Origin of the sequence: Streptomyces chromofuscus (assembly GCF_015160875.1) — a bacterium.
Lineage (GTDB): Bacteria > Actinomycetota > Actinomycetes > Streptomycetales > Streptomycetaceae > Streptomyces > Streptomyces chromofuscus.
The window spans coordinates 3,665,480-3,720,028 of record NZ_CP063374.1 but is presented as its reverse complement, the minus strand read 5'-3'; the positions used below and the strand labels follow the sequence as shown (position 1 = coordinate 3,720,028).

Annotated in this window: 54 protein-coding genes, 1 tRNA gene, 2 pseudogenes and 1 riboswitch (1 of these 58 running past the window's edge); of the genes and pseudogenes, 30 read left to right on the top strand and 27 right to left on the bottom strand. The window is 72.8% G+C overall.

The window, feature by feature from the left end:
* Positions 1-208: 208 nt before the first annotated feature.
* A complete protein-coding gene (locus IPT68_RS16650; protein WP_189700325.1) occupies positions 209-1,297 on the bottom strand; it encodes an ABC transporter ATP-binding protein in 1,089 nt (362 codons plus the stop codon).
* A gap of 214 nt (positions 1,298-1,511) precedes the next feature.
* Between IPT68_RS16650 and IPT68_RS16645 the strand changes: the two genes are divergently transcribed.
* A tRNA-Thr gene (locus IPT68_RS16645) sits at positions 1,512-1,585 on the top strand.
* Positions 1,586-1,760: 175 nt separating this feature from the next.
* Here the strand turns inward: IPT68_RS16645 and IPT68_RS16640 are convergent.
* Positions 1,761-3,191, bottom strand: a complete 1,431-nt coding sequence (locus IPT68_RS16640; protein WP_189700324.1) for an NAD(P)/FAD-dependent oxidoreductase — start codon at positions 3,189-3,191, stop codon at positions 1,761-1,763.
* Between the two features lie 115 nt (positions 3,192-3,306).
* Between IPT68_RS16640 and IPT68_RS16635 the strand changes: the two genes are divergently transcribed.
* A complete protein-coding gene (locus IPT68_RS16635; protein WP_373300685.1) occupies positions 3,307-4,227 on the top strand; it encodes an aminoglycoside phosphotransferase family protein in 921 nt (306 codons plus the stop codon).
* Positions 4,228-4,366: 139 nt separating this feature from the next.
* Here the strand turns inward: IPT68_RS16635 and IPT68_RS16630 are convergent, their stop codons facing one another.
* From IPT68_RS16630 to IPT68_RS16620, 3 genes are all read right to left on the bottom strand, one after another.
* On the bottom strand, positions 4,367-5,869 hold the full coding sequence (locus IPT68_RS16630) for an MFS transporter (protein ID WP_189700322.1): 1,503 nt from the start codon (positions 5,867-5,869) through the stop codon (positions 4,367-4,369).
* A gap of 179 nt (positions 5,870-6,048) precedes the next feature.
* A complete protein-coding gene (locus tag IPT68_RS16625; protein ID WP_189700321.1) occupies positions 6,049-7,020 on the bottom strand; it encodes a zinc-binding dehydrogenase in 972 nt (323 codons plus the stop codon).
* A 56-nt stretch (positions 7,021-7,076) separates the two neighbouring features.
* A complete protein-coding gene (locus tag IPT68_RS16620) occupies positions 7,077-8,246 on the bottom strand; it encodes an NAD(P)-binding protein (protein ID WP_189700320.1) in 1,170 nt (389 codons plus the stop codon).
* A gap of 167 nt (positions 8,247-8,413) precedes the next feature.
* On the opposite strand from IPT68_RS16620, the gene IPT68_RS16615 reads away from it, so the two are divergent.
* Positions 8,414-9,088 (top strand): pentapeptide repeat-containing protein, encoded by a 675-nt coding sequence (locus tag IPT68_RS16615; RefSeq protein ID WP_189700319.1) that lies wholly within the window; start codon positions 8,414-8,416, stop codon positions 9,086-9,088.
* Positions 9,089-9,127: 39 nt separating this feature from the next.
* On the opposite strand, the gene IPT68_RS16610 is transcribed toward IPT68_RS16615, so the two are convergent.
* The gene (locus IPT68_RS16610) at positions 9,128-9,628 is read right to left on the bottom strand and encodes a hypothetical protein (RefSeq protein WP_189700318.1); all 501 of its coding nucleotides are present in this window, start codon (positions 9,626-9,628) and stop codon (positions 9,128-9,130) included.
* 37 nt (positions 9,629-9,665) lie between these two features.
* On the opposite strand from IPT68_RS16610, the gene IPT68_RS16605 reads away from it, so the two are divergent.
* On the top strand, positions 9,666-11,075 hold the full coding sequence (locus IPT68_RS16605) for a M1 family metallopeptidase (protein ID WP_189700317.1): 1,410 nt from the start codon (positions 9,666-9,668) through the stop codon (positions 11,073-11,075).
* Between the two features lie 148 nt (positions 11,076-11,223).
* Here the strand turns inward: IPT68_RS16605 and IPT68_RS16600 are convergent, their stop codons facing one another.
* Entirely contained in the window at positions 11,224-11,799 is a 576-nt protein-coding gene (locus IPT68_RS16600) for a TerD family protein (RefSeq protein WP_189700316.1), read from the bottom strand.
* 174 nt (positions 11,800-11,973) lie between these two features.
* On the opposite strand from IPT68_RS16600, the gene arfB reads away from it, so the two are divergent.
* Entirely contained in the window at positions 11,974-12,417 is a 444-nt protein-coding gene (gene arfB, locus IPT68_RS16595; protein ID WP_189700315.1) for an alternative ribosome rescue aminoacyl-tRNA hydrolase ArfB, read from the top strand.
* Between the two features lie 145 nt (positions 12,418-12,562).
* Complete coding sequence (locus tag IPT68_RS16590) at positions 12,563-13,444, top strand: sigma-70 family RNA polymerase sigma factor (RefSeq protein WP_189700352.1); 882 nt, start codon at positions 12,563-12,565, stop codon at positions 13,442-13,444.
* Between the two features lie 39 nt (positions 13,445-13,483).
* On the opposite strand, the gene IPT68_RS16585 is transcribed toward IPT68_RS16590, so the two are convergent.
* Entirely contained in the window at positions 13,484-14,086 is a 603-nt protein-coding gene (locus IPT68_RS16585; protein WP_189700314.1) for a flavin reductase family protein, read from the bottom strand.
* Positions 14,087-14,403: 317 nt separating this feature from the next.
* Here IPT68_RS16585 and cdgB point away from each other — a divergent pair, with 317 nt between their 5' ends.
* Complete coding sequence (cdgB, locus tag IPT68_RS16580) at positions 14,404-16,068, top strand: diguanylate cyclase CdgB (RefSeq protein WP_189700313.1); 1,665 nt, start codon at positions 14,404-14,406, stop codon at positions 16,066-16,068.
* Between the two features lie 121 nt (positions 16,069-16,189).
* Positions 16,190-17,119: a CBM35 domain-containing protein gene (locus IPT68_RS16575; protein ID WP_189700312.1), complete on the top strand. Its 930-nt coding sequence runs from the start codon at positions 16,190-16,192 to the stop codon at positions 17,117-17,119.
* A gap of 12 nt (positions 17,120-17,131) precedes the next feature.
* On the opposite strand, the gene IPT68_RS16570 is transcribed toward IPT68_RS16575, so the two are convergent.
* The 3 genes from IPT68_RS16570 to IPT68_RS16560 form a co-directional block, all read right to left on the bottom strand.
* The gene (locus tag IPT68_RS16570) at positions 17,132-18,061 is read right to left on the bottom strand and encodes a 1-phosphofructokinase family hexose kinase (RefSeq protein ID WP_189700311.1); all 930 of its coding nucleotides are present in this window, start codon (positions 18,059-18,061) and stop codon (positions 17,132-17,134) included.
* A 116-nt stretch (positions 18,062-18,177) separates the two neighbouring features.
* Positions 18,178-19,383, bottom strand: a complete 1,206-nt coding sequence (gene nagA, locus IPT68_RS16565; protein WP_189700310.1) for an N-acetylglucosamine-6-phosphate deacetylase — start codon at positions 19,381-19,383, stop codon at positions 18,178-18,180.
* The gene (locus IPT68_RS16560; RefSeq protein WP_194074103.1) at positions 19,383-20,327 is read right to left on the bottom strand and encodes an ROK family protein; all 945 of its coding nucleotides are present in this window, start codon (positions 20,325-20,327) and stop codon (positions 19,383-19,385) included. The genes nagA and IPT68_RS16560 overlap by 1 nt, the downstream gene beginning before the upstream one ends.
* Positions 20,328-20,488: 161 nt before the next feature.
* Here IPT68_RS16560 and IPT68_RS16555 point away from each other — a divergent pair, with 161 nt between their 5' ends.
* From IPT68_RS16555 to otsB, 3 genes are all read left to right on the top strand, one after another.
* Positions 20,489-21,712 carry an extracellular solute-binding protein gene (locus tag IPT68_RS16555; RefSeq protein ID WP_189700351.1) on the top strand — a complete coding sequence of 408 codons (1,224 nt, stop codon included), beginning with the start codon at positions 20,489-20,491 and terminating at the stop codon, positions 21,710-21,712.
* A 35-nt stretch (positions 21,713-21,747) separates the two neighbouring features.
* Positions 21,748-21,981, top strand: coding sequence for a DUF3263 domain-containing protein (locus IPT68_RS16550; protein ID WP_189700309.1), 234 nt, complete (start codon positions 21,748-21,750; stop codon positions 21,979-21,981).
* Positions 21,982-22,087: 106 nt separating this feature from the next.
* Positions 22,088-22,948: a trehalose-phosphatase gene (gene otsB, locus IPT68_RS16545; protein WP_189700308.1), complete on the top strand. Its 861-nt coding sequence runs from the start codon at positions 22,088-22,090 to the stop codon at positions 22,946-22,948.
* Positions 22,949-23,049: 101 nt separating this feature from the next.
* On the opposite strand, the gene IPT68_RS16540 is transcribed toward otsB, so the two are convergent.
* Positions 23,050-24,450, bottom strand: coding sequence for an alpha,alpha-trehalose-phosphate synthase (UDP-forming) (locus IPT68_RS16540; protein WP_189700307.1), 1,401 nt, complete (start codon positions 24,448-24,450; stop codon positions 23,050-23,052).
* A gap of 73 nt (positions 24,451-24,523) precedes the next feature.
* Entirely contained in the window at positions 24,524-25,468 is a 945-nt protein-coding gene (locus IPT68_RS16535; RefSeq protein ID WP_189700306.1) for a glucosyl-3-phosphoglycerate synthase, read from the bottom strand.
* A gap of 171 nt (positions 25,469-25,639) precedes the next feature.
* A riboswitch (SAM riboswitch) is annotated at positions 25,640-25,795 on the top strand.
* Positions 25,796-25,813: 18 nt separating this feature from the next.
* Between IPT68_RS16535 and thrC the strand changes: the two genes are divergently transcribed.
* From thrC to IPT68_RS16510, 5 genes are all read left to right on the top strand, one after another.
* On the top strand, positions 25,814-27,103 hold the full coding sequence (gene thrC, locus IPT68_RS16530; RefSeq protein ID WP_189700305.1) for a threonine synthase: 1,290 nt from the start codon (positions 25,814-25,816) through the stop codon (positions 27,101-27,103).
* Positions 27,104-27,170: 67 nt separating this feature from the next.
* Positions 27,171-27,446, top strand: a complete 276-nt coding sequence (locus IPT68_RS16525) for a MoaD/ThiS family protein (RefSeq protein WP_189700304.1) — start codon at positions 27,171-27,173, stop codon at positions 27,444-27,446.
* A gap of 440 nt (positions 27,447-27,886) precedes the next feature.
* A complete protein-coding gene (locus IPT68_RS16520) occupies positions 27,887-28,090 on the top strand; it encodes a cold-shock protein (protein WP_004986573.1) in 204 nt (67 codons plus the stop codon).
* Positions 28,091-28,410: 320 nt separating this feature from the next.
* A complete protein-coding gene (groL, locus tag IPT68_RS16515) occupies positions 28,411-30,033 on the top strand; it encodes a chaperonin GroEL (RefSeq protein ID WP_189700303.1) in 1,623 nt (540 codons plus the stop codon).
* Between the two features lie 246 nt (positions 30,034-30,279).
* Positions 30,280-31,410 (top strand): NADH:flavin oxidoreductase, encoded by a 1,131-nt coding sequence (locus tag IPT68_RS16510; RefSeq protein WP_189700302.1) that lies wholly within the window; start codon positions 30,280-30,282, stop codon positions 31,408-31,410.
* Positions 31,411-31,654: 244 nt separating this feature from the next.
* Here the strand turns inward: IPT68_RS16510 and IPT68_RS16505 are convergent, their stop codons facing one another.
* On the bottom strand, positions 31,655-32,224 hold the full coding sequence (locus IPT68_RS16505) for a hypothetical protein (protein WP_189700301.1): 570 nt from the start codon (positions 32,222-32,224) through the stop codon (positions 31,655-31,657).
* A 220-nt stretch (positions 32,225-32,444) separates the two neighbouring features.
* Here IPT68_RS16505 and IPT68_RS16500 point away from each other — a divergent pair, with 220 nt between their 5' ends.
* Complete coding sequence (locus IPT68_RS16500) at positions 32,445-32,849, top strand: hypothetical protein (protein WP_189700300.1); 405 nt, start codon at positions 32,445-32,447, stop codon at positions 32,847-32,849.
* Here IPT68_RS16500 and IPT68_RS16495 read toward each other — a convergent pair.
* The 3 genes from IPT68_RS16495 to IPT68_RS16485 form a co-directional block, all read right to left on the bottom strand.
* Entirely contained in the window at positions 32,806-34,218 is a 1,413-nt protein-coding gene (locus IPT68_RS16495; RefSeq protein WP_189700299.1) for a PTS transporter subunit EIIC, read from the bottom strand. The two genes, IPT68_RS16500 and IPT68_RS16495, sit on opposite strands and share 44 nt — an antisense overlap.
* Before the next feature lie 16 nt (positions 34,219-34,234).
* Positions 34,235-35,170, bottom strand: coding sequence for an N-acetylmuramic acid 6-phosphate etherase (murQ, locus tag IPT68_RS16490; protein ID WP_189700298.1), 936 nt, complete (start codon positions 35,168-35,170; stop codon positions 34,235-34,237).
* 162 nt (positions 35,171-35,332) lie between these two features.
* Positions 35,333-36,265, bottom strand: a complete 933-nt coding sequence (locus tag IPT68_RS16485) for a MurR/RpiR family transcriptional regulator (protein WP_189700297.1) — start codon at positions 36,263-36,265, stop codon at positions 35,333-35,335.
* A 55-nt stretch (positions 36,266-36,320) separates the two neighbouring features.
* Here IPT68_RS16485 and IPT68_RS16480 point away from each other — a divergent pair, with 55 nt between their 5' ends.
* On the top strand, positions 36,321-36,704 hold the full coding sequence (locus IPT68_RS16480) for a hypothetical protein (protein WP_189700296.1): 384 nt from the start codon (positions 36,321-36,323) through the stop codon (positions 36,702-36,704).
* Positions 36,701-36,961, top strand: a complete 261-nt coding sequence (locus IPT68_RS16475; protein WP_189700295.1) for a DUF4031 domain-containing protein — start codon at positions 36,701-36,703, stop codon at positions 36,959-36,961. The genes IPT68_RS16480 and IPT68_RS16475 overlap by 4 nt, the downstream gene beginning before the upstream one ends.
* A 16-nt stretch (positions 36,962-36,977) precedes the next feature.
* On the opposite strand, the gene IPT68_RS16470 is transcribed toward IPT68_RS16475, so the two are convergent.
* Positions 36,978-38,078 carry a GNAT family N-acetyltransferase gene (locus IPT68_RS16470; RefSeq protein ID WP_189700294.1) on the bottom strand — a complete coding sequence of 367 codons (1,101 nt, stop codon included), beginning with the start codon at positions 38,076-38,078 and terminating at the stop codon, positions 36,978-36,980.
* 28 nt (positions 38,079-38,106) lie between these two features.
* Positions 38,107-38,751: an HD domain-containing protein gene (locus tag IPT68_RS16465; RefSeq protein ID WP_189700293.1), complete on the bottom strand. Its 645-nt coding sequence runs from the start codon at positions 38,749-38,751 to the stop codon at positions 38,107-38,109.
* 29 nt (positions 38,752-38,780) lie between these two features.
* Here IPT68_RS16465 and IPT68_RS16460 point away from each other — a divergent pair, with 29 nt between their 5' ends.
* Both IPT68_RS16460 and IPT68_RS16455 read left to right on the top strand, forming a co-directional pair.
* The gene (locus IPT68_RS16460; protein WP_189700292.1) at positions 38,781-39,458 is read left to right on the top strand and encodes a maleylpyruvate isomerase family mycothiol-dependent enzyme; all 678 of its coding nucleotides are present in this window, start codon (positions 38,781-38,783) and stop codon (positions 39,456-39,458) included.
* A 171-nt stretch (positions 39,459-39,629) separates the two neighbouring features.
* Positions 39,630-40,361, top strand: a complete 732-nt coding sequence (locus IPT68_RS16455) for a copper homeostasis protein CutC (RefSeq protein ID WP_189700291.1) — start codon at positions 39,630-39,632, stop codon at positions 40,359-40,361.
* A gap of 122 nt (positions 40,362-40,483) precedes the next feature.
* On the opposite strand, the gene IPT68_RS16450 is transcribed toward IPT68_RS16455, so the two are convergent.
* The gene (locus IPT68_RS16450; RefSeq protein ID WP_189700290.1) at positions 40,484-42,529 is read right to left on the bottom strand and encodes a HelD family protein; all 2,046 of its coding nucleotides are present in this window, start codon (positions 42,527-42,529) and stop codon (positions 40,484-40,486) included.
* Between the two features lie 267 nt (positions 42,530-42,796).
* Here IPT68_RS16450 and IPT68_RS16445 point away from each other — a divergent pair, with 267 nt between their 5' ends.
* Both IPT68_RS16445 and IPT68_RS16440 read left to right on the top strand, forming a co-directional pair.
* Positions 42,797-42,982 carry a hypothetical protein gene (locus tag IPT68_RS16445; RefSeq protein ID WP_189700289.1) on the top strand — a complete coding sequence of 62 codons (186 nt, stop codon included), beginning with the start codon at positions 42,797-42,799 and terminating at the stop codon, positions 42,980-42,982.
* Between the two features lie 17 nt (positions 42,983-42,999).
* Positions 43,000-44,091 (top strand): annotated as a pseudogene (locus IPT68_RS16440) (glycosyltransferase 87 family protein); the annotation flags it as partial.
* A 20-nt stretch (positions 44,092-44,111) separates the two neighbouring features.
* On the opposite strand, the gene IPT68_RS16435 reads toward IPT68_RS16440, so the two are convergent.
* Positions 44,112-45,755, bottom strand: a complete 1,644-nt coding sequence (locus IPT68_RS16435) for a DNA repair helicase XPB (protein ID WP_189700288.1) — start codon at positions 45,753-45,755, stop codon at positions 44,112-44,114.
* 50 nt (positions 45,756-45,805) lie between these two features.
* On the opposite strand from IPT68_RS16435, the gene istB reads away from it, so the two are divergent.
* Positions 45,806-47,023, top strand: a complete 1,218-nt coding sequence (gene istB, locus IPT68_RS34835) for an IS21-like element helper ATPase IstB (RefSeq protein WP_189700287.1) — start codon at positions 45,806-45,808, stop codon at positions 47,021-47,023.
* Here the strand turns inward: istB and IPT68_RS16425 are convergent.
* The 3 genes from IPT68_RS16425 to IPT68_RS16420 all read right to left on the bottom strand — a co-directional run bounded on the left by IPT68_RS16425 (position 47,001) and on the right by IPT68_RS16420 (position 50,267).
* A complete protein-coding gene (locus IPT68_RS16425) occupies positions 47,001-47,231 on the bottom strand; it encodes a hypothetical protein (protein WP_189700286.1) in 231 nt (76 codons plus the stop codon). The genes istB and IPT68_RS16425 overlap by 23 nt on opposite strands.
* An 86-nt stretch (positions 47,232-47,317) precedes the next feature.
* Positions 47,318-47,446: a hypothetical protein gene (locus tag IPT68_RS34620; RefSeq protein WP_265583980.1), complete on the bottom strand. Its 129-nt coding sequence runs from the start codon at positions 47,444-47,446 to the stop codon at positions 47,318-47,320.
* A gap of 193 nt (positions 47,447-47,639) precedes the next feature.
* Positions 47,640-50,267: a helicase C-terminal domain-containing protein gene (locus tag IPT68_RS16420; RefSeq protein ID WP_189700285.1), complete on the bottom strand. Its 2,628-nt coding sequence runs from the start codon at positions 50,265-50,267 to the stop codon at positions 47,640-47,642.
* A gap of 143 nt (positions 50,268-50,410) precedes the next feature.
* On the opposite strand from IPT68_RS16420, the gene IPT68_RS16415 reads away from it, so the two are divergent.
* The 3 genes from IPT68_RS16415 to IPT68_RS16405 all read left to right on the top strand — a co-directional run bounded on the left by IPT68_RS16415 (position 50,411) and on the right by IPT68_RS16405 (position 52,555).
* Entirely contained in the window at positions 50,411-50,635 is a 225-nt protein-coding gene (locus IPT68_RS16415) for a type 2 periplasmic-binding domain-containing protein (protein WP_189700284.1), read from the top strand.
* 77 nt (positions 50,636-50,712) lie between these two features.
* Positions 50,713-51,735 carry a hypothetical protein gene (locus tag IPT68_RS16410; RefSeq protein ID WP_189700283.1) on the top strand — a complete coding sequence of 341 codons (1,023 nt, stop codon included), beginning with the start codon at positions 50,713-50,715 and terminating at the stop codon, positions 51,733-51,735.
* 184 nt (positions 51,736-51,919) lie between these two features.
* Positions 51,920-52,555 (top strand): HAD family hydrolase, encoded by a 636-nt coding sequence (locus IPT68_RS16405; protein WP_189700282.1) that lies wholly within the window; start codon positions 51,920-51,922, stop codon positions 52,553-52,555.
* Here the strand turns inward: IPT68_RS16405 and IPT68_RS16400 are convergent.
* Positions 52,531-52,782, bottom strand: coding sequence for a hypothetical protein (locus IPT68_RS16400; RefSeq protein ID WP_189700281.1), 252 nt, complete (start codon positions 52,780-52,782; stop codon positions 52,531-52,533). The genes IPT68_RS16405 and IPT68_RS16400 overlap by 25 nt on opposite strands.
* 120 nt (positions 52,783-52,902) lie before the next feature.
* Here IPT68_RS16400 and IPT68_RS35210 point away from each other — a divergent pair.
* The 3 genes and pseudogenes from IPT68_RS35210 to IPT68_RS34825 all read left to right on the top strand — a co-directional run.
* Positions 52,903-52,974: pseudogene (locus tag IPT68_RS35210) on the top strand (hypothetical protein); the annotation flags it as partial.
* A 110-nt stretch (positions 52,975-53,084) separates the two neighbouring features.
* A complete protein-coding gene (locus tag IPT68_RS35005; RefSeq protein WP_373300687.1) occupies positions 53,085-53,138 on the top strand; it encodes a hypothetical protein in 54 nt (17 codons plus the stop codon).
* A gap of 159 nt (positions 53,139-53,297) precedes the next feature.
* On the top strand, positions 53,298-53,681 hold the full coding sequence (locus IPT68_RS34825) for a cold-shock protein (RefSeq protein ID WP_129798464.1): 384 nt from the start codon (positions 53,298-53,300) through the stop codon (positions 53,679-53,681).
* 21 nt (positions 53,682-53,702) lie between these two features.
* On the opposite strand, the gene IPT68_RS16385 is transcribed toward IPT68_RS34825, so the two are convergent.
* Both IPT68_RS16385 and IPT68_RS16380 read right to left on the bottom strand, forming a co-directional pair.
* Entirely contained in the window at positions 53,703-54,545 is an 843-nt protein-coding gene (locus IPT68_RS16385) for a 1,4-dihydroxy-6-naphthoate synthase (RefSeq protein WP_189700280.1), read from the bottom strand.
* Positions 54,542-54,549, bottom strand: the final stretch of a protein-coding gene (locus IPT68_RS16380) for a futalosine hydrolase (protein WP_189700279.1). Its footprint extends 754 nt past the window's final position; 8 of the gene's 762 nt are visible here — the last part of the coding sequence; its start codon lies off the right edge, out of view; the stop codon is at positions 54,542-54,544. Before IPT68_RS16380 ends, IPT68_RS16385 begins: the two co-directional genes overlap by 4 nt.

Sequence of the window (54,549 nt, the reverse complement as noted above, 5' to 3'; positions counted from 1 at the left end):
CGACATTTGGTCACCGGTTCGGGTGACGAAGCAGGGGATTCTTCCGGGTGCCGGGTTGACGCACATTGCTCGAAATGGCCCAGTGTGCCGGGGTATTTGTCGACAGCAAAAGGGGCCCCGCGGCCATGCCGCGGAGCCCTTTTCGTCAACCTGGGTGAATTACCCGGGTTGGGTGTTTCGTCGGCCGGACGGGGAGGCCGGACGGCTCTCAGTCCGAGAGGCGCTCGCCCGTCGAGGTCGAGAAGACGTGGGTCTCGCCGGAGCGCGGGACGACGCGCAGCGTGCTGCCCTTCTCCGGCACGTCACGGCCGTTGACGCGGACCACCAGGTCTTTGGAGGTGTCGCCGAGCTTGGCGGTGCCGTAGACGTAAGCGTCGGCGCCCAGCTCCTCGACGACGTTCACGGTGATCGCGAGGCCCTGCTCCGACTCCCCGCCGGCCACGTCGAAGTGCTCGGGGCGGACGCCGACGGTGACCGTCTTGTCGGTGGTGGCGGACAGCGCGTCCCGGTCGACCGGCACGACGCTGTTGCCGAACTTCACGCCGCCGTCGGCGATCGGCACCTCGACGAGGTTCATCGCGGGGGAGCCGATGAAGCCGGCGACGAAGAGGTTGGCCGGACGGTCGTACATGTTGCGCGGGGTGTCGATCTGCTGGAGCAGACCGTCCTTCAGCACGGCCACCCGGTCGCCCATGGTCATGGCCTCGACCTGGTCGTGGGTGACGTAGACCGTGGTGATGCCGAGGCGGCGCTGCAGCGAGGCGATCTGCGTACGGGTGGAGACGCGGAGCTTGGCGTCCAGGTTGGACAGCGGCTCGTCCATGAGGAAGACCTGCGGCTCGCGGACGATGGCGCGGCCCATGGCGACACGCTGGCGCTGACCGCCGGAGAGCGCCTTCGGCTTGCGGTCCAGGTACTCGGTGAGGTCGAGGATCTTCGCGGCCTCCTCGACCTTCTGCCGGATCTCCGCCTTGTTGACGCCGGCGATCTTGAGCGCGAAGCCCATGTTGTCGGCGACGGTCATGTGCGGGTAGAGCGCGTAGTTCTGGAACACCATGGCGATGTCCCGGTCCTTCGGCGGCAGGTGCGTCACATCGCGGTCGCCGATGCGGATGGCGCCGGCGTTCACGTCCTCCAGGCCGGCCAGCATCCGCAGGGAGGTGGACTTGCCGCAGCCGGACGGGCCGACCAGAACGAGGAACTCCCCGTCCTCGATCTCGATGTCGAGTGCGTCGACGGCGGGCTTGTCGGAACCCGGGTAGATCCGGGTCGCCTTGTCGAACGAGACAGTGGCCATGGTGAATGGGCCCCCTTCTACCGGCAGGAACGTGCCGGACGATCCGTTGTAGGAAGGCGGTGGTTTAGTCCACACGCGTGAACTGCGTGAGGACGGTACCCCGCGTTCACCTGTTCTGTCAGTACTCCGACCCCTGTGAAGTTCGCGGAAACTTTCGACAGGGTGGGGGTGGGAGCTGGGTACACTGCACGGGCACGCAGTCACGCGCGTGCAGGCCTCCTTAGCTCAGCTGGTCAGAGCGCCGCTCTTGTAAAGCGAAGGTCGTCGGTTCGAATCCGACAGGGGGCTCCCCGCTGAACAGCGCAAACGCCCCGGCCGGTGATCGGTCCGGGGCGTTCGGCATGCGGGGGTGACATCAACCGCGGCGGTCATTGGCGAGCGATACGCGTCACGCCCCTGAACGGTCGATCCATGTGACTGATGATCTTGCGCCGTGTGTCCGACTTCACGTGCGTGCCGGGCGTCACGTGCCTCTCGGCTCGTGTGGCTGGTGGCGGCCCGTCAGCCGGTTCGCCAGGTGGGCCAGTCGGGACGAGTCCGGGCTGTGTGTGGTGTGTTCGCGGTGGTCGGCCGTGCGGTAGGTGGCGTACATGCCGTGGACGCCCAGCCAGCGCAGCGGTTCCGGTTCCCACTTGCGGACCTTGTGGTCGACCCAGGGCAGGTCCGTCAGGTCGGTGCGGTTGCCCTGGCCGGAGTCGAGCTGGACGAGGTCGCGCAGGGTGCGGGCGGCCAGGTTGGCGGTGGCGACGCCGGAGCCGACGTAGCCGCCCGCCCAGCCGAGGCCCGTGGCGCGGTCCAGGGTGACCGTGGCGCACCAGTCGCGGGGGACGCCGAGGACGCCCGACCAGGCGTGATCGATGCCGATGCCGGTCAGGGGTGGGAAGAATCGCTCCAGGATCTCCCGCAGCGCCACGATCGTCGTCTCCTGGGTGCGGCCGTCATTGTCGGTGCGGGAGCCGAAGCGGTACGGCACCCCCCGGCCGCCGAGCGCGATACGGCCGTCGGCGGTGCGCTGGGCGTACGTGTAGGCGTGCGCCATGTCGCCGAGCGTCTCGCGACCCTCCCAGCCCACCGACGCCCACTGCGCCTCGGTGAGGGGCACGGTCGCGATCATCGAGGAGTTCATGGGCAGCCAGGTGCGCTTCTGGCCCTTCAGCGACGCCGTGAACCCCTCGGTGCAGCGCAGGACGTAGGGCGCGCGGACCGTGCCGTACGGGGTGACGGCGTGCCGGGGCCGGATCTCCGTCACCGGAGTCGACTCGTGGATGGTCACGCCGAGGGCCTCCACGGCCCGCGCGAGGCCGGTCACCAGCTTCACCGGGTGGATCCGGGCCCCGTGCGGCGTCCAGGAGGAGCCGACCGCGCCGGCCACCCGGATCCGCTCGGCGGTCTCGCGGGCGCCGTACAGTTCGCGGTCCTTCTCGCTATACGACAGCTCGCGCTCGTGGAAGGCCTTCAGCCGCGCCAGCTGGGCGGGTGTGCGGGCGACCTCCAGGACGCCGCCCTTGTGCACGTCGGCCTCGATGCCCTCGTCCGCGGCGGCCCCGACGACCTCGTCGACGGTGTCGTTCATGGCCCGCTGGAGGCGTACGGCGGCCTCGTGGCCGTGCACACGCGCGTACCGGTCGCGGCCCGCGATGCCGTTGTACAGCCAGCCGCCGTTGCGGCCGGAGGCGCCGTAGCCGCAGAACCTCTGCTCCAGGACGGTGATCCGGAGGAAGGGCGCGGCCTTCTTCAGGTAGTACGCCGTCCACAGTCCCGTGTAGCCGCCGCCGACGATCGCGACGTCCACGGAGGCGTCACCGGAGAGGGGCTCCCTGGGGGCGGGGAACCCTTCCTGGGCGTACCAGAAGGAGACACCGCCGTTCACGGCGCTGCTTGCCGAGCTGCTCATGGCCGGGACGTTACCCGTGGCCAATGAGGGCTGTCTCCTTCGGATTTCGTCGTTTCCACGCGTGCTCCGGCACCGGAAAAGGGCGGAAAGGGGGAGGGGAGCGGTTCGGTGGGAAATGGGGTCGAGGGGGACCGGGCACGTCCGTAAGGTCCCTAGTGTGATCGATGTCCCGAAGGAACTCGCGGCGTCCCAGGAGAGGTACAACGGCGAGGTGGGCCGCGCCTTCGTCGCCGGACTGCCGCGGCTGGCGGCCGGCTTCCTGGAGCGCTGGGAGCTGCGGACCGACGGGCCGTCGATGTACGGCGTGTGCGCGCTGGTCCTGCCGGTCGTCCGGGCGGACGGCACGCGCGCGGTGCTGAAGCTGCAGCTCCCCGACGACGAGAGCGAGGGCGAGCCGGTCGCCCTGCGGGTGTGGGACGGCGACGGCGCGGTACGGCTGCTGGACCACGACCCGGACACCGGCGCCATGCTCCTCGAACGCCTCGACCCCGCCCGCATGCTGTCGCACCTCCCCGACACCCGGGAGGCCGTGCTGGTCATCGCAGGGCTGCCGGCCCACCTCACCTCCGGACCGGCGCCCGAGGGCTTGCGCCGGCTCGGCGACATCGCGCGGGCGATGCTGGAGCGGACGCCGTGGGCGATGCGGCGGGTCCCGGACGGGGCGGTCCGCCGTCTGGTGGCGGACTGCGCGGCCGCCGTACGGGAGGTCGTCGACGAGCCCGGCGACCGGCTGCTCCACTGGGACCTGCACGACGAGAACGTCCTCGCCTCCGACCGCGCCCCCTGGCTCGCCATCGACCCCAAGCCGCTCGCCGGCGACCCCGGCTTCGAGCTGTGGCCCGCGCTCGACAACCGCTTCGACGTCGGCGAGGTCCGATGGCGCTTCGACGCGATGACCGACGTCCTGGGCCTGGACCGGGCACGTGCGCGTGCCTGGACTCTGGGCCGGCTGCTGCAGAACTGCCTGTGGGACATCGAGGACGGCCGGCCGGTGGCCGACCGGCACCTGGAGATCGCGGGGCGGCTGCGCGGCTAGGGCCGCGACAGGCAACGTTCACCCCGTCGCGGCGCCCGGCACGCCCTCTCGCCGCACCGGCCCGGCCTCCGGCCGGGGGGACCCCCAGAGCACGCACCGGACGCCGCTCCGTGCCGGGCGCACGTTGCCTGCCGCGGCACTAGCCGACCGACTCCGCGACCGCGGCCTTCGCCGGTGCCGCGTGTTTCGGGGCTCTCGCCGTGACCAGCAGGGTCGTGACCACGCCGGCCAGCAGCATGAGGCCGGACGCGCACCACAGGGCGACCGTGTAGCCGTGGACGACGGCCTCGCGGGCCACCTCCGCGGTCCCGGCGGAGTCGGTGAGATGGGCGGTGAGGTAGGCGGCCGTGCTGGTGTTGGCGACGGTGTTCAGCAGCGCCGTACCGATGGAGCCGCCCACCTGCTGCGAGGTGTTGAGGGTCGCCGAGGTCACGCCCGAGTCCTGCCGGGCGACACCGGCCGTCACCGTGGCGAACACCGGCATGTACGTCAGGCCCATGCCGAGGCCCGCGAGGAGCAGGCCGGGCAGGATGTCGCCGACGTACGTGGAGTCCACGGTGAGCCGGGTGAGCACCGCCATGCCGCACGCGCCCAGGAGCATGCCGGGAGCCATCAGGGCGCGGGGCGGCACGTGCTGCAGCAGACGGCCCGCGATCTGGGTGGAGCCGATGACGGTCGCGGCCGTGAGGGGGACGAAGGCGAGGCCGCTGCGGGCCGGCGAGTATCCGAGGACGACCTGGAAGTAGTAGGTCAGGAAGAGGAACAGGCCGAACATGCCCATGATGGCCAGCATCATCGTCAGGAAGCAGCCGGCGCGGTCGCGGTCCTTGACGATGTGCAGCGGGAGCAGCGGCATGGGCGCCCTGGCCTGCCACCATACGAAGGCCGCCAGCAGCGCCACACCCGCCGCGAGCAGACCGAGGACGAACAGGTCGGCCCAGCCGCGGGACTCGGCCTCGCTGAACCCGTAGACGAGCGCGGCGAGACCTGAGCAGCCGAGCAGCACGCCGGGTACGTCGAGACGGGCGCCCGTGCGGGCGGGCCGGTCGCGCAGGACAAAGAAGGCGCCGGTCAGCGCGACGATCGCGATGGGGGTGTTGACGTACAGGCACCAGCGCCAGTCGAGGTACTCGGTGAGCAGCCCGCCGACGATGAAGCCCAGGGCGGAGCCGCTGCCGGCCAGGGCGCCGAAGATGCCGAAGGCCTTGCCGCGCTCCCTCGGGTCGGTGAACGTCGTGGCGAGCAGGCTCAGCGCGGAGGGGGCGAGCACCGCGGCGAAGGCGCCCTGCAGCGCCCGGGCGCCGAACAGCATCCCCGGGCCGGTGGCGGCGCCGCCCAGCGCGGAGGCGGCGGCGAAGCCGACCAGTCCGATGGCGAAGGTGCGTCGGCGGCCGATCAGGTCGGCGATGCGGCCGCCGAGCAGCAGCAGACCGCCGAAGGCGAGGGTGTACGCGGTGATCACCCATTGGCGGTTGCTGTCCGACATGCCCAGCTCGCTCTGGGCGGACGGCAGCGCGATGTTCACGATCGTCGAGTCGAGGATGACCATGAGCTGGGCGAGGGCGATCACCACCAGCCCCCACCAGCGGTGGGGGTCGGCGTCCGCAGAAGCTCCGGGGTCACCAGTTCTAGGGGCGGTCATCCGGACAGAAGACCATGAATGGGGGCGTACTGCCCGGGATGCCACGCCCCACCCGGTCAGGTCTTTACGGTCGGGTGTGCGCGGCCGGGTGCGTACGGCCGGGTGTCCGCGGCCGGTCCCCACGGTTCTCCAGGGGCCCGGCGCGTCCTTGAGGCCGGGGTTGTCGAGGACCGGAGCGGTCAGGGCTCCAGGACGACCTTGCCGATCGTGCCGCGGTGCTCCAGCGCTCGGTGCGCCGCCGCGGCCTCGCCGAGCGGGAAGCGGTGGACGGCGGGGACCAGCCGGCCCGCCGCGGCCTCGGCGAGGGACCGCAGCTCCAGGGTGCGGACCGGGTTCGGGCCGCCGGCCTTCTCCATCATGACCGGGCCGAGCACCTGGACGGTGACGCCCTCGACGACCAGCGGTTCGCCGCCCCGGATGCCCTCGGCGGACCAGCCGAAGACGACGTGCCGGCCGCCGGGGGCGAGCAGACCGACGGCCGTACGGGCAGCGTCGCCGCCGACGCCGTCGTAGACGATCGTGACCTTGCCGTCGTGGGCGCGGACCCGCTCCGGCCAGGCCGGGTCCCGGTAGTCCACGGCGAGGTCGGCGCCGTTCGCGGCGACCCGCTGCGTCTTCTCCGGGCCGCCGGCCAGGCCGATGACGGTGGCGCCCGCGTTCTTCGCGTACTGCACGAGGAGGGTGCCGATGCCGCCGGCCGCGGCCGGGACGAGGACCACGTCGCCCGGCCCCGGCTCGGCGAACTGCACGATCCCCATCGCCGTGCGCCCCGTGCCGATCATCGCGACGGCCTCGGCGAAGTCGAGGCCCGCCGGGATCTCGTGCAGGCGGGCGGCGTCGGCCACGGCGAGTTCGGCGTAGCCGCCGGGGACGAAGCCGAGGTGGGCGACGACGCGTCTGCCGAGCCAGGCCGCGTCCGTGCCCTCGCCGAGCGACTCGACGACTCCGGCGACCTCGCGGCCGGGGACGGTGGGCAGGGTGGGCGCGGGGCCGGGGCCCGGGTGGCCGGCGCGGATGGCCGTGTCGAGCAGGTGGACGCCGGCGGCGGCGACGGCGATGCGGACCTGGCCGGGGGCCGGTACCGGGTCGTCGACCTCCTCGTGGGTGAGGTTCTCGGCGGGGCCGAAGGCGTGGAGGCGGATGGCGCGCATGAGGGTTCCCCCCCCGTGACGGGCGGTCGGCTGTCTGTCTCCCGCACTGTTCAACCTCAAGCGTGCTTGAGGTCAAGTGTGTGCGGGCCGCGCTGTCCGAGCGCCAGCGACACGGCGGCCAGCGCGCTGTTGAACGACACCTCCGACAGGACACCGGGCGCGGCGACCTGGTCCCCGGCCAGGTACACGCCGTCGCCGCGGTCCACGGCGGGCCGGTCGCGCCAGGTCGTTCCGGGCAGGTCCACGGCGCCGGTACGGCCGCGCGCGGTCGCCTCGCGCCGCCAGGTGACGCGGTCGCGCCAGCCCGCGAACGCGAGATCGAGCAGCTGCTCGGCGCGGGCGATGCCGTCGGCCCGGGACTCGTGCGGGGCGATCGGGACCTGGCCCTGGACGAGTTGCTCGCCGGCGGGGGCGAGGGTGCGGTCCTGCGCGGTGAAGCGTTCGAGCCAGCCGGGCGCGTCCAGGTCGGAGACGACGAAGGGATCGCCGCGCCGGGTGCGTACGGCCAGGTCGATGAGGGTGGTACGGCCGCTCGGCCAGGTCAGCGAGTTGTCGCCGAGGAGGCGGCGGGCGGCGTCGAGGGAGGTGGCGACGATGACGGGCGTGTCGGTGGGGAGGGTGTCGACGCGCGACAGGGTCTCGATGCGCACGCCCAGGTTCCAGGCGCGGCCGGCCATCCGGTCGATGACGCTCGCCCAGCCGCCGCGCGGGTAGTGCGCCTCCGGCGGCAGCTTGGTGGACCGGCGCAGCCGCTCCTGCACGAACGCGGCGGACAGGGCGCCGGGGTCGTGGTGGAAGAGGGCGACGGCACAGAAGTGCGCGGCGGCCCGTGCGCCCTCCTCGCCCACCTGGCCGGTGGCCCAGGTCAGGAAGTCGGTGTCGACGGGGGCGCGCCGGGCGGCGTGGCGCAGCAGCCTCAGCATGGCGAACGGCGGGGTGCGGCGCAGGGCGCCGTGGTGGCGCAGCCGCAGCCGGGCGGCCTCCAGGGGCGGGACGGGGGCGAGGGGGCCGATCAGGTCGCGCCGGGCGAGCCAGGCCCAGTGCGGGCCGCCGTTGTACAGGGCGTGCGGCCCTTCGTTCGTCCGGTAGGGGGCCTCGGCGGTGCGGGCCCGGCCGCCGAGGGTGTGGTGGGCTTCGTGGACGGTGACCTTGGCGCCCGCTTCGGCGGCGCTGATGGCTGCGGCGAGGCCGGCGAAGCCGCCGCCGACGACGGTGAGGTGGGGCATGGAGTCGATCTCCCTTGGCTCGGGTTCGCCTTTCCGGTTCCGGGAGTACGACTCCGCGAAGGGTCCTGGATGTGACATCGGGGGCGTGTGTGTGGCCCCAGACCCTGAGATGCGGGCGTCTTAGCAGGTCAGCGCGATTGTCAGTGGTGAGGTGCAGCATGGTGGGCATGGCGAAGCGAGCGGCGGGCGGCGTGCGGGCGGCACGGCGGCCGGAGGTGCGACTGCCGGAGCTGGAGGCGTACGGAGGGGGTGGGCTGGAGCCGGACGGGGACTACGACGGGCTGGAGTTCCGGGACGCGGAGCTCGCCGGGCAGGACGGCGGAGGCGCCCGCTTCATGGACTGCGCGTTGCGGGGTTGCGCGCTGGACGAGACGCGACTGCACCGGGCGCGCTTTTTGGACTCGGTCCTGGCCGCCCCGCGCGGCGTCGGCACGAATCTGGCCGAGGCCACCCTGCGCGACGTCGAGGTGCACGACGCCCGCCTCGGCGGTGCGCAACTGCACGGTGCCGTGCTGGAACGCGTCCTGGTCCGGGGCGGCAAGCTCGACTACCTGAACCTTCGCGGGGCGCGGTTGAGGGACGTGGTCTTCGAGGGGTGCGTGCTGGTGGAGCCGGACTTCGGGGGAGCGTCGCTGGAGCGCGTCGAGTTCGTGGACTGCGCGCTGAAGGGGGCGGAGTTCAGCGCGGCGACCCTCGCGGACGTGGACCTGCGCGGGGCGGTGCCGCTGGAGATCACGCGGGGGGTCGACCGGCTGTCGGGGGCGGTGATCAGCGCGGGACAGCTGGTGGAGCTGGCGCCGGTGCTGGCGGGGGCGCTGGGGATCAGGGTGGAGGGGGGATGAGGGCGACGCGGCGACGTTCGGCCGCCCGCTCGTACGGCGTCAGGGCACCCGCGGGAAGCGCGCCTGCAACGACCAGATCGCCGGGTTCTCCGCCAGGTCCTCGTGCAGATCGCACAGGTCGGCGATCAGATCGTGCAGGAAGTCCCGTGCCTCGCGGCGGAGTGCGGTGTGGGAGAAGGTGAGCGGGGGCTCGTCGGCCGGCTGCCAGTCGGACTCGATGTCGACCCAGCCGAAGCGGCGCTCGAACAGCAGCCGGTCGGTGGACTCGGTGAAGTCCAGCTCCGCGTGCTGGGGGCGGGAGGCGCGGGAGCCCGCCGGGTCGCGGTCCAGCTGCTCGACGATGTCGCACAGCGCCCAGGCGAAGTCGAGCACCGGCACCCATCCCCAGGCTGTGGACAGCTCCCGGTCCGACTCGGTGTCGGCGAGGTAGACGTCACCGCAGAACAGGTCGTGGCGCAGGGCGTGCACGTCCGCGCGGCGGTAGTCGGTCTGGGGCGGGTCCGGGAAGCGGTTGGAGAGGGCGTAGCCGATGTCGAGCACGTACGTGATGGTGTCATGCCACTCGTAGGATCAGGACGTGTCCCGTTTCGCACCGGTTGTCTCCGCCGTCGCCCTGCTCGCGCTCCTTGTGACCGGGTGCACGGGCAACGGCGTCGAGGGCACCCCGGGCAGCTCAGGCCTGCGCGACCCGTACTTCCCCAAGGCCGGCAACGGCGGCTACGACGTCACCCACTACGACCTCGCCCTCTCCTACACGCCCGGCACCCGCCACCTCACCGCCCGCGCGACGATCACCGCCCGTGCCACCCAGGACCTCTCCGCCTTCAACCTCGACCTCCAAGGACTGAAGGTCGAGGAGGTCACCGTCGACGGCACCGCCGCCCGCTTCGACCGCGCCGGCCAGGAACTGACCGTCCGCCCCCGCGACGAACTCGCCGAGGGCCGCACCTTCCGTGCCACGGTGCGCTACTCCGGCACCCCGGCCACGATCACCGACCCGGACGGCTCGCAGGAGGGCTGGCTCCCCACGGCCGACGGCGCGCTGGCGCTGGGCCAGCCGGTCGGCTCGATGGCCTGGTACCCCGGCAACCACCATCCCTCGGACAAGGCGACGTACGCCATGGCGGTCACCGTGCCGGAGGGCCTGCGGGCGGTGTCGAACGGCGAACCGAGGACCGAGCGCACCACCGACGGCCGCACCACCAGCACCTGGCACACCGGCCGGCCCATGGCGAGCTACCTGACCACCGTCGCCATCGGCCGCTACGACATCAGCCGCACGGTGACCCCGGACCGCCTGCCCGTGTACACCGCCGTCGACCCCACCGAGGGGTCCGCGAGCCGCGAGGTCCTGGCGCGCGTCCCCGAGGTCCTCGCCTGGGCGGAGGACCTCTTCGGCCCGTACCCCTTCGCCTCGACCGGCGCGATCGTCGACCGCGCCGGCGACGCGGGCTACGCCCTGGAGACCCAGACCCGCCCCGTCTTCCCCGGCGCGCCCGACGTCTCGCTCCTCGTCCACGAACTCGCGCACCAGTGGTTCGGCAACTCCGTCACCCCCGAGTCCTGGCAGGACATGTGGCTCAACGAGGGCTTCGCGACGTACGCGGAGTGGCTGTGGCAGGAGGACCACGGCGGCGACTCCGCCCAGCGGACGTTCGACGAGCTCTACGCCGGTACGCACTACAGCGCCCCCGAGGAGAACGCGGCCGTCTGGTCCTTCCCGCCCGCGCGTCCCCCGGACGCCGCGGGCATCTCGGGCCGTCCGGTGTACGACCGGGGCGCGATGGTCCTGCACGAGATCCGCCGCACCCTCGCCGACGACGCCGCTTTCCGCGCCCTCCTCCGCGACTGGGCCACGACCCACCGCCACGGCAACGCGAGCACGCAGGACTTCACGGGATACGTCGAGGAGCGCGCGCCGGAGAAGGATTTCGCCGGGGTCTGGGAGCAGTGGTTGTACGGGGAGGGCAGGCCGGAGCGGCGGTGACGAGGCGACGGCCGGTCCGTGGGGCGGGACGACGTGCGGGACGTCGCCGGCGCCGCTTCATGTGTTCAGGGGCCCGGCTCGCTCAACGCGCCGGGCCCCTCGACGTCGATGCCGCGTCGAGGGGCCCTGGAGCATGCCCGGGTGTGGGTCAGACGTTCACGCCGAAGTCCTGGGCGATACCCACCAGGCCCGAGGCGTAGCCCTGGCCGACGGCGCGGAACTTCCACTCGGCGCCGTTGCGGTAGAGCTCGCCGAAGACCATGGCGGTCTCGGTGGCGGCGTCCTCCGACAGGTCGTAGCGGGCGATCTCGCTGCCGCCGGCCTGGTTGATGATGCGGATGTAGGCGTTGCGGACCTGGCCGAAGTTCTGCGAGCGGTTCTCCGCGTCGTAGATCGAGACCGGGAAGACGATCTTGTCGATGTCGGCCGGGAGGCCGGCCAGGTTGACGTTGATCTGCTCGTCGTCGCCCGCGCCCTCACCCGTGCGGTTGTCACCGGTGTGGACGATCGTGTTGTCGGGCGTCTGCTTGTTGTTGAAGAAGACGAAGTGGGCGTCCGAGTAGACCTTGCCCTGGGTGTTGACCGCGATCGCGGACGCGTCGAGGTCGAAATCGGTGCCGGTGGTGGTGCGGACGTCCCAGCCGAGGCCCACGGTGACGGCGGTCAGGCCCGGAGCCTCCTTGGTGAGCGAGACGTTGCCACCCTTGGACAGGCTTACAGCCATGGTCGGGAGTTCCTTCCCTCGATGCGCGCGCTGTTCGTGCGCTGTGCGTGTGCCGGTGATGAAGCTACAGCTACCCGTATGAACGCGGCGGGTGGTGTCGTGGGTTCCCTTCGCTTTACTTTCTTTACCCGGACGCGGATATTCGGGTGACTCGCACCCCGTGCAGGCGGGAACATGTCAGCCATGGCCGGTCCTCACGTCATCCGTGGCTCCGTCTCGCTTCCCGAGGCCGAGCTCCAGTGGCGTTTCTCCCGTTCCTCCGGGCCCGGTGGCCAGCACGTCAACACGAGCGACACCAGCGTGGAGCTGCGGTTCGACCTGGCCGCCACCGAGGCCCTGCCCGAGGTGTGGAAGCAACGCGCCCTGGAGCGGCTGGCGGGCCGGCTCGTCGACGGGGTCGTCACCGTGCGGTCCTCCGAGCACCGCTCCCAGTGGCGCAACCGCGAGGCCGCCGCCGTGCGCCTCGCCGCGCTCCTCGCCGAGGCGACCGCACCGCCGCCCAAGCCCCGCCGGCCGACCCGCGTCCCACGCGGCATCAACGAGCGCCGGCTGCGGGAGAAGAAGCAGCGGTCCGACACCAAGCGGGGCCGCTCCAGGTCCAGCCGCGACTGGCACTGACGAGCGGGCGGCGGCCGGCGGCTCCGGTCCGGCGCCGGGCGCGAGGGCAGGGTCCCGCCCCCGCCGCACGCCGCCCGTCACATCCCCCACCGCCCGTCCGTCATAGTCCCGACGGCATCCACGACCAGGGCTGGTGACGGCATCCATGCGCGGCGACCACGGCTTCCCCGACGATCACGACTTCCTGGCCGAGCGCTTCGAGGCCCACCGCACGCACCTGCGTGCCGTCGCCCACCGCATGCTCGGTTCCCTCGCCGAGGCCGACGACGCCGTGCAGGAGGCCTGGTTCCGGCTGAGCCGGAGTGACACGCGCGAGGTCGACAACCTGGGCGGGTGGCTCACCACTGTCGTCGGGCGGGTCTGCCTCGACATGCTGCGCTCCCGCAAGAGCCGTGCCGAGGAGTCGCTGGACCAGTCGCCGGACCACGGAGCACCCGCTCCCGCCGCCACCGCCCCGGACCCCGAGCACGACGCCCTCCTCGCCGATTCCGTCGGCGTCGCCCTGCTCGTCGTGCTCGACACGCTCACGCCCGCCGAACGGCTCGCCTTCGTCCTGCACGACATGTTCGCGGTGCCGTACGACGAGGTCGCGAGAATCGTGGGGCGTACGCCGACGGCGGCGCGGCAGCTGGCCAGCCGGGCGCGGCGGCGGGTGCGGGGGGCGCCGGCGCCGGACGCGGATCTCGCGCGGCAGCGGGAGGTCGTCGACGCCTTCCGCGCCGCCGCGCGGGACGGCGACTTCGACGGGCTGCTGCGGGTGCTCGACCCGGACGTCGTCAGCCGCTCGGCGTTCGGCGTGGTCGTCGGGGCCGCCGCGGTCGCCTCCGGCGCCAGGACGGCGGCTCACCTCGCCCGCGTGGCCCGGCCGGCCCTGGTCGACGGGGTTCCGGGGCTGGCGGTGCTGTCCGAGGACGGGCAGCGGCTGGTGCAGGCGCTGCGGTTCACCTTCGTACGGGGACGCATCGCCGTCATCGACATCGTCACCGACCCGGAACGCCTGTCCCGGCTCGACGTCACCCTGCCGTAGCGACGCCCGCCGTCACCCCGGCAGCCCCGCGCAGCACACTCACCCCAGGTGCCGGTACCGCCCCTTGAAGTACAGCAGCGGCCCCCCGTCCGCACTCGGCACCTGGGCCGTCAGCACCCGTCCGATCACGAGCGTGTGGTCCCCGGCCGGCACCCGCTGCTCGGTCCGGCACTCCAGGGTCGCCAGGGCGCCGCCCACCAGGGGCGCGCCGGTCGTCTCGCCGCGGACGTAGGGGATGTCCTCGAACAGCAGGCGGTCGCTGATGCGGCCCTTCATGGCGAACCGGCCGGCGATGTGCCGCTGGCTCTCGGAGAGGACCGAGACGGCCCACTGGGGCTGCTCCGCGAGCAGGTCGTCCATGCGGGCGCCCTCGCGCAGGCTGACCATGACCAACGGCGGGTCGAGGGAGACGGACATGAAGGCCGTCGCCGTCATGCCGACGTCCTCACCGGCCGGCGCCTGTGGGTCGTCGGGGTCGAGCGCCGGCTCACGCGCGGTCACCAGGACCACGCCCGCGGCCAGCCGGGACATCGCGGCACGGAACTCGTCGTGGGTCACCCCCACAGCATGCCCAAGGGGCGATGCCGCGGACGGCTGGGCGGGCACGGTGACGGGCGGAACGGCTGCGTGTGTGTTCGGCACACCCGAAACGCTAATCTCCGGTGCGTGCGCGCCGCATCGGACCTCGGCCCGAAGGCGGTCCTAGGACCCCGGACGGACAGTTGTTGGCCACCCGCACAAATATTGCGTTCGGTAAACACACGGGAAAACCGCAGAAACTCCACTCAATTGTTCACGTTCTACTGTGACTTGAGTCACAAGGGGCATTAATTGTTGACCCTGTGTACCGAGTGGGCAGCGCGCTGTGATTCAGTGGCGGGAAGCTATAAGGACACACTCAGAAAAGGGCGCCGAAGAGAACCCTTGATTCGCTGCGAGGTCTCGGGGGGAGGGCGAGCATGGAGACCGAGTCGGAGCCGTACGTCCGCCTCGCGTCCCTGCGACAACTGCACGAGGCCATGGCCGACATGAACACGGCCCGGAGCCTGGCGGACACTCTGCAGACGGTCGCGGACGGGGTCGTGAGCGCCCTCGGCTACGAGCTGGCGTGCGTCAACCTCGTACGCCCGGACGGCGACCTCGTCGTCGCCGCCTTCTCCGGCAACCCCGCCGCCGAGGCGCTGATCACCGGCCGGGTCGGCTCCCGCGAGTCCTGGGAGCGACGGCTGACCATGGGCGAGCAGTGGGGCGACCTCGTCTTCATCCCGCACACCGAGGGCTGGGTCCTCGACGACGACGACGTGCCCCAGTGGTACACCGAGGGCCCAGCGCCGCGCTTCGAGGACGAGTGGCATCCCTCCGACCGCCTCTTCGCGCCCATGTGGGCGCCCGGCGCGCAGGGCGGCCCCGCCTCCGGCGAGCTGATCGGCGTCCTGTCCGTGGACCGGCCGCGCAACGGCCGGCGCCCCGGCGCCTGGGGCCGCGAGGCGCTCCAGATGTATGCCTTCCAGGCCGCCATCGCCATCAGCAACGCGCGTCTACGTGCGAATATGCAGCGCGCCCTGGTCCGCCTGGAACGCGAGCAGCAGGCCCTCAGGGCGAGCGAGGAGAGCTTCCGGCAGGCGTTCGAGTACGCGCCCTCGGGCATGGCCATCGCCGAGATGGGCGGCGAGCAGCACGGCCGCATCCTGCGCACCAACGACGCCCTGTGCCGGCTGCTCGGCCGTCCCGCCTCCGCGATGCGCCGCTACTCCTTCTCCGACCTCGTCCACCCCGAGGACATAGGCACGCTGCTGCGCACGTCCGCCGAGGGCGGCCGGGCCGAGCTGCGGCTGGGGCGGCGGGACGGCACCTACGTGTGGGTCAGTCTGCGCAACTCCGTGGTCGCCGACGCCGCCGACGGGCCGCGCTTCCTGCTCACCCACGTCGAGGACATCGAGGAGCGCAAGCGTCGCGAGCTCCAGCTCGCCCACCGCGCCTCCCACGACTCCCTCACCGGCCTGCCGAACTCCGCCGAACTGCGCTCCCGCCTGTCCGCCCGCCTCTGCCGGCGCCCGCAGGCCGGCCACCCGGGCGCCTACGACTCCCACGACGCGGCCCACGGCCACCCCGTCTACGACGCCGGCGGGCACGGCTTCGACTTCGTGCCGGGCGGCGCGGACGCCTACGACGTCTACGACCACCATGTGCACACCGTCGCCCCCGAGGGTGAACAGGACGACGGCACCAAGGGGCTCGCGGTGCTCTTCTGCGACCTCGACGGCTTCAAGTCGATCAACGACCGGTTCGGGCACAACGCGGGCGACGCGGTGCTCATCGAGGTCGCCCGGCGGCTCAGCAACGGCGTCCGGGACGGCGACACGGTCGCCCGGCTCGGCGGCGACGAATTCGTGATCCTCGCCGACGGCCTCGGCCGCGCCGACGCCCAGGACCTCGCCGTACGCCTGCGCAACGAGATCATCCAGCCGATCCGCGCCGAGGGCCGGGCCGTACGGGTCGGGGCCAGTTTCGGCATCGGCTGGGCGCACTGCGGCATGACGGCGGACGAAGTGCTGAAATCCGCCGACGAACGGATGTACGTCGAGAAACGGTCCCGTCCCAAACAGCACCGACGCGCGGGATGAACCGCAGGTTGCCACTGTGATGCGACCCCAGTCACCCGTTCGGGCCATCAGGAACGGGTAGGCTCGCCATTCTCACCACACGAACCGCATCCGTTCCGCACCTGTTGAGGAGTACCAAGGGATGACGCCCGGCAACAACGGCGCGAGCACGCCCGAGGACGACGACCCGTTCGGCTACCTGTACGCCGACGGTCAGGCCAACGGCGCCCAGCCGCCGTCCGGCGGCTACGGCTACCCGAACTCGGTCAGCAGGGTGCGCACGGTCGGCGACCGGCCGTACGGTCAGCAGGCCCACGGCCAGCAGAGCGTGCCGCAGCAGCAGGGCGCCTACGGCCGGCCGAACGCGCACTACGCCGCGCCCGAGACGTTCCCGGGCAGCGCGCCGACCACCCAGCAGCCGATGCCCGGACACGGCGGCGGCCGGGGCCGCGGGCCCAACACCAAGGGCCTGCTGATCGGCGCGGTCGCGGTGGTCGCCGCGGTCGTCATCGGCATCAGCGTGGCCATGCTCGGCGGGGACGACGACAAGAAGGCCGGCGGTGAGCAGCCCACCACCGCGCCGTCCGCCTCGCAGAGCGCGGAGCCGACCCCGTCGGGGGAGAGCAGCGCGGACAGCGAGGCCGAGCTGCCGAAGATCGACGCCAAGGCCCTCCAGCTCGGCGGCGGCGCCACCACCGCGTCCGACATCGAGGGCGCCCAGGCGGACGGCGGTGTCTACGTGACCGGCTTCAACGCCGTCGGCGCCTCGGTCACCTGGACCGTCAACGGCATCCCCGAGTCCGGCAAGTACACCCTGTACGTCGGCTACGGCGTGCCGGGCAAGGACGCCAACGCCACCCTCACGGTCAACGGCACCGCCTCGACCACTCCGGTCAACATGAAGAACTACGCGAGCGCGGCCGAGGGCGACTACGCCAAGGGCTGGACGCGGACCTACAACTACGTCCAGCTCAACAAGGGCACCAACACCATCAAGGTGTCCTGCGAGCAGGGCAACCAGTGCGACGCCAACATCGACCAGATGTGGCTGGCCGAGGGCTGGGTCCAGTAGGCGGCCGGGCGCTCAGGCCGCGGTGACCTCCCCGGTCACCGCGACCCGCCCCAGCAGATCCTCGTACGCCTTGCGGTCGAACTCGCCCGCGACCGGTGCGCGCACCGTCGCCGTCGCCAGCGCGACGGCGCGCACCAGTCGCTCCGGCCACGGCCGGTGCTCCACCAGCCCGGCCAGCAGGCCCGCCGTCACGGAGTCGCCGGCGCCGGTCGGGTTGCCGTGCACACGGCCGGGCGGGCCGGCGCGCCAGGTGCCCTCCGGGGTGGCCGCGAGCAGTCCCTCCGCGCCCAGGGAGGCGACGACCGCGTGGGCCCCGCGCCTGCGGGCGGCGTGGGCGGCGCGCGACGGCTCGTGCGAGCCCGTGAGTTCGGCCAGCTCGTCGCTGTTGGGCTTGACGATGTCGGGGCGCGCGGCGACCCCGCGGCGCAGCGCCTCGCCGCTGGTGTCCAGCAGTACGGGCACACCGGCCGCGCGGGCGGTGCGTATCAGGCCCGCGTACGCGCCCACCGGCACTCCCGGCGGCAGGCTGCCGCACAGGGCGACCGCCGAGGCCGACGCGAGCAGGCCCTCGTAGGCCTCCTGGAAGGCGGACCACTCGGGCGGCGTGATCGTCGGGCCGGGTTCGTTGAGCTGGGTCGTGTCGCCGCTCAGCTCGTCGACCACGGCTATCGTGCGCCGGGTCGCCCCGCCGATCGGGACCAGCGCGTCGACCACGCCGGGCGTCGTCGTGAGCCGCTCCTGGACGATCCGTCCGGTGCCGCCGCCGGCGAACCCGGTGACCGTCACCTCGTGGCCGAGCGCGGCCAGCACGCGGGCCACGTTCAGGCCCTTGCCGCCGGGGCGTTCGGTCACCTCGGACACCCGGTGGGTGCTGTGGGGCCGCAGGGACCGTACGCGGTACGTGATGTCGAGAGCGGTGTTTGGCGTGACCGTGAGGATCACCTGGCCCGACCTCCCCCGAGGGTGTGTTTCTCGATTTCCGGAGGGTCGATCATGCCAAAGAGACGGCGGACCGCCCAGCCCTCGGGTCGGCCACCGTCTCTCTACTGGCAGCGCAATCAGTTCAGTTGGGGATCGACCACCCATTCTCCCCGGCGCATCACGCCCTTGAGGTCGAAGTTCGCGTCCAGGACGACCAGGTCGGCGTCCTTGCCGGGCTCCAGCGAGCCGATCCGGTCGTCCATGCCCAGCAGCCGGGCAGGGTTGGCGGACAGGGCCCGGACGACGTCCTCGACCGGGAGGCGGTCGATGGTCACCGCCCGCTTGAAGGCACGGTCCTGGGTGAGCGTGGAGCCCGCGATGGAGCCGCCCTCGACGAGCCGGGCCACGCCGTCGCTGACCTCGACCTGCAGCGGGCCGAGCATGTAACGGCCGTCGCCGAAACCCGCCGCGTCCATCGCGTCCGTGATGAACGCGACGCGCGCCGCGCCGGCGTGACGGAACGCCAGTTCCAGGGCGGCCGGGTGCAGGTGCGTGCCGTCGTTGATCAGCTCCACCGTGACGCGCTCGTCCTCCAGGAGCGCGGCGATCGGGCCGGGCGCGCGGTGGCCGAGCGCGGGCATCGCGTTGAACAGGTGCGTGGCGACCGTCGCGCCCGCGTCGATCGCCGCCACCGTCTGCTCGTACGTCGCGTCCGTGTGGCCCACCGCCGCGATCACGCCGTGCTCCACCAGCAGCCGTACGGAGTCGATGCCGCCCGGCAGCTCGGTGGCGAGCGTCAGCATCCTGGCCCGGCCGCGCGCCGCGTCGATCAGCTTGCGCACGTCGGCCGGGTCCGGGTGGCGCAGCAGTTCCTCGGAGTGCGCGCCCTTGCGGCACGGCGAGATGAACGGGCCCTCGAAGTGGATGCCGGCGATCTCGCCCTGCTCGGCCAGCTCGGACAGCAGGCCGGCGCGGTGGGTGAGGAAGTCCATGTCGCCGGTGACCGTGGAGGCGACCAGGGTGGTCGTGCCGTGCAGGCGGTGGGTGCGGATGCCCCGCAGGACGTCCTCGACGGTGCCGGAGGTGAAGGAGGCGCCGCCGCCGCCGTGGTTGTGGAGGTCCACGAAGCCGGGCACCACCCAGTGACCGGACAGATCGACCACCGGGGCGTTCTCCGGGGCCGCGGCGGCGATCCGGGTGCCGTCGACGATCACTTGGCCCGCGTCCGCGACTCCTGTCGGGAGGACCACGCGGGCGCCTGTGAGGATCGAGACGCCGTGGGGCGTCCGCGGGCCGGTGGGGGTTGGTCGCGCAGTTACCCGCGCCCCCGAAGGGGTTGCCATCAGGGCGTTTCCTCCTTGCGGTCGATGTGGTCGAGGAGATCCCAGGCCAGCAGCCCGGCGCCGAGGCATCCCGCTGTGTCCCCGAGGGCCGCGGGGACGATGGTCGGCGGTTTCTGGAAGGTGACGCGTCGATCGACCGCGTCCCGCAGCGGTGTGAACAAGGTTTCCCCCGCCTCCGCCAGCCCGCCACCGATGACGAGCGTGCGCGGGTCCAGCAGGGTGAGGGCGGTGACCAGGCCGTCGGCCAGGGCGTCGACAGCCCGCTGCCAGACCTCGGCGGCGCGGGCGTCCCCGGACTCGACGGCCCTGGCGCAGTCCGCCGCGTCCGCCCGGGCGTCGCCGGTCACCGCCGCCCACGCCTCGCTGACGGCCGAGGCCGACGCGAACCGCTCCAGGCAGCCCCGCTGACCACAGGGGCACGGGGTGCCGCCGGGGCGTACGACGACATGGCCGATCTCGCCCGCGAAGCCGTGCGCCCCGGACTCCACCCGGCCGTCGATGCCGATGGCGCCCGCTATGCCGGTGCCCAGCGCGACGAACAGGAAGCGGTCGGCTCCCCGGCCTGCGCCGATCCGGCCCTCGGCCAGGCCGCCGGAGCGCACGTCGTGGCCGAGGGCGACCGGAAGGCCGCCGAGCCGTTCGGTGAGCAGCGTGCGCAGGGGTACGTCCCGCCAGCCGAGGTTGGCCGCGTAGGCGGCGACGCCCCGCTGCTCGTCGACGATGCCGGGGACGGCGACGCCGGCGGCCGCCGCGGGGGTGCCCAGGTGCCGGTCGCCGTACGCGCGCAGTTCCGCGGCGAAGTCGAGGACGGCGTCGACGACCGCCTGCGGCCCGCGCTGGCGTCCGGTGGCGCGGCGCGCCTGGTGCAGCAGGGCGCCGTCCGCCCCGACCAGGGCGGCCTTCATCCCGGTGCCGCCCACATCGAGGGCGATGACGTGTCTCACGGGGACAGTGTGGCCCGTGGACCCGGAAGAGGTCTAGTCCACTGCGTGGTGTAGACCTTAGTCCGTTATTCGGACAACAGGAACAACGCAGGAACAGGGTGGACGAGAGCGTGCAGCAGCGGCGCAGGACAGGACTGATCGCGGTGGTGTCCGCACTGGGCATGACGGCGGTCCTCGGCGGCTGCGGCCTCACCGGAGGCTCCGACGACGTGACACTGAGACTGGTCGCCGCGGACTACGGCGACAGCGCGGCGAACAGTTCGAAGAAGTACTGGGCGAAGCTGGTCGACGCCTACGAGGCCGAGCACCCGGGCGTCCGGGTCGAGGTCGGCGTGTACTCCTGGAACGACGTCGACCGCGAGGTCAAGGAGATGGTCGACGCGGGCAGGGCGCCCGACATGGCGCAGATCGGGGCGTACGCCGACTACGCCGCCGACGATCTGCTCTACACCGCCGACGACCTGCTCTCCATCCCCGTGCAGGCCGGCTTCTCCTCCGCGCTCGCGCAGGCGGGGCAGGTCAACGGGGTGCAGTACGGCATGCCGTTCGCCGCCTCCACCCGGCTGCTCTTCTACAACAAGGAGCTCTTCGAGGAGGCCGGCCTCGGCGCGCCGACGACCTGGAAGGAGCTGGCCGCCGCCGCCGAGGCGCTGAAGGCCGAGGGCGTGACGTACCCGTACGCGCTGCCGCTCGGCCCGGAGGAGGCGCAGGCCGAGACCATGCAGTGGCTGCTCAGCGGGGGCGGCGGCTACACCGACGCGGTCGGCACGTACACGATCGACTCCGCGGAGAACATCGCGACCTTCAGCTGGCTGCGCGACGAACTGGTCGGCAAGGAGCTCACCGGGCCCGTCGCGCCCGGAAAGCTCGACCGGGCCGACGCCTTCGCCGCGTTCGCCCAGGGCGAGGTCGGCATGCTCAACGGGCATCCGTCGCTGATGAAGACGGCCCAGCGGCACGGCGTGGAGTTCGGCATGGTGCCGATGCCGGGCGTGGACGGCGAGGCCAAGGCCACCGTGGGCGTCGCCGACTGGATGCTCGCCTTCAAGCAGAACGGCCACAAGGACCAGGTCGGCGACTTCCTCGACTTCGTCTACAGCGAGAAGAACGTCCTCGACTTCTCCCGCCGGTACGACCTGCTGCCGGTCACCAACTCCGCCTCCGAGGTGATGGGCGCGGCCTCGCAGGACCAGGACCTCAAGCCCTTCCTGGACGAACTCGCCCTCGCCGAGCTCTACCCCGTCGGCAAGACCTCCTGGGCGGCGGTCAGCGCCGACGTCAAGAAGCGCATCGGCTCCGCCGTGGAACCGGGTGGCAGCCCGTCGGCGATCCTGAGCCAACTGCAGTCGACGGCCACGACGGCGGACAGCTCGGCGGCGGGATAGGGCCGCTGTCGGTGGCGGCGGCTACCGTGCGGGGCATGGACCAGGAGCAGCTCGCCCGACGGGAACAGGACATCCTCGCCCTGGAGCGCCGTGGCTTCCCGGGCCCCGGCGCCAAGGAGCGTGCGATACGCGAGGAGCTGGGCCTGGCCCCGGTCCGCTACTACCAGCTGCTCAACGCCCTGCTCGACGACCCGCGGGCGCTGGCGCACGACCCGGTGACGGTGAACCGTCTGCGGCGGATACGGGAGCGGCGCCGGGCGGAACGCTAGGGCCCGTCCGCCCACGCCCGTCCGCCCTCGCCGGACGACGCGGGGAATCGCCGGACCGGCCCCGGGCCCGGTCCGGCGCGCGGCCCCGGATCGATAAGGTCGCCGTATGGGCAGCCACGAGACCGAAACCGGCAATACTCTCCCGACGCCCGCCACCCCCGCCGGGCGGGCCGGGCTCGACGCGCTCCTCGCACGGCCCGGCAAGGCGGTGATCGCGCTCGACTTCGACGGGACGCTCGCCCCGATCGTGCCCGACCCGGAGCAGGCCCGCGCGCACCCGGACGCCGTACCGGCGCTCGCGGTGCTCGCCCCGAAGGTGGCCGCCGTCGCGGTGATCACCGGCCGGCCGGCCGACGTCGCCGTACGCCACGGCGGCTTCGCGGGCGTCGACGGCCTGGAGCACCTCGTCGTCCTCGGCCACTACGGCGCCGAACGCTGGGACGCCGTCAGCGGCGAGGTGAGCGCCCCGGCGCCGCACCCCGGGGTCGCGGCCGTGCGTGAGGAACTGCCCGGCCTGCTCGACCGGGTCGGCGCGGGACCCGGCACGTGGATCGAGGACAAGAGCCGCGCGATCGCCGTCCACACCCGCCGTGCCGCCGACCCGCAGGCCGCGTTCGACGCCCTGCGCGCACCCCTCTTCGACCTCGCCGCCCGGCACGGCCTGATCGTCGAGCCCGGACGGATGGTGCTGGAACTGCGCCCGCCGGGCATGGACAAGGGCGTCGCGCTCCTGCAGTACGTCGGGGAACTCGGCGCCGAGTCCGTCCTCTACGCCGGCGACGACCTCGGCGACCTCCCCGCGTACGCGGCGGTCGGCGAGCTCCGCTCCGCCGGCACCCCCGGCCTGCTGGTGTGCAGCGGCAGCGACGAGGTGACCGAGCTGCGCGAGCAGGCGGACCTGGTGGTCGACGGCCCCAAGGGGGTCGTGGCCCTGCTGGCGGGCCTCGCGGCGCACCTGAAGGACTGACGGCCCACGACACGCGGCGGCCCCGGCCGCTCGTACGGCGCGCCCACAAGCCCGGCTGCCCACCCAGGACGTTCAGCCGGCGCCCCGCTCGCGCGGGCCGTTCAGCCGGTGGGGTGTTCGCGCAAGGCGTTCAGTTGGTCGAGGAACCACTGGGTCGGCGGGAGCGCGGTGGCCGCCGCGGCCAGGCGCTTCGTCCGCTCGGCGCGTTCCCCGGCCCGCATGGTGAGCGCCTCGTGCAGGGCGTCGGCCGTGCCGGTGATGTCGTACGGATTCACCTCGATCGCGTCCTCGCGCAGCTCCTCGTACGCCCCCGCCTCGCGGGACAGCACCAGCGCGCACCCCTCGTCGGACACGACCGGCACCTCCTTGGCGACCAGGTTCATGCCGTCCCGGATCGGGTTCACCAGTGCCACGTCCGCGAGCCGGTAGGCGGCCAGGGAGCGGGCGAAGTCGTCCTTCACGTGGAGGACGACCGGCGTCCAGCCCGGGGTGCCGTACCGCTCGTTGATCTCGTCCGCCAGCCGCCGCACCTCGGCCGTGTAGTCGCGGTACACGGCGAGGTCCTGCCGCGAGGGGTAGGCGAAGGCGACGTGCACGACCCGCTCGCGCCACTCGGGGCGGTCGTCGAGGAGCTGCCGGTACGCCAGCAGCCCGCGCACGATGTTCTTCGACAGTTCGGTGCGGTCGACGCGGACGATCGCCCTGCGGCCCTCGCCGATCTCCGCCCGCAGCGCCGTCATCCGCTCCTCGACGTCGGCCTCGCGCGACCGTTTGCGCAGGAAGTCGGCGTCGGCACCGAGGCCGTGCACGCCCACCCGCGTGTCCCCGAGCCCTCCGGCGAACGCCTCGCAGCACGCCGTGAAGGCGTCCGCCCAGCGGTGGGTGAGGAAGCCCAGCCGGTCCGCGCCCAGCATGCCCCGCAGCAACTGTCCGGCGACGTCGTCCGGAAGCATCCGGAAGTACTCCGGCGGCGCCCACGGCGTGTGCGAGAAGTGGGAGATCCGCACGTCCGGCCGCAGCTCGCGGAGCATCCCCGGCACCAGCGTCAGGTGGTAGTCCTGCACCAGCACCGCCGCCCCCTCGGCCGCCTCCTGGGCCAGCGCCTCGGCGAACGCCCGGTTGTACGCCTCGTACGACGCCCACTGCCGCCGGAAATCGGCGTCGAAGACCGGCTCCAGCGGCGTCTGGTACAGCATGTGGTGCACGAACCACAGCACGGAGTTCGCGATGCCGTTGTAGGCGTCGGCGTGCACGTCCGCCGGGATGTCCAGCATGCGCACCCCGGACTCACCGACCCCGCGCCGCACCGCCTCGCGGTCGCCGTCGCCGAGGGCGGAGCACACCCACAGCGCGCCGGCGTCCGGACCGATCGCGGAGAGGCCGGAGACCAGCCCGCCGCCGCCGCGTTTGGCGTGCAGCGAGCCGTCCTCGCGCACCTCGTACGAAACCGGGCCCCGGTTGGAGGCGACCAGTACCTGTGCAGGACCGTGCGTCGAAGCCATACGCCTCAACCTAGCCCTCTCCGTAACCGCTCAAACGTACGGTTCGAGCCCGGCGGGTGACCGTATACAACGGTCAGGCCACTTTCCGGGCCGCGTACTCCGCGATCTCCACCATCGGCGGCCGTTCCTCCGTGTCCACCGAGTAGGTGCGCGGCTCGAACCCCTCCTCCACCCGCTCGAACTGGGTGAGGCAGGGGCGGACGAGGTGGCCGCGGGCCAGACGCAGCTGGGCCGTGCGGTAGATCGCCGCCGCCATCCGGCCCAACGCCTGCCCGTCCTGGTGCCGGTGCTTGCGCACCCCGACGTCCACCTGCGCGAGGGCGTCGAGGCCGACCAGGTGCAGGGCGTCCACCAGCATGCCCAGCTCCACGCCGTACCCGACGGGGAACGGCAGCTGCTCCAGCAGCGAGCGCCGCGCCGCGTACTCGCCGCCGAGCGGCTGGACGAAGCCGGCCAGCTGCGGCCAGTGCAGGTTCAGCAGCGGGCGGGCCATCAGCTCGGTCACCCGGCCGCCCTGCCCGGCCGCGCCGCCCAGGGGACGGTCGTACATCCCCTTGACGAGGTCGACGTCCGGGTCGGTGAGCAGCGGGCCGACGATGCCCGTGACGAAGTCCGAGGAGAACTCCCTCAGGTCCGCGTCGATGAAGCAGACGATGTCGCCGCGCGTGACCAGCAGGGAGCGCCACAGCACCTCGCCCTTGCCGGGGACGGCCGGGATGCGCGGGAGTATCGCGTCGCGGTGCACCACCCGGGCGCCTGCCGCGGCGGCCACCTCGGCGGTGCGGTCGGTGGACCCGGAGTCGACCACGACGAGCTCGTCGACCAGCGGGACCTGCTCGACGAGGTCGCGCCGGATCGCGGCGACGATGTCGCCGACGGTCTCCTCCTCGTCGAGTGCGGGCAGCACGACACTGACCGACTGGCCGGTGGCGCGCTTCGCGGCCAGGATCTTGTGCAGCGGGCGATCGGTCAGCGACCAGGAGCGGGTGGTCAGCCAGCGCTCGACTTCTTCCAGCACGGTCTGCTGCTCCTTCGCGTTCTCTCGGCGAACGGACGTGTTCTGTGATCCATCTCGCGGTTCGGACGACTATCTCAACTGTCCTGGCCTTCGGTTACAGTCTTGAACAACGCTGGTGACCATCGCATGTCGGGGGTCGTCGGCGTCGATCGGCGCTCAACAACCACATACAGCTCATCCAGAGGGGCAGAGGGAAACGGCCCGTTGAAGCCCCGGCAACCCTCCAGTCGGTTCTCGTAGATCATTCTTGATCGCTCCGCGAGGCTCCCGGCTAGGGAAGGTGCCAAATCCGTCTCACGGCGAGATGCGTCGTGAGGAAGATGAGGAGAAAGGGCCTCGCCTCACATGGCTGTGCAGACTGTCGAAAGCAGCACCAGCAATCCCACCGTCGATCTCGGTCCCGCCGCGGCGCTGTCCTGTCGCGAGTGCGGCCATCGCGTCCCGCTCGGCCCGGTCTTCGCGTGCGAGGAGTGTTTCGGCCCGCTGGAGATCGCCTACGACTTCTCCGCGTACGGCGCCGAGGAACTGCGAAAGCGCATCGAAGCGGGACCCGCGAACATCTGGCGGTACGCGCCGCTGCTGCCCGTCCCGGCGGACGTGGCCGGCAAGCCGAACCTGAACCCCGGCTGGACCAAGCTCGTGAAGGCCGACAACCTGGCGCGCGAGCTCGGCGTCGAGACCGGCAAGCTCTTCGTCAAGGACGACTCGGGCAACCCGACGCACTCCTTCAAGGACCGCGTGGTCGCCCAGGCCCTGGAGGCCGCCCGCGCGTTCGGCTTCACCACGCTCTCCTGCTCCTCCACCGGCAACCTGGCCGGCGCCGTCGGCGCCGCCGCGGCCCGGGCCGGCTTCCGTTCCTGCGTGTTCATCCCGCACGACCTGGAGCAGGGCAAGGTCGTCATGGCCGCGGTCTACGGCGGCGAACTCGTGGGCATCGAGGGCAACTACGACGACGTGAACCGCTTCTGCTCCGAGCTGATCGGCGACCCGGCCGGCGAGGGCTGGGGTTTCGTCAACGTCAACCTGCGGCCGTACTACGCGGAGGGTTCCAAGACCCTGGCGTACGAGATCTGCGAGCAGCTCGGCTGGCGGCTGCCCGACCAGATCGTGGTGCCGATCGCCTCCGGCTCGCAGCTCACCAAGATCGACAAGGGTCTGCAGGAGCTGATCGAGCTCGGGCTGGTCGAGGACAAGCCGTACAAGATCTTCGGCGCGCAGGCGGAGGGCTGCTCCCCGGTGTCGACCGCGTTCAAGGCGGGCAACGACGTCGTGCGGCCGCAGAAGCCGAACACCATCGCCAAGTCGCTGGCCATCGGCAACCCGGCCGACGGGCCGTACGTGCTGGACGTCGCCCGGCGGACCGGCGGCGCGGTGGAGGATGTGACGGACGAGCAGGTCGTGGACGCGATCAAGCTGCTGGCGCGGACCGAGGGGATCTTCGCGGAGACCGCGGGCGGGGTGACCGTCGGGGTCACGCGCAAGCTGATCGAGAACGGCGTGCTGGATCCGTCGCTGACGACCGTCGTGCTGAACACCGGCGACGGTCTGAAGACGCTGGACGCGGTGGCGGGTACGGGGCTCACCGCGACCATTCGGCCCAGCCTCGAGTCGTTCCGTGAGGCCGGGCTCGTCTGAGGCCTCGCCCACCGTCGTCGTCAGTTCCCCGCGCCCCTGAGCAACTCGTCCGACCGGAGGTTCCCACGTGAGCGTCACCGTCCGCATCCCCACCATCCTGCGCACCTACACGGGTGGTCGGGCCGAGGTCACCGCCGAGGGGGCCACCCTCGGCGAGGTCATCCAGGACCTGGAGAAGAACCACACGGGTATCGCCGCCCGGGTCCTGGACGACCAGGGCAAGCTGCGCCGGTTCGTCAACGTCTACGTCAACGACGACGACGTCCGTTTCGAGCAGGGGCTGGAGACGGCCACTCCGGACGGTGTCGGAGTTTCGATCATTCCGGCGGTGGCGGGCGGCTGAACCGCTGACGCCTTACCGTGAGTAACGCCGGTTACTCGATGTTCGTCGAATTGCCCCCTCCGTGAGAGAAGCGGAGGGGGCAATTCAGTGTGGTTGAGCGCGGTAGAGTTGGGGAACCCGGCACAGCTCGACATGCCGGACGCATATGAGTTCCGGCTCCGGTGCGATGAGAAGTAGCCAAAGTTTGTGGCTCTTTTGCGTCTTTCACTCCTTTTATGGAGCCCGACTTGCCCTGAATCCGGGTGAATTCTCCGTAAATTACCGACCATCGGTGCCCAGATTTCTCGTCCGATTGACCTGTTGCAGACGGCAGTTGGACAGATACATTCAGCCGCGGTCGACGCGTTCCGGCGCACGCCCCCCGGTGAATGGGGGGCGAGGTCTGACCCGGATCCGCGAAGTGTGGATCTGTGCAAGGGCCAGTAATAGGGGAGTTAGGCATGGCTCAGGGCACCGTCAAGTGGTTCAACGCGGAGAAGGGGTACGGCTTCATCGCGGTCGACGGTGGTGCGGACGTCTTCGTCCACTACAGCGCGATCCAGATGGACGGCTACCGGACCCTCGAAGAGGGCCAGCGGGTCGAGTTCGAGATCTCGCAGGGCCAGAAGGGTCCGCAGGCCGACATGGTTCGCGTCACCGCTTAAGCGCGCGACCACCGCATGTGACGTTTCTGTTCGAAGGGCCCGCACCTCACCGGGGGTGCGGGCCCTTCGGCGTGTCGGCCGCCCGCGGCGTCCGCGGGCGGCGCAGCACCCGGCCGGATCCCGGGAGGCGCTTGCACTCGGCAGGGGCGAGTGCTAATCATTGGCGTTAGCACTCTGAAGGTGAGAGTGACAAAAGAAGGACCGGGTCGGTGAGGCCGCAGGCCGGGTGGGGCAAGGAACCACGAGGCAGGCGAGCCGTCCGTCGCGGGCGCGGGCGCGGTCCGAAGGAATCACCCCCAGTCCTGGAGGGACCACTTCACATGGCCAAGATCATCGCGTTCGACGAGGAGGCGCGGCGCGGCCTCGAGCGCGGCATGAACCAGCTCGCGGACGCCGTGAAGGTGACGCTCGGCCCCAAGGGCCGCAACGTCGTCCTCGAGAAGAAGTGGGGCGCCCCCACGATCACCAACGATGGTGTCTCCATCGCCAAGGAGATCGAGCTCGAGGACCCGTACGAGAAGATCGGCGCCGAGCTGGTCAAGGAAGTCGCCAAGAAGACGGACGACGTCGCCGGCGACGGTACGACCACCGCCACCGTTCTCGCCCAGGCGCTGGTCCGTGAGGGCCTGCGCAACGTGGCCGCCGGTGCCAACCCGATGGCCCTCAAGCGCGGTATCGAGAAGGCCGTCGAGGCCGTCTCCGGCGCGCTGCTCGACCAGGCCAAGGAGGTCGAGACCAAGGAGCAGATCGCCTCCACGGCCTCCATCTCCGCCGCCGACACCCAGATCGGCGAGCTCATCGCCGAGGCGATGGACAAGGTCGGCAAGGAAGGCGTCATCACCGTCGAGGAGTCCCAGACCTTCGGTCTGGAGCTGGAGCTCACCGAGGGTATGCGCTTCGACAAGGGCTACATCTCGGCGTACTTCGCCACCGACATGGAGCGCATGGAGGCGTCGCTCGAGGACCCCTACATCCTCATCGCCAACTCCAAGATCTCCAACGTCAAGGACCTGCTCCCGCTCCTGGAGAAGGTCATGCAGTCGGGCAAGCCGCTGCTGATCATCGCCGAGGACGTCGAGGGCGAGGCCCTGTCGACCCTGGTCGTCAACAAGATCCGCGGCACCTTCAAGTCCGTCGCCGTCAAGGCCCCGGGCTTCGGTGACCGCCGCAAGGCCATGCTCGGCGACATCGCCATCCTCACGGGCGGCGAGGTCATCTCCGAGGAGGTCGGCCTCAAGCTGGAGAACGCGACCCTGGACCTCCTGGGCCGCGCCCGCAAGGTCGTCATCACCAAGGACGAGACCACCATCGTCGACGGTGCCGGCTCGGCCGACCAGGTCGCGGGCCGCGTCAACCAGATCCGCGCCGAGATCGAGAACAGCGACTCGGACTACGACCGCGAGAAGCTCCAGGAGCGTCTGGCGAAGCTGGCCGGCGGCGTGGCCGTCATCAAGGCCGGTGCCGCCACCGAGGTCGAGCTCAAGGAGCGCAAGCACCGCATCGAGGACGCCGTTCGCAACGCGAAGGCGGCCGTCGAGGAGGGCATCGTCGCCGGTGGTGGCGTGGCCCTGCTCCAGGCCTCCCAGGTGTTCGAGAAGCTGGAGCTCGAGGGCGACGAGGCCACCGGTGCCGCCGCTGTGAAGCTGGCCCTGGAGGCCCCGCTGAAGCAGATCGCCGTCAACGCCGGCCTCGAGGGCGGCGTCGTGGTGGAGAAGGTGCGCAACCTGACCCCGGGCCACGGCCTGAACGCCGCGACCGGCGAGTACGTCGACCTGGTCAAGGAAGGCATCATCGACCCGGCGAAGGTGACCCGCTCTGCCCTGCAGAACGCCGCCTCCATCGCCGCGCTCTTCCTCACCACCGAGGCCGTCATCGCCGACAAGCCGGAGAAGGCCGCGGCCCCGGCCGGCGGCGGCATGCCGGGCGGTGACATGGACTTCTGATCCTTTCGAGGATCGGACCCGTCCGTCGGTACCGAGGGCGGCACTCCCTGGAGACAGGGGGTGCCGCCCTCGGGCGTTTCGTGATGTGGATCACACCCGGACGGGGGAGGCGGCGTGGAATGACGCCCGGTGGCCGGTGGTTGTCGCGGAGGCATGCTCAATGCATGCGCATTAATCGCACACGCATGCACCTTGTGGGTGAAGCGCGTGCGTCCCCACGTCAACCGGCACCCGAGGAGCCCCCACGTGACCGTCACCGCCTCCCCCGACGTCTCCCGAGCGGCCCAGGTCCTGTCCCGCCCGTTCACCGTGGGCGGGCTCACCGTCCCCAACCGGATCGTGATGGCGCCGATGACCCGCCAGTTCTCCCCGGGCGGTGTGCCCGGCGCGGACGTGGCGTCGTACTACGCCCGGCGCGCCGGCGCGGGCGTCGGTCTGATCGTCACCGAGGGCACCTACGTGGGTCACGAGTCGGCCGGTGAGAGCGACCGCGTTCCGCGCTTCCACGGCGAGGAGCAGCTGGCCGGGTGGGCGAAGGTCGCCGAGGCGGTGCACGCGGCGGGCGGGAGGATCGTGCCGCAGCTGTGGCACATCGGCATGGTGCGCCGGCAGGGCAAGCCGCCGTACCCCGAGGCGCCGGCGGTCGGTCCGTCCGGGCTGCGGCTGGACGGCACCGAGGGCACCGGCAGGGCCATGACCAGCCAGGATCTGGACGACGTCGTCGCGGCGTTCGCCGACGCGGCGGCGGCGGCCGAGCGGATCGGCTTCGACGGGGTGGAGCTGCACGGCGCCCACGGCTACCTCATCGACCAGTTCCTGTGGGCCGGCACCAACCGCCGTACCGACGCCTACGGCGGTGACCCGGTGGCCCGCACCAGGTTCGCGGCGGAGATCGTGGCCGCCGTGCGCGCGTCGGTCTCGCCGGAGTTCCCGGTGATCCTGCGCTACTCGCAGTGGAAGCAGGACGCCTACGACGCGAGGCTCGCCGAGACCCCGGAGGAGCTGGAGGCGGTCCTGGCCCCGCTCGCGGCGGCCGGCGTCGACGCCTTCCACGCCTCCACGCGCCGCTACTGGGTGCCGGAGTTCGAGGGCTCGGACCTCAACCTCGCGGGCTGGACCAGGAAGCTCACCGGCAAGGCCGCCATCACGGTCGGCTCGGTCGGTCTGGACGGGGAGTTCCTGAAGGCGTTCCAGGGGGAGGGTGCCGGGGTGGGCAGCCTCGACAACCTGGTGGAGCGGCTGGAGCGCGACGAGTTCGACCTGGTGGCCGTGGGACGGGCGCTGTTGCAGGACCCGCGGTGGGCGGCGAAGGTGCTCGCGGGCCGCTTCGACGAGCTGGCGCCCTACGACGCGGCGTCGTTGGGGTCGCTGAGCTGACCGCGCGTTCTCGCTGCCGTCGCGGGACGGCTTCCGTACGGTGCCGGCGGTCGGCGCGGGTGCGGCGCTGCTCGCCTTCGTGGTCGCGTCGTTCCTGCCGCGCCACAACCCGGGCGGCCGGGCGCCCGGAGCGGCCCTCTCGGCGGCGCCCCGGCCGCTGCCCGAGTCCGCGACGGCCTGGGGCCGCCCGGCGTTCGGCCCCCGCCTCAGCGGCGTGATCCGAACGCCAGGCCCCAGCCGCCGGTCACAGGTTGCCCATGGGCTCGATGTCGACCCGCACCGCAGTGCCCCAGACCCGCAGCACCTCGTAATCGGTGAACTCGTGCACCAGCCGGTAGGCCATCGCGGGCCGCGAGCCGCGCCGCTGGGCCGCCAGGTACAGCTCGGCCTCCCGCCGGTCCCGGCGCGGGGTGCCGCACAACTGCCACTCCTGCCCGTTCCACAGCTCCGGCAGCCACCGCTGCTGGGGCTGTGGCCGGTCACCGCGCACCCCGTACCGGGAGGGTGCGGACCCGGTGGGCGGGCCGGGCGCGGCGGGCCCGTTGAACTCGGCGCGCCGGGCGGCGCGGCGCCGGGTCTCGCACAGCAGGCACAGGTCGGGCGCGCTCTCGTCCACGGGCCCCGTCGGGTGCTCGGCGCACCGGGTGCTGGGCGCGGCGGCGGTGACGCTCTCCTCCAGCAGGTCCAGCGCGCGCCGCAGGTCGGCCTTGACCTCGTGCAGCCGGGCGTCCGGGGTGTCGGCGGTGAGGGCCTCACCGTGCTCGCCGAGCAGCCGCAGGGCGCGGCCCAGGGCGGTGAGCTGGGCGTGGTTCATGATCGGTCGCCTGTGGTCCTTCCTGACTGACGCAGCCGGGACCCCATCCTCCCGCACAGGAGAGCGGAGAGACCGCCGAGCGGGCCAGGTATCTCGCCGCGCTGAGCACGCCGACCGCGCCGCCTGACTCGCCCCCCACCCCTTCATCACCCGGGACGGCCGCGGAGCCACCTTCACCCGGGCCGACTTCCTCACCCACGTCGGCCCCCGCAAGAGGAACGTGCCGTCCTTCGACGCGTTCGACCTGCCCGCCTTCGAGAACAACCTCTTCGGCACCGGAACCACCCCGGCCCGCCACTTCACCCTCTTCGGCCTCCGGCACGAGGCGGGCCCCGGCGCCCGGCTCGACACGGACCCGCCGGCCAAGCTGCGGCTGGTGAACCCGATGCACCACCTCGTCGACCAGGTCACCCCGCAGCGCTCGCGGCACTGGTGGATCCGGGTCGGCACCAAGGACAGCGACACGTCGCTCTCGGTCGTCTCCACCCCGCACGCCCGTCTGACCGTGCTCGGCGACGACGTCGACACCGCCTACTACGGGGACGGCGGGCACGGCGCCGACGAGGACCCGGGCGAGTTCGTCAAGTGGATCGCTCGGGTGTCCGGTCGCCGGGCACACCCGTGATGGTGGGCGCCAGCCCGACGGCGTACGTCGCCAGGAAGCCCACGACGTAACCCGTCAGCAGCCCGCCCGCGTAGACCGCCAGCGCCGTCCCGGTCCCGCCGCTGCCCGCCACCAGCGGGAACAGGGCCCACCCCGAAGGGCCGATCGCCGTCGCGCCCACCGGGTCGCCGAGCATCGCGAACACGCCGATGAAGGCGCCGCCCGCCGCACCGCCCGCGCAGGCGGTGAGGAACGGGCGGCCGAGGGGGAGGGAGACGCCGTAGATCAACGGCTCTCCCACCCCCAGCAGCCCGGCCGGCAGCGCGGACTTGATGGTGGTGCGCAGGGAGGTGTCGTGGCGCAGCCGGACGTACACCGCGAGCGCCGCGCCCACCTGGCCGGCGCCCGCCATGGCGAGGACGGGCAGCAGGACGGTGTGCCCCTGCTGCTCGATGAGGGTGGCGTGGATGGGGATCAGGGCCTGGTGCAGGCCCAGCATGACGAGGGGCAGGAACAGGCCGCCGAGGATCAGACCGGCCAGGGCCCCGGTCGTGGTCAGAAGCCAGTTCGCGGCCGTACCGATCGCCGTGGAGAGGGCGCCGGCCGCGTACATGAGGCCGTACAGGGTCGCCAGGCCCGACACCAGGATCGTCACGGTGGGGGTGAGGAGGACGTCCAGGGTCTGCGGGATCCGGCCGCGGCACCACTTCTCGACGTACGTTCCCAGCAGCGCCGCCGCCAGCGCGCCCAGCACCCCGCCCTGGCCGGGGGCGAGCGCCACGCCGAACGCCGTCACCTTCGCCACCCCCGGGTAGACCACGATCGCCGCCACGGCGCCGCCGAGGACCGGCGTGCCGCCGAACTCCTTCGCCGTGTTGTGGCCGACGAACACCGCGATCAGGGCCATGAAGGCGGACGCGACGGCGGTCAGGGCCGGGGTCACGGAGGGCAGCAGACGCGCGTTGACGAGCAGGCCGTTGACGCCCGCGAGGACTCCGCAGCCGATCAGGGCCGGAATGAGCGGGACGAAGACGTTCGCGACGCGGCGCAGCGCCAGCTTCACCGGGGTCGCGTTGCGCCGCCGCCGCTCCTGCCTCAACTCCTCCCCGCGCACGGCCAGTCGCCGCGCCGTCGACCGGCCCAGCAGCTCCTCGAACTCCGCCGTCACCCGGACCACCGCCCCCGGTCCGAGCACCACCTGGTACGAGTCGCCGTCCACGACCACCCCCAGCACGCCCGGCACCTCGCGCAGTGCCTGCTGCTCCACCCGGGCCGGGTCCGTCAGGACGAGGCGGAGACGGGTCATGCAGTGGGCGACGGAGGCGACGTTCGCGGGGCCGCCGACGGACGACAGGATCGTGGCGGCGACTTGGGCAGGGTCAGTGCGCATGACCCGAGGGTGCGGGTCAGCGGGCCGCCGCCCCGAGCGCCGCGCGCAGGTGGCCGCCGGACTCCTCCAGAAGGCGGGCGGCCGTGCCGCCGTCCACCCCGCCGGCGATCGCCAGGATGGCCGCCTTGACCTCGCCGTCGGTGGCGACGAGGGCCCGCTCGATCTCCTCGTCCGACGCGCCCGTGGCCAGGGCGACGATCCGGCGGGACCGCGCGCGCAGCTTCTCGTTGGAGGCGCGTACGTCGACCATGAGGTTCCCGTACGTCTTGCCGAGCCGGATCATCGTGATCGTCGAGAGCATGTTGAGCACCAGCTTCTGCGCCGTGCCGGCCTTCAGGCGGGTGGAGCCGGTGAGCAGCTCGGGGCCGACGACGACCTCGATGCCGTGGTCGGCGGCGGCCGCCAGGGCGCTGTGCGCGTTGCAGGCCAGGCCGACGGTCAGGGCGCCGTGCGCGCGGGCGTGCTCGACGGCGGTGACGGCGTACGGGGTGCGGCCGGAGGCGGAGACGCCGACCACGGTGTCGTCGGGGGTCAGCCGCAGCGTGTCCAGGTCGTGCCGGGCGAGGTCCCCCGAGTCCTCGGCGCCCTCGACGGAGGTGACCATGGCCTCCGGGCCGCCCGCGATCAGGCCCACGACGCGGGTGGGGTCGGTGTTGAAGGTGGGCGGGCACTCGGAGGCGTCGAGCACGCCGAGGCGGCCCGCCGTACCGGCGCCGGCGTAGACGAGCCGGCCGCCGCGGGCCATCCGGGCGGCGATGTCGTCGATGGCGGCGGCGATCTGGGGGAGGCGCTCGGCGACGGCGGCGGGCACGAGCGTGTCCTCGCCGTTCATCAGCCGCGCGATCTCCAGGGTGGGCAGCCGGTCGATCTCCGACAGCTCCGGGCGGAACGCCTCGGTGGTCAGGGACTCCAGCTGCGCTTGCAGATCGCGGGGGTCGGGCATGGGAGTCATGAGAAGGCGGCTCTTTCCAGTACGGGTTGAGGTCAGTACGGGTTCGGGTCACGCCGGAAAAGGGTGCGGGGCCGAGTCCGGCTGCGGCTCCGCCACGTGGGCGCGACCGGCCGCACGCCACCCCGCGGACGCGCACGGCGCTCGGCCATTCGGCCCACCGCGCTACCGCGGCCCACCGCGATGCCGGTGCGCCAGCGCCTCGTACGACGCCGACAGCGCGGGCGCCGCCGTTTCGTACGTCCGCTGCGCCACGCCCACGAACAGGCAGTCCACCACCAGCAACTGACTGGTCCGCGACGACATCGCGGCGGGCCGCAGCTCGCTCTCCCGCGCCGTGGACGTCGTCAGCACATGGTCGGCGTACTGCGCGACGGGCCCGTCCGGGCGGCCGGTGACGGCCACAGTCGTGGCCCCGTGTTCGAAGGCCACCCGCAGCGGCTCGACGACGTCGACCGTCGACCCGGAGTGCGTGATCGCGACGGCGACGTCCCCCGCCCGCAGCTGCACGGCGTTGGTCACGGCCAGGTGGGGGTCGCTGTGCGCGTGGGCTATCAGGCCTATGCGCAGCAGCTTCTGGGTGAGGTCCTGCGCGACCAGACCAGAGGCGCCGAAGCCGTACACGTCGGTGCGCCGGGCGGCGGCGAGCGCGGCGACCGCCGCGCCGAGCTGCGCGGTGTCGAGTCCGGCCGCCGTGTCGGCGAGGGTCTGCTGTTCGTCGTAGGCCAGCTTGGCGACGACGTCGGCGATCGGGTCGTCGACCGCGATGTCGGTCGTGATGGCGGGGGCGCGTCCGGACTGCTGCTGGGCGGCCAGGCCGGCGAGGGCGAGGCGCAGGTCGCGGTAGCCGGGGTAGCCGAGCAGGCGGGCGGTGCGCACGACGGTCGCCTCGCTGGTGCCGGTGAGCTCGGCGAGGCCGGTGACCGTGAGGGCCGCGCAGCCGGCCGGGTCGTTCGCCACGGCCTCGGCGACGCGCTGCATGGAGCGGGTCATGGACGGGGCGAGCGTGCGCACCTTGGCGGCGAGGGCGGCGGGCGCGGGCGGAGCCGTACGGGAGCCCGCACCGGTGCCGAAAGTTTCCTTCACGTCACGGATCACAGTTGAAAGATATTTTCGGCTCGGTGTTGTGGTCAAGAGTGCGCACAATAGGGGCATGGACCCCATCAGCCCTATGGAGCAGGCGTTGCACGCGGCACGCGCCCTGGTGCTCGCCGACCTCGTCGCGGGCCAGGTCGCCGAGGCGGACGTCGTCTCGTTGGTCGAGGAGTCCGTCGCGCAGCGGCGCTGGTGGGTCGAACAGTGGCCGGACGGCGCGGAGTACGTCGCCGGACTGGTCGCCCAGGACGTCCAGGACGCCCTGTTGGACCGCTACGGCCGCTGGCCCCTGTGCCCCGTCTGCGGCTCCGGCGACCCGCACGCCCTGGACGTCGAACCGGAACTCGGACCCGCCCCGCACTGGGTGTGTCACAAGGCCGGCGTGAGGGTCGCGGCGATCGGCTCCCTGGGATCGTGCGCGGGCGGGGCCCCCGCCTCGTGACGATCTACATCGACCCGCCGACCTGGCCCGGCCACGGCCGCATGTGGTCCCACCTCGTCAGCGACGTGTCCTACGACGAACTCCACTCGTTCGCCGAGAAGTTGGACGTCCCGCGGCGCGCCTTCGAGCGCGACCACTACGACATCCCCTCCCACCGCTACGCCGACGCGGTCGCCGCCGGCGCGGTGGAGGTCAGCACCCGGGACATCGTGCGGCTGCTGCAGGGGGCGGGGCTGCGCAGGCCGAAGGGCCGATAGGCCGGACGGGCGGCCCTCAGGACTGCCGCAGCTCGTAGGCGAACTGGTCGCCCTCGCCCTCCCTCTCGCTCACGCGTACGAAGCCGGCCCGCTCCAGGACCCGCCGCGACGGTGCGTTGTCCCGTTCCACCGTCGCGAACAGGGACCGTACGTCGTCCCGGGCCAGCGCCCAGTCCGCCAGCGCGCGCAGGGCCTGAGTGGCGTAACCCCGGCCGCGGGCCGCTTCGGTGAGGTCGTAGCCGATCTCGGCACGGCCGTCCTCGTCGGGGACGCCGTGGAAGCCCATGCCGCCGATCGCGCGGCCGTCCTCGTGGCGCACGAGCACGAAGAGGCCGAACTCCGGGCGGTGCACGCCCGCCTCGTACGCCTTCACGGTCATCCCCGCGGCCTCGCGGGTGCCCTCGAACGGGCCGCCCTCGACCCACTCGAAGCCGCCGTCGCCGCCCGCGGCGAGGTCGGCGGCCGCGAGGGGCGTGACGCCCTCCAGGGTGAGACGGCCGGCGGACAGGACGATGTTGTTCTTCCAGCGCCAGTCGGTGACCGGGGCGCGGCCCGGCAGGTCGCCGCGGCCGGTGGCCCACAGCAGGGTGCGCCAGGGGTCCGCGGCGGGCTGGACGTCCGGGAAGATCGTACCGAGGACGAACGTGCAGAGCTCCGCCGGTGGTTCGTAGGCGAGGCCGAGGCCCTCGGCGATGTCGTGCGTGTGCAGCAGCACTTCGGCGACGCCCATGGCGGCGAAGCCGTCACGGCCGGCGCTGCGGAACGGGTACGGGTGGAAGGCGCGCACCTCGCGGGGCGTGGTGCGGATCACCGCCGTGAGCAACGCGCCCGTCGTCTGCAGGACGTGCAGGACGCCGTCGTTGTCGGTCGGGTCGAGACCGTCGTCGCCGTCGCCGTCCAGCGTGATCGCGAACGGCACGTACGCGTCCCGCGCGCGTCCGGCGAGCTGACCCGCGTACGCCATCAGGGCGTCCGCGGTGTGCTTGGCCGTGTCACGGCAACTCCACGTCAGCCGCCCCGCGTCGACCTCCCGCCAGTCGCGGTCCGTCGCCGTCCGCAGCACCGCGACGGCGCCCGCGACGGCCTGCTGCACCCGGTCCCCACCCATGTCTGCCATGCCGGGCAGGCTAGGTGACGGCATGCCCTCAGGACGACAGGATTTCCAGCTCGGACGTGACGTTGTAGCGGGCCGTCGCCTCCCAGTGCTCCGTGCCGTACGGAGTGCGGAACAGGCGCGGCAGCGCGAGCAGTTCGCGCAGGACGGCGGAACGGCCCGCGCGGAAGGCGTCCGACGGGACGAAGCCGTACTCCTCGCGGACGGCGGCCGTGTAGGCGGCGTACGCCGACGGCGGCGAGGCGAGGATCGCCAGGTCGGCGTCGCACAGGACCTGGCCGTTGCGGTCGTCGTCGGCCGGGGCGTGGCTCGCGGTGAGCCGGACCAGCCGGGCGACCTCCGCGGTCCGCGCGGCGGACACGCCGGCCTCGGCGAGCGCGCGTTCGGCCAGCCGGGCCGAGCGTTCCTCGTTCTCGGAGCGGTCGGGGAGATAGACGGCGTCGTGGAACCAGGCGGCCAGGCGGACGAGGTCGGGGTCGTCGGCGTACGTCTCCAGCACGTCGATGTGGTCGAGGACCGCGGTGAGGTGGGTGAGCGTGTGGTAACGGCGCTGCGGCTCCTGCCAGCGGGCGATCAGCCGGTCGGCGTACGGGGTGGGGTCGGGACCGCCGCCGGGGCCTCGGGCGGCTTCCAGCGTGCGGACGAAGCGGGCGCGGAGGATGTCGGGGTCGGGCATGTCGTCAATTGTGGACCTACGTTGGACGCATGACTTCTGGTGACGTGAACGGCGCGGTACGGGACCCGGAGCTGCCGGGGCGGCTGCTGGTGGTGGAGCGGGACCGGCTGATCCCCTGGTTGCGGGGGCGGGCGGACGAGGACTTCGCGACGCCGACGCACGCGTGTCCGGGGTGGACGGTGCGGGACGTGCTGGCGCACTGCGCGTCGACGCTGACGCGGACGGTGGAGGGCCGGTTCGAGGAGGGCGTGTTCTCGCCCCGGGTGAACGACCGGGACATCGCCGAGCGCGCCGACTGGACGAACGCGCGGGTCCTCGACGAGCTGGAGCGCGGGATGACCGAGGCGGGGCCGGTGATCGCCGAGGCGGGCGGCGCGCTGGACGGGCTGGCGCTGGGGGAGTGGGTGCACGCGGGGGACGTGCGCGAGGCGCTGGGCGCGCCGGGGGCGTACGCCGGGGAAGGGCTGCCGTACGCCCTCGACCTGCTCGTGCGGATCACGCGGGAGCGGGGGCACGTGCCGCTGCACGCCGACCTCGACGACGTGGACGAGCCGCTGAGGCTCGGGGACGGGAACGGGGAGCGGACGCCGGGACGCTACATCGGCGACGCGTCGACGCTGGTACGCCTGTACTCGGGCCGGTCGGTGGACGCGGCGGGGTTCGAGCTGGCCGGGGTGCAGGTGGGGGAACTGAACCTCTTCGGGTGAGCGGCACAGCGCGGAAGGGGGGGCCGACGCCGGCTCCGGTGCCGCGCACGTCGGCACCGGCCCCCGTTCTCCCGGCCCGACGCCGTCTCGCGGGCGCGATCCCTCCCGGCGTACCCTGATATTGGACTAGACCTGTAGCCGCTGCAGGGAATGCCCACGGAAAGGGGTGCCATGAGCACGCGTGCAGTCCTGGAGGTGATCGCCCTCGACGCCGAGGACGCGGTCGCCGCCCAGGCCGGAGGCGCGGATCGCCTCGAACTGGTCACCGACATGGCGGCGGACGGGCTGACGCCGTCCGCCGGGACCTTCGGCGCGATCCGGGCCGCCGTCGACATCCCGCTGCGCGTGATGCTGCGACTGGCGGACGGGTTCGCGGCGGGGGACGTGGGGCGGCTCGTGGAGGTGGCGGGGCGGATGCGGGACGCCGGTGCCGAGGAGTTCGTGCTCGGGTTCCTCGACTCCGACGGCGGGGTGGACCTCGACGCCGTGGAGCGGGTGGTCGGCGTGCTGGACGGCTGCCGGTGGACGTTTCACCGGGCGATCGACCGGGCGGCGGACCGGGACGCGCTGCGCAAGACGCTGGACGGCCTGCCCGGGCTGGACACCTACCTGACGGCCGGCGCGGCCGGCGGGGTGGACGACGGGCTGCCCGTGCTGCTCGCCGAGGCGGAACGACGGGGCGAGCCGGGGTACGAGCAGCAGGTCCTGGTGGGCGGCGGGCTGCGGCTGGAACATGTGCCGCGGCTGGTGGCCGCCGGGGTGGACGCGTTCCACATCGGCGGGGCGGCCCGGCCGGAGGGCTGGCACGGCCCGGTGTCCCTCGCGGCGGTCGCGCAGTGGCGCAGTGTGCTGGACGGCGACGTGCTGGGGTCCGCCGCGGGCGCGGTCCTGGACGGCGTCTGAGCGGACCGGGCGCGACCGGCCCGGCGGGCGCGCCCGGCGTCACCGCGTTCGGTCATCGCCCTACGCGGCCGGGCCGGCCCGCGCGCGTGCCCGCGTGGTGACGGCCGGCCCCGTCGGACGGCTCAGGCCCCGTTCAACTGCTCCGGCAGCGGCGCCCCGTGCGTGACCGTGAGGCCGGACACGGCCCGGGTCAGTGCCACGTACAGGCGGCGCAGGCCCGTGCGTTCGTCCGGCTCGGCGTCGACGATCGCCCGGGGCTCGTCCAGGACCACGTAGTCGTACTCCAGACCCTTGGCCAGGGAGGCCGGGACCAGCGTCAGCCGCGTCTCGTGCGAGGTCTCCTCACCGGGGGCCAGATGGCCGATCCCCGCCGACCCGAGCGCCTCCGCCAGGGCCGGGATCCGGGCGTCCGCCGCGATCAGGCCGATCGAGCCCTCGTGGGTGAGCGCTTCCGCGCAGGCCGCCACCACGTCCGCGTCGCCCGACACCCGCCGCACCTCGAACGAGCCGGGGTTCTCCCGCACCGACGCCACCGGCGCCAGGCCCGGCGCGATGTGCGGCAGCAGGCGGGAGGCGTAGGTGATGACGTCGGTCGGGACGCGGAAACCCGCCGTCAGTTCCTCGATCACCGCGTCGTCCTTGCCCAGGTGCGCGAGCGCCTCCCGCCAACCGCGCGTCGCCCACGGCGTGGTGCCCTGCGCCAGGTCCCCCAGCACCGTCGCGGAGCCGGTGGTGCAGCGGCGGCCGACCGCCCGGTACTGCATCGGGGACAGGTCCTGCGCCTCGTCGAGGACGACATGGCCGAGGGACGGCGTGCGGTCGACCAGGTCCCGCGCCTCGTCGATCAGCACCGCGTCCGCCGCCGACCACCTGGCCGACTTCACCGACCGCACCGCCTTCGCCCAGAGGATCGTCTTCTGCTCGTCCTCGCTCAGCACGCCCTCCGCGTGCCCGGCGAGGAAGTCCGCGTCGGTCAGCAGCCGCAGCACCAGCTTCGCCGGGTCGACGACCGGCCAGATCGCCTTGACGGCCGCCTTCACGGCGCCGTTGCGGGCCACCGCGTCCTGCACCCGGTCGTCCGGCGCCTCGCCCGAGCGCTCCATCTGCACCAGCACGGCGTGCGCGATCCGCTGCGGCAGGGCCTCGCGGGCGGCGCCGTACCGGATGCCCCGGTCCAGCAACTCCCGCACGATCTCCTCGACCTCGTACGCCGGCACCCGCCACCGGCGCGACCCGCGCACCACGACGACCGGCTCCGTCGGCGGGGTCACGTGGGCGTACAGCGCCCGGCGGAGCACCTCCGCCATCCGCGCGTCCCCCTTGACGAGTGCCGCCGCCGCGTCGTCCGCGCCCCGCACCTCCACGTGCGCCACCAGGTCGTCGACCGTCGCCTGCCGGACCGTCAACTCGCCCAGTGCCGGGAGCACCTGCTCGATGTAGTGCAGGAAGGAGCGGTTCGGGCCGATCACCAGGGTGCCCGTGCGGGCCAGCCGGTCGCGATGGGCGTAGAGGAGGTAGGCCACGCGATGCAGGCCCACCGCCGTCTTGCCGGTGCCGGGACCGCCCTGCACGCACACCGTGCCGCCCAGCCCGCTGCGGACGATCTCGTCCTGCTCCGGCTGGATCGTGGCGACGATGTCGCGCATCGGGCCGACACGCGGGCGCTCGATCTCCTGCTGGAGCAGCCTGCTGGTCCGCGCCGCCTCCGCCGGGTCGGACAGGTGCTCGTCCTCGTACGCCGTCAACTCGCCGCCGACGTAACCGAAGCGGCGGCGCAGCCCGATGTCCATCGGGTCCTTCTTGGACGCCCGGTAGAACGGCTGCGAGACCGGCGCGCGCCAGTCGATGACCATCGGGTCGCCGTCCGCGTCGTGCACGTGCCGGCGCCCGATGTAGAAGTTCTCGCCCTCCGCCCCCTCGGCCCGCTCGGCGCCGGGAGCGTGCAGGTAGTCCAGCCGGCCGAAGAACAGCGGTGTGTCGCTGAGGTCGGCGAGGGCCTTGATGCGCTCGCCGATCTGGCGTTCCAGGATCTGGGCGTTGACCCAGTTGGCGGTGACGTCGCTGATGTCGAGCGACTCGACGTCCTCCCGCATGGCCCGCAGCGCGGCACGGGACGCGGCGAGGTGGGAGCGCTCACGGGCGAGCGGATCGTCGGCGGGCGTGGACACGGCGGTGCCTCCGGAGAGCTACGGGTGTGGTGAGGGATGCCCCCGGTTTCCGTCCGGGCGGCGGCACTCCCCGGGGGAGGCGGGCAAGAGCGGAGATTCTAGGTGAGCGGCCCGGAACGCACCAACGCATTTCCCACCCGGCACCCCTGGGGGACGGGCCCCTCCTTCCGCAGGGCCACGGCTCCCTCCGGAGGGCTACCCGGAGACGGCACGGGTTCGGTCCCGAGACCGATGCCGTCCATACGGTGCGAAACCCACCATGGACCCATGAGTGCAGCGACCTTCCACCCGGCCCCCGCCCCGCCCCGCCCGTCCGGCGCCACCGCCCTCACCGGCAGCCACCGTCATCGCCTCGGCGAAGCACTGCGCGCCGTGCGGGTGTTCGCGGGCGCCGCGTTCGACGTGATCATCCTCGGTGAGTACGGCGAGGAGGCGGGCGTCCGCCGCAAGTGAGCGTCTAGTGTCACTGCGTGACGAGACGACCACGCTCGGCGGCTGCCGCGACACTCCTCGCCGTCTCCGTCGCGGCCCTCGCCGCCCTGTGCGTCGTCCAACGCCCGCCGATGGCCGACGCCCTGGTGTACCGGGCGGAGGGCGCGGCCGTCCTGAACGGCCATGACCTCTACGGCTTCACCGTCACCCGCTGGCGCCTGCCCGCCACCTATCCCCCCTTCGCCGCGCTCCTGTTCACCCCCGCAGCCTGGCTCCCCGTGGCGGCCCTCAAGGCCGGCTTCCTCGCGGCCAACGCCCTGCTCACCGCCTGCCTGGTCCACCTCTCCGCCCGACTCGCCGGCCGCCCCCTGCGTCTTCCGGCCCTGTGCGCGGCGACCGCCCTCGCCCTCTGGCTGGAGCCGGTCTTCCAGACCTTCCTCTACGGTCAGATCAACCTCGCCCTCGCGTGCCTCGTCCTGTGGGACCTCACCCGCCCGCCCGGCGCCCCGGGCAAGGGCGTGGCCGTGGGCATCGCCGCCGGGATCAAGCTCACGCCGGCCGTCTTCGTCGTGTACCTGCTGCTGCGCGGCCGCCGCCGGGAGGCCGGCACCGCGACGGCCGCCTTCGGGGCGACCGTCGTCCTCGGTGCGCTGGCCCTGCCCGCCGCCAGCGCGGACTTCTGGCTGCGCCGCCTGTACGAGACCGACCGGGTGGGCAAGCCCTGGATCATCGACAACCAGTCCCTGCAGGGCCTGATCGCCCGCACCCTGGGCGACCCCGTGCCGGGTGCCGCCTGGGCGGCGCCCGCCGTCCTGGTCGCGGCCGCCGCGCTGTGGCTGGTCCACCGCGTGCCGGACGACCGCCACGCCCTGCTCCTGACGGCCGTCACCGCGCTGCTGGTCTCGCCGATCAGCTGGTCCCACCACTGGGTCTGGTGCGTGCCCCTCATCGCCGTGCTGTTGGTGGACGGCCGCACCGTCACGGCGCTCGCCGTGACGTTTCTGTGCACGGCGCGCACCATGTGGCTCGTGCCGCACCAGGGCGATCTGGACCTCCGGCTGCCCTGGTGGCAGCAGCCCCTGGCCTCGCCCTACCCGCTGCTGGCCCTGGCGGCGCTGACGTCGGCGGCCCTGGGGACGCGGCTGCGGCGTCAGCTCCCCGCGAGCAGCTCGTCCGCGTCCATGATCCGGTACGCGTACCCCTGCTCCGCCAGGAACCGCTGGCGGTGGGCCGCGAAGTCCTGGTCGAGTGTGTCGCGGGCGACCACCGAGTAGAAGTGGGCCTGGTGGCCGTCGGCCTTCGGCCGCAGCACACGTCCGAGCCGCTGGGCCTCCTCCTGCCGCGACCCGAACGTCCCGGACACCTGGACGGCGACCGTCGCCTCCGGCAGGTCGATGGAGAAGTTGGCGACCTTGGAGACGACCAGGACGCTGATCTCGCCCTCGCGGAAGGCGTCGAACAGCTTCTCGCGCTGGGCGTTGGACGTCTCGCCCTTGATCACCGGCGCCCCGAGGTGCTCGCCCAGCTCGTCCAGCTGGTCGATGTACTGCCCGATGACGAGGATCTGCTGCCCGGCGAACCGGCGCACGATGGCCTCCGTCACCTTGCGCTTGGTCTCGGTGGTCGAGCAGAAGCGGTACTTCTCCTCGGGCTCCGCCGTCGCGTACGCCAGCCGCTCGGAGTCCGTGAGATTGACCCGGACCTCCACGCAGTCGGCGGGCGCGATGTAGCCCTGCGCCTCGATCTCCTTCCACGGCGCGTCGAACCGCTTCGGTCCGATCAGCGAGAACACGTCCGACTCCCGGCCGTCCTCGCGGACCAGCGTCGCGGTCAGCCCCAGCCGTCGCCGGGCCTGGAGGTCGGCCGTGAACTTGAAGACCGGCGCGGGCAGCAGATGCACCTCGTCGTAGACGATGAGCCCCCAGTCACGGGAGTCGAACAGCTCCAGATGCGGATAGACACCCTTCCGCTTCGTCGTCAGCACCTGGTACGTCGCGATGGTGACCGGCCGGATCTCCTTGCGCGTGCCGCTGTACTCGCCGATCTCGTCCTCGGTCAGCGAGGTCCGCTTCACCAGCTCGTGCTTCCACTGCCGGGCCGAGACCGTGTTGGTCACCAGGATCAGCGTCGTGGACTTCGCCTGGGCCATGGACCCGGCGCCGACCAGCGTCTTGCCGGCCCCGCAGGGCAGGACGACGACGCCGGAGCCGCCGTGCCAGAAGTTCTCCACGGCCTGCTTCTGGTAGGGCCTCAGCGCCCACCCGTCCTCGTCCAGCTCGATCGGGTGCGCCTCGCCGTCGACGTACCCGGCGAGGTCCTCGGCCGGCCAGCCCAGCTTCAGCAGCACCTGCTTGATCTGCCCGCGCTCGGAGGGGTGCACGGCCACGGTGTCCGGGTCGATGCGGGCGCCGACCAGCGGAGCGATTCGCTTGGAGCGCAGCACCTCCTCCAGCACCGGCCGGTCGGTGGTGGTGAGCACCAGCCCGTGCGCCGGGTGCTTGCTGAGCGTCAGCCGCCCGTACCGGTCCATCGTGTCGGCGATGTCCACGAGCAGCGCGTGCGGCACCGGGTAGCGGCTGTACTGCACGAGCGCGTCCACCACCTGCTCCGCGTCGTGCCCGGCGGCGCGCGCGTTCCACAGCCCGAGCGGCGTCACGCGGTAGGTGTGGATGTGCTCGGGCGCCCGCTCCAGTTCCGCGAACGGCGCGATCGCCCGGCGGCAGTCGTCGGCACGCTCGTGGTCGACTTCCAGGAGCAGCGTTTTGTCGGACTGGACGATGAGTGGACCGTTCACGTACGTACGTTCCTTCCGCGCGGGCCAAACATCCAGTGTGCCTGATCGTTGTGCAGACCGTGCAGGACATCACTCGTGCCCCGTCCCCGCCCACCACCACGCTCGGTTACGCGCTGTTCGCCACGCGCTGGCTCCAGGCTCCGCTGTACTTCGGCCTCGTCGCCGCCCAGGGGGTGTACGTCTACAAGTTCTTCAACGAGCTGTGGACGTTAATCCTCCGGTGCGTCACCGGGCAGGCGACCGAGACCTACGTCATGCTCGCGGTGCTCAAACTCGTCGACGTCGTCATGATCGCCAACCTGCTGATCATGGTGATCGTCGGCGGCTACGAGACGTTCGTCTCCCGCATCGGCCTCCAGGGCCACCGCGACCAGCCGGAATGGCTGTCGCACGTGAACTCCAACGTGCTGAAGGTGAAGCTCGCCACCGCCATCGTGGGCATCTCGTCGGTGCACCTGCTGCAGATGTTCGTGGATGTGCACCACACCTCCCGGCACTCCCTGCTGTGGGGCACGGTGATCCACATGGCGTTCATCGTGTCGGCGGCGATCCTGGCCTACATGTCGGGACCGATGGCCGCCCAGGCCGAGCGGGCCCATGAGTCCCCGCACCGGCCCGAGCAGCACGCCGCCGAGGGCGATCCGCCCGCCAGGGCCGTGATCCCGGCCCAGCGGGAGCAGGCGCCGAGCGCCGACGAGCGGCTGCGCGCCGCGGGCTTCCCCGCGCGCAAGCTGCTGGAGGACTTCGACGCCGAGCACCTGCGGTCCTTCGACCGGGAGGCCATGGCGCGGCTCGGCAAGCTGGACTTCGTCGCCGCCCGCCGCAACGTCGTGTTCGTCGGCCCGCCCGGCACCGGCAAGACGCACCTGGCCATCGCCCTCGGCGTGCGCGCCTGCCAGGCCGGTCACCGGGTGCTGTTCGCGACCGCGGGCGAGTGGGCGGCGCGGCTGGCGAAGGCGCAGGCGGACGGCCGGCTCGGCGAGGAACTGCGCCGCCTCGACGGCTACCCGCTGCTGATCGTCGACGAGGTCGGCTATCTGCCCTTCGACGCCGACACCTCGCAGCTGTTCTTCCGGCTGGTCGCGCACCGCTACGAGCGCGGCTCGCTGATCGTGACCGGCGACCGCCCGCCGGCGCGCTGGGACGAGGTGTTCGGCGGGGCCGCCGCGTCGGCGATGGTGGACCGGCTGGCCCACCACGCCGAGATCGTGCGTCTCGAAGGGGACAGCTACCGGATGCGCCGGCCTACTTCGGAGTGGGCAGAGTGAGGTTGTTGACCAGCGGCTGGGCGAAGACGTGCCCGTCGATGTTGACGAGCGGCTCGCCTCCGGCCTGCGCGACCGGCAGGGGCAGCGGCGCGGCGGGCGCCGCCGAGGCCTCGGGCGCGAGCGCGACCACGAGGGCCGCCGCCGTCACCGCCGCCGCGGCGGAGACGGCGATGGCGCAGTGGGCGCGCAGGGGGAGCTTGGAACGCATGGGGACGCGGGGCCTTTCCGGGGGTCGGGCGGGCGGGCCGGGCCCGGGACGCGGGGACCGGCCCGACGGGGCGTGCGGGGGTGCGGTCAGATCTGCGGCGTCTCCAGGACCAGGCCGGCGACGTCGATGGCGATGGCGGCGGCCTGGGTGGTGAGGGCGCCGAGCATCACGGCGGTGGCGGTCAGCACGGCGGCGACACGACGGGCAGCTCGCATGAGGGGTTTCCTTTCGGATGTGCTCGCCCGAACTCCCTGGGGGCGGCTCGGGCTTGATCAGGACACCCCGTGGCTGCCCGGCCCCCGGCACCGCGATGCGGGACATGCCCCAAGCTCCCTCATGGGTGGGAAGTGTCCGGCGTGGCGTGCATGAACCCGGGCGTACGCCCGGACGGGTGAGGCGAGCCCGCGGCTACTCCTCCGCCAGCTCCGCCACTCCCGTGATCCGGTGCAGCGGGTACGTGCGCACCTCGTCCGCGGTGTGGTCGTACGCCGTCACGAAGCCGCCCTCCACCCGCACCGGCGCGATCACCCGCTGACTGGCGGTGCCCTCGGCGTTGACGTATCCGATCCACAGGGCCTGGCCGGTCAGGACGGCGGCCTGCATGGTGGCGAGGGTCTCGGCGGAGCCGGTGCGCGGCAGGGCGCCGCCGGAGGCGGGCGAGGGGGACTTCCGGGGCGCCGTCGACGCCAGGTCGCCCGCCCGGATCGCGCGGATCGCGGCCGCCAGCAGCGTGGCGTCGGGCGCGGGCGGGCCGTCCGGCACCGGCTCGGGCGGGGTGCGCGGCGGGGTGCGGTGGGCGTGCGCGCGCGTGATCAGCACATCGCCCTCGGCGGACTCGGCGGCGGGCGCGAACCCCATGGCGCGCAGCCCCTCCAGCAGGGTCGCCGGGTCGCTCTGCGCGGCCAGCACGGTCGGCGCGAGGCGGCGCAGCCGCAGTCCGGCGGACCGCTTGTCGGCGAGGATCTCGTTGAGCAGCGCGTCGTCGTCGCAGCGCACGTACGCCGAGGCCGCGCCGACGCGGAGGTGCCCGTGCCGGCGGGCCACGTCGTCGATGAGGTAGGCCAGCGGCTGCGGGACCGGCGTACGGGAGTGCTCGGTGAGGAAGGCGTGCAGGTCGGAGGCGGTGCGCCCGGCGTCCAGGGCGCGGCGTACGGAGGCGGGCGTGAAGCGGTACACGGTCGCTCCGCCCTTGGACTCCACGTCGGCGAGCACGTCCAGCGTGTCGGCCAGGTGCCGCTGCAACGGGCCCGGCGCCACCGCCGTCAGGTCGGCCTGGAGCAGGACGTGGTCCAGCGGCTCCGGCAGCAGCGGGTCGAGCAGCCGGGCGGCCGTGGCGGAGGCGACGGACTGCTCGGCGGGGGTGAGGGATTCCAGGGGCGCGGTGGGATGGACGGGGTGCCTCGCCGCGCGAACGTGGCCGAGGGCCTGGGGGCGCACGGGGAGCTTGTCGCCGGGACCTTCCGGCTCGTCGGCGGGCGCGTGCGCCGGAGCGGGAGCTCCCAGCAGTGCCCGCCCGTGCGCCGAGAGCGCCCCCCGCCCGGTCACCCCGAGCAGCTCGGCCTCGGACAGCGCCCACCGCGCGAGCCGGATCCGCAGCTCGGCGTCCGGGCCGGTGTCCCGCTGCTGCTCCCGCTGGGCGTCCCGCTGCGGCTCCCGCTGGGCGTCCCGCTGCGGCTCCCGCCGCAGGGGCCGCTCCCAGCGCAGCCGCGCCAGCACCGACTCCGCCACCGGCGCCGCACCCTCGGGCAGCTCCGCCAGCAGGCTCAGCACCCGGTGCCGAACCTCCGGAGCGGCCGACCGGTCCAGTCCCGGGCCCAGCGCGGCCAGTGAGCGGTCCTTCGCGTCCCGGCCGCCCACCAGCCCGGCCGTCCGGGTCGCCGTCAGCCATGCCTCCGCCAGCCGCGTCCAGCGCCGGGCGGCGGGCTGCTCCAGCCACTCGTCGCAGGCCGGGGTCGCCGCGTAGCGCTCGTCGGCCTCGCCGTCGGAGGCGATCAGGCCGGCCGCGTAGGCCAGCTCCACCCAGAAGGCGGCGACCGGTTCGGACACGTCGAGCGCGACGGCGGTCCGCTTCAGGTCGCGCACGCTCAGCCCGCCCGCCCGCAGTACCGCCGGGCCGCCCTCGTCCCAGTCCTTCAGCAGCTCCTCGACGGTGGCCAGCGCGGTGTACGCCTGCCCGGCCGCCGTGGCGTCCACCACCTGCGGACGGTGCGTGGCCGACGCCTCCACGGGCGGCGGCACCGGCTCGGGCGCGCGGTGGGCCCGGCCGCCTCTCAGGTGCAGGGCGACCTCACGGGGGAGCACGACCGTGCCGGGCGCCGTCGGCAGCAGCAGCCCGCGGTCCAGCAGCCAGCGCAGCCGCGGTGCCGGGTCGGCGGTGACCTGCCCGTACGGCGGCCCCCACACCAGCCGCTCCAGCACCTCCACCGACTCGGCCGGGGCCTTGTCCAGCAGCGCGGACATCCGGGCGCGGTCGGTGAACAGCGCGGTGAGCGCCGTCGCCGCGGAGACGGCGTCGTGCGTGGAGGGCAGCCCGGCGGCCGTGACGAGTTCCTGGATCCGGCCCGGCGACATGCCCGCCGTCGCCTCCTGGACGCCCGGGCCCAGCCCGGTCGGGGAGGGGTGCTGCGGCGACGGGGCGAGCAGCTCACGGGCGGTGCGCACCAGGCGCAGCCGGTCGTCCGGGCCCCACACGAGGGCCTGTTCGCGCAGCGTGCCGAGGGCGTGCGGCAGGGCCGCGGTGACGAGGGGATCGCCGTCGTCGCCGGCCATCAGCCCGAGCAGTTCCCCGTACGTCGCCGGATCGGCCGCCACGGCCAGCGCCTCGGCCGTCTGCAGTGCGAAGCGGTCCAGCCGCTCCAGGGCGCGGACCACCGAGGCGCGGGTGCCGGCGCGGGTGGCGAGCTGGGTGAGGTCGGTGGGGACGGGCGTGATGAGGTCGGGCCGCCCGCGCAGGAGCGCGGCCAGCGAGTCGTCGTCCCGCGCCCGCAGCGCCTCCGCGAGGGACCGCGGGGCCACCGGCTTGTCCTCGGTGCTCATCCGGCCAACGGTAGCGGGTCGGCGGTCCGGCGGGGCCGCCTGCCGGTGCCCGAGCCTGTGTATCAGACACACATCAGGCGAACGGAACGTTTCCGAGACGGCCGCGGCGGCCGGGACCCACGGACGCTGCGAGGCCGACGCCCGTGCGGATCGACAGCGAGAAGGCGTCGACGGACGTGGTGGAGGACGGCACGCACCCCTCCTGGCAGACCGAGTTCGCCCACACCTGCGGCGAGCCGCCGGCCGGTTCCGTCGCCGCGGCCTTCCTGCGCTTCCTCGCCGGCCGGATCGGCCAGGACATCCTCCGCACGAACGGCAGCCCGAGCTGTGCCCAGACGCCGAACCCGCTCGCCCGCGAGCCCACCTGACGTGGCGTCGGGCGTCCCGCCCTGCGCTAACGTCGTGCGGAACGGGGAAGCCGGCACACCGCCCCGGAGGGGACAGCGTGGGGATCGAGAGCGACAAGGTCGTCTACGAGTATCTGAGCCGTGTCGGTGACGTGGCCCAGCAGCGTCAGCTGCCCTCCGCCACCCGCATGCGCCTGGTCTCCCAGCTGCGCGACGAGATCGACCGGCGCCGCGCCAGGGCCGTCGTCGACAGCCCCGCCGCCGTCCGCCGCATCCTCGCCCGCATCGGCAGCCCGGACGAGGTGGTCGACGCGGCCGGGGACGGTGCGAGCGGCGGTGCGGTGCAGCCGCCGGCCGCCGCCGTGCCCGCGCAGCCGGAGAGGCGGGAGACGCGGCAGGCGGGGCAGGCGCGGGAGAAGGAGCCGCAGCGAAGGAGCCGGGGACTGCGCCGGGTCGTGCCGCGGCCCCGGCCCGCCGAGCCGCAGGCGCCGCCGCGCGCCGACGCCCCGGCCCCGCCGCACCGCGCGGGCGAGCACGAGCTCGGGGACGCCGCCACCCAGCCCGACTGGTGGCGGGTGGACAGCAGCCCCTTCGGCGTCGGCGACAGCGTGCCCGGGTTCGTCGGGGGCGTGGAGATCCCGGAGCTGCTGAAACCCCCGGAGGAGCAGAAGGACACGCCGCCCGCTCCGGCCGCCGTCCAGGCCGCCCGGGCCGAACCGGACATCGCCGCGGAACCCGACGCCGACCCGGCCGCCGCGCGCCGCCGGCTCCTGTCGCCACCGGGCACCTGGAACAACCCCCTCCTGCTGCTCGCCGCCGCACTGCTGGTCGCCGGCGCCGTGCTCGGCAACCTGCTCCCGCTCGCCGTCGGCTGGCTCATCGCCTACGCCTCCCGCCGTCTGACCAGGTGGGAGATGAAGTGGGCGGTGATGATCCTGCCCGGCGCCGCGGTCGCCGCCGGTTTCGTCTGGCTGTGGGGCAGGCTCGACGGCCGCTGGGGCGCCCCCGTCGCCGAGGGCCACATGAACGACGCCCTCGCCGAGACCTGGCCCTGGGTGGTGCGGGGCGCGGCGGTGGCGTCGGCGCTGTTCCTGGTGTGGCGGTCCCAGAGGAAGGGCTGAGCGGGGCGCCGGAAGCCGCGAGGGGGCCGTCCCGTCCTCCGCGGCGCCGTCGTGGCCGGTCGTCGCGCGGTCCTCGCGCCCCTGCGGGCACCGAGCCCCGGCACGGACGACGGCCGCCCTCGGCCCCGGGGTGCGGGAGCGCACTTCGCACCCCGTTCACCCGGCCGTGGGCTCACTCGGCACAATGGCCCGCATGACCTCGCGCCCGCTGACCGTCGGCTTCGATCTCGACATGACGCTCATCGACTCCCGCCCCGGCATCCACGCCTGCTACCTGGCGCTGGCCGAACGGACCGGGACGTACATCGACGCCGACCTCGCGATCACCCGGCTGGGGCCGCCGCTGGAGCAGGAGCTGCGGCACTGGTTCCCGGCGGACGAGGTCCCCGCGGTGGCCGACGTCTACCGGGCGATGTACCCGACGATCGCCATATCGGCCACGCCCGCCATGGCCGGCGCGCACGAGGCCGTGGCGGCCGTGCGCGCGGCCGGCGGACGGACCGTCGTGGTCACCGCCAAGTACGAGCCCAACGCCAAGCTGCACCTCGCCCACCTCGGCCTGGAGCCGGACGCGGTGGTCGGCGACCTGTGGGCGGAGGCGAAGGCGGCGGCGCTGCGCGAGTACGGCGCCGGTGTGTACGTCGGCGACCACACCGGCGACGTCCGCGGCGCCCGCGCGGCGGACGCGCTGTCGGTGACGGTGGCGACCGGCCCGTGCGACGCCGAGGAGCTGCGGCAGGCCGGCGCGGACGTCGTCCTCACCGGCCTGGGTGAGTTCCCGGCGTGGCTCTCGGCCTATCTCGACGCGCCGCGCGCCTGACGCCGCCCCGCCGCGATCGCGCGGAGCACCCCGGCTGCGGCGATGAGGAAACCGACCCCCATGAGCATGCTCAATCCGAACATGTACGTCGGAAAAGGCGTCGTTCCGAGGAACAGCGGAGCCACCGTGACCAGGGTGGCCACGGCCCCGACGATGAAGACGACGGCGCCGCCACGGATCAGCCGGTCACCGGGCCCGGCGGGATTCGGTTGGGTTTTGTCACGCACCGGACCAGGGTAGTTCCCAGCGCGAAGGAACAACCGGGCGACGTCTTGTCGCCGGCCTGAAGACCAAGAGTCTGTGCTACCTCCCGGATGCCTTGTCCTCGCGTATACGCGGTCGCGTGAATGCGCGTACTCACGCACAGGAACGCGGAGCGCCCTGGTCTCCTTGGCGCTCTCGACTCCATGCGAGAGGGAGACACCCTCTGTGTGTGGAAGCTTGACCGGCTGGGCCGTCCCTCTGTCATCGCTGAGGACGTGCCGACTGTGGCCAAGGCTCGTCAGGCCAAGGGGGGAGCATCTCTTCCATGGCCAAGGCTCTTGGAGTCTCCCGCGCGACTCTCCACCGGCACATCGGGTAGCCCTTCACACTTCCCCCACCACGGAGAGCCTCTGCCGACACGGGCAGGGGCTCGGTGTCGTTTTAAGGCGTGTTCCGGTGGAGAGACCCCCGGTAGGGTGTCTCAACGGCAGATCAAGGGTGTCCGGCCAGTCCGGGAGCGATCGAGGGAGCGTGTGCTTTGCCGACTGGCAAGGTCAAGTGGTTCAACAGCGAGAAGGGCTTCGGCTTTCTCTCCCGTGACGACGGCGGTGACGTCTTCGTCCATTCCTCGGTTCTCCCCGCCGGAGTCGAGACGCTCAAGCCGGGACAGCGCGTGGAGTTCGGAGTCGTCGCCGGGCAGCGCGGCGACCAGGCCCTCTCCGTCACCCTCCTGGACCCGACCCCGTCGGTCGCGGCGGCCCAGCGCAAGAAGCCGGACGAGCTGGCCTCCATCGTGCAGGACCTGACCACGCTCCTGGAGAACATCACCCCGATGCTCGAAAAGGGCCGTTATCCCGACAAGGCCTCCGGCAAGAAGATCGCAGGTCTGCTCCGGGCGGTCGCCGACCAGCTCGACGTGTAAAGGCCCTGACATCCCCCGTTTCTACGGGAAATCCAGCGCATCCGGGCCGAGGGGCGGCACCAGCCCCTCGGCCGCCGCACGTGTGAGCAGCCCGCGTACCGCCGCATAGCCGTCCTCGCCCAGACCCGCGGTGAATTCGTTGACGTACAGCCCGATGTGCTGGTCGGCGACGGCCGGGTCCATCTCCTGGGCGTGTTCCATGACGTACGGCCGGGACGCCTCGGGGTTCTCCCAGGCCAGCCGCACGGAGGTGCGGACGGCGTCCGCGAGCCGCGTCAGGGTCTCCGCGCCCAGCGACCGCTTGGCGATGATCGCGCCCAGCGGGATCGGCAGCCCGGTGGCGCGCTCCCAGTGCTCGCCCATGTCGGCCAGCTTGTGCAGGCCGTAGTTCTGGTACGTGAAGCGCGCCTCGTGGATGACCAGGCCCGCGTCGACCTTCCCGTCCCGCACCGCCGGCATGATCTCGTGGAACGGCATCACCACGATCTCGCCGACCCCGCCGGGCAGCGTGTCGGCGGACCACAGGCGGAACAGCAGGTAGGCCGTCGACCTCTCGCTCGGCACCGCGACCGTGCGTCCGGTCAGGTCGACACCGGGCTCCCGGGTCAGCACCAGCGGGCCGCAGCCCCGGCCCAGCGCGCCGCCGCACGGCAGCAGGGTGTAGGTGCCGAGGACGTACGGCAGCACGGCGTACGACACCTTCAGCACGTCCAGCTCGCCCCGCTCGGCCATGCCGTTGGTGACGTCGATGTCCGCGAAGGTCACGTCGAGTCCCGGCGCGCCGGGCACCCGGCCGTGGGCGAGGGCGTCGAAGACGAAGGTGTCGTTGGGGCAGGGGGAGTACGCGATGTGCAGACGGCTCATGCCG

Coding starts and splice junctions, on each gene's coding strand:
- IPT68_RS16650 (WP_189700325.1), bottom strand. CDS start 1,297: ATGGCCACTGTCTCGTTCGACAAGGCGACCCGGATCTACCCGGGTTCC.
- IPT68_RS16640 (WP_189700324.1), bottom strand. CDS start 3,191: ATGAGCAGCTCGGCAAGCAGCGCCGTGAACGGCGGTGTCTCCTTCTGG.
- IPT68_RS16635 (WP_373300685.1), top strand. CDS start 3,307: ATGGGGTCGAGGGGGACCGGGCACGTCCGTAAGGTCCCTAGTGTGATC.
- IPT68_RS16630 (WP_189700322.1), bottom strand. CDS start 5,869: ATGACCGCCCCTAGAACTGGTGACCCCGGAGCTTCTGCGGACGCCGAC.
- IPT68_RS16625 (WP_189700321.1), bottom strand. CDS start 7,020: ATGCGCGCCATCCGCCTCCACGCCTTCGGCCCCGCCGAGAACCTCACC.
- IPT68_RS16620 (WP_189700320.1), bottom strand. CDS start 8,246: ATGCCCCACCTCACCGTCGTCGGCGGCGGCTTCGCCGGCCTCGCCGCA.
- IPT68_RS16615 (WP_189700319.1), top strand. CDS start 8,414: ATGGCGAAGCGAGCGGCGGGCGGCGTGCGGGCGGCACGGCGGCCGGAG.
- IPT68_RS16600 (WP_189700316.1), bottom strand. CDS start 11,799: ATGGCTGTAAGCCTGTCCAAGGGTGGCAACGTCTCGCTCACCAAGGAG.
- arfB (WP_189700315.1), top strand. CDS start 11,974: ATGTCAGCCATGGCCGGTCCTCACGTCATCCGTGGCTCCGTCTCGCTT.
- IPT68_RS16590 (WP_189700352.1), top strand. CDS start 12,563: ATGCGCGGCGACCACGGCTTCCCCGACGATCACGACTTCCTGGCCGAG.
- cdgB (WP_189700313.1), top strand. CDS start 14,404: ATGGAGACCGAGTCGGAGCCGTACGTCCGCCTCGCGTCCCTGCGACAA.
- IPT68_RS16575 (WP_189700312.1), top strand. CDS start 16,190: ATGACGCCCGGCAACAACGGCGCGAGCACGCCCGAGGACGACGACCCG.
- nagA (WP_189700310.1), bottom strand. CDS start 19,383: ATGGCAACCCCTTCGGGGGCGCGGGTAACTGCGCGACCAACCCCCACC.
- IPT68_RS16555 (WP_189700351.1), top strand. CDS start 20,489: ATGACGGCGGTCCTCGGCGGCTGCGGCCTCACCGGAGGCTCCGACGAC.
- IPT68_RS16550 (WP_189700309.1), top strand. CDS start 21,748: ATGGACCAGGAGCAGCTCGCCCGACGGGAACAGGACATCCTCGCCCTG.
- otsB (WP_189700308.1), top strand. CDS start 22,088: ATGGGCAGCCACGAGACCGAAACCGGCAATACTCTCCCGACGCCCGCC.
- IPT68_RS16540 (WP_189700307.1), bottom strand. CDS start 24,450: ATGGCTTCGACGCACGGTCCTGCACAGGTACTGGTCGCCTCCAACCGG.
- thrC (WP_189700305.1), top strand. CDS start 25,814: ATGGCTGTGCAGACTGTCGAAAGCAGCACCAGCAATCCCACCGTCGAT.
- IPT68_RS16520 (WP_004986573.1), top strand. CDS start 27,887: ATGGCTCAGGGCACCGTCAAGTGGTTCAACGCGGAGAAGGGGTACGGC.
- groL (WP_189700303.1), top strand. CDS start 28,411: ATGGCCAAGATCATCGCGTTCGACGAGGAGGCGCGGCGCGGCCTCGAG.
- IPT68_RS16505 (WP_189700301.1), bottom strand. CDS start 32,224: ATGAACCACGCCCAGCTCACCGCCCTGGGCCGCGCCCTGCGGCTGCTC.
- IPT68_RS16495 (WP_189700299.1), bottom strand. CDS start 34,218: ATGCGCACTGACCCTGCCCAAGTCGCCGCCACGATCCTGTCGTCCGTC.
- murQ (WP_189700298.1), bottom strand. CDS start 35,170: ATGACTCCCATGCCCGACCCCCGCGATCTGCAAGCGCAGCTGGAGTCC.
- IPT68_RS16480 (WP_189700296.1), top strand. CDS start 36,321: ATGGACCCCATCAGCCCTATGGAGCAGGCGTTGCACGCGGCACGCGCC.
- IPT68_RS16470 (WP_189700294.1), bottom strand. CDS start 38,078: ATGGCAGACATGGGTGGGGACCGGGTGCAGCAGGCCGTCGCGGGCGCC.
- IPT68_RS16465 (WP_189700293.1), bottom strand. CDS start 38,751: ATGCCCGACCCCGACATCCTCCGCGCCCGCTTCGTCCGCACGCTGGAA.
- IPT68_RS16460 (WP_189700292.1), top strand. CDS start 38,781: ATGACTTCTGGTGACGTGAACGGCGCGGTACGGGACCCGGAGCTGCCG.
- IPT68_RS16455 (WP_189700291.1), top strand. CDS start 39,630: ATGAGCACGCGTGCAGTCCTGGAGGTGATCGCCCTCGACGCCGAGGAC.
- IPT68_RS16445 (WP_189700289.1), top strand. CDS start 42,797: ATGAGTGCAGCGACCTTCCACCCGGCCCCCGCCCCGCCCCGCCCGTCC.
- IPT68_RS16425 (WP_189700286.1), bottom strand. CDS start 47,231: ATGCGTTCCAAGCTCCCCCTGCGCGCCCACTGCGCCATCGCCGTCTCC.
- IPT68_RS34620 (WP_265583980.1), bottom strand. CDS start 47,446: ATGCGAGCTGCCCGTCGTGTCGCCGCCGTGCTGACCGCCACCGCCGTG.
- IPT68_RS16420 (WP_189700285.1), bottom strand. CDS start 50,267: ATGAGCACCGAGGACAAGCCGGTGGCCCCGCGGTCCCTCGCGGAGGCG.
- IPT68_RS16405 (WP_189700282.1), top strand. CDS start 51,920: ATGGCCCGCATGACCTCGCGCCCGCTGACCGTCGGCTTCGATCTCGAC.
- IPT68_RS16385 (WP_189700280.1), bottom strand. CDS start 54,545: ATGAGCCGTCTGCACATCGCGTACTCCCCCTGCCCCAACGACACCTTC.